Source organism: Rothia sp. (in: high G+C Gram-positive bacteria), from assembly GCF_015265375.1.
Taxonomy (GTDB): domain Bacteria; phylum Actinomycetota; class Actinomycetes; order Actinomycetales; family Micrococcaceae; genus Rothia.
On the sequence record NZ_JABZXW010000001.1, the window covers coordinates 57,672 to 115,342 of the forward strand.

At 60.0% G+C, this 57,671-nt stretch carries 43 protein-coding genes (2 of these 43 cut by a window edge); 22 read left to right on the forward strand and 21 right to left on the reverse strand.

Annotated elements, in window-relative coordinates:
• On the forward strand, positions 1-812 hold the 3' portion of the coding sequence (locus tag HXO69_RS00285; RefSeq protein ID WP_070846644.1) for an MFS transporter. It extends 481 nt beyond the left edge of the window; the window shows 812 of its 1,293 coding nt (coding positions 482-1,293); the start codon falls outside the window, past its left edge; it ends in the stop codon at positions 810-812.
• A gap of 84 nt (positions 813-896) precedes the next feature.
• Here HXO69_RS00285 and HXO69_RS00290 read toward each other — a convergent pair whose 3' ends face one another.
• Positions 897-1,811, reverse strand: coding sequence for a shikimate dehydrogenase (locus tag HXO69_RS00290; RefSeq protein ID WP_070846645.1), 915 nt, complete (start codon positions 1,809-1,811; stop codon positions 897-899).
• 240 nt (positions 1,812-2,051) lie between these two features.
• On the opposite strand from HXO69_RS00290, the gene HXO69_RS00295 reads away from it, so the two are divergent.
• The 4 genes from HXO69_RS00295 to HXO69_RS00310 all read left to right on the forward strand — a co-directional run bounded on the left by HXO69_RS00295 (position 2,052) and on the right by HXO69_RS00310 (position 11,712).
• Positions 2,052-6,941: an NAD-glutamate dehydrogenase gene (locus tag HXO69_RS00295; protein WP_296544615.1), complete on the forward strand. Its 4,890-nt coding sequence runs from the start codon at positions 2,052-2,054 to the stop codon at positions 6,939-6,941.
• 480 nt (positions 6,942-7,421) lie between these two features.
• The gene (locus tag HXO69_RS00300; RefSeq protein ID WP_296544617.1) at positions 7,422-8,777 is read left to right on the forward strand and encodes a hypothetical protein; all 1,356 of its coding nucleotides are present in this window, start codon (positions 7,422-7,424) and stop codon (positions 8,775-8,777) included.
• A gap of 33 nt (positions 8,778-8,810) precedes the next feature.
• Complete coding sequence (pelF, locus tag HXO69_RS00305) at positions 8,811-10,526, forward strand: GT4 family glycosyltransferase PelF (RefSeq protein WP_294640043.1); 1,716 nt, start codon at positions 8,811-8,813, stop codon at positions 10,524-10,526.
• Positions 10,516-11,712 carry a putative glycoside hydrolase family 15 protein gene (locus HXO69_RS00310; RefSeq protein ID WP_296544620.1) on the forward strand — a complete coding sequence of 399 codons (1,197 nt, stop codon included), beginning with the start codon at positions 10,516-10,518 and terminating at the stop codon, positions 11,710-11,712. The genes pelF and HXO69_RS00310 overlap by 11 nt, the downstream gene beginning before the upstream one ends.
• Before the next feature lie 147 nt (positions 11,713-11,859).
• On the opposite strand, the gene HXO69_RS00315 is transcribed toward HXO69_RS00310, so the two are convergent.
• A complete protein-coding gene (locus HXO69_RS00315) occupies positions 11,860-13,296 on the reverse strand; it encodes a glyceraldehyde-3-phosphate dehydrogenase (protein ID WP_070832407.1) in 1,437 nt (478 codons plus the stop codon).
• A gap of 287 nt (positions 13,297-13,583) precedes the next feature.
• On the opposite strand from HXO69_RS00315, the gene HXO69_RS00320 reads away from it, so the two are divergent.
• The 4 genes from HXO69_RS00320 to HXO69_RS00335 all read left to right on the forward strand — a co-directional run bounded on the left by HXO69_RS00320 (position 13,584) and on the right by HXO69_RS00335 (position 17,739).
• A complete protein-coding gene (locus HXO69_RS00320) occupies positions 13,584-14,519 on the forward strand; it encodes a carbohydrate kinase (RefSeq protein WP_296544622.1) in 936 nt (311 codons plus the stop codon).
• 83 nt (positions 14,520-14,602) lie between these two features.
• The gene (locus HXO69_RS00325) at positions 14,603-15,148 is read left to right on the forward strand and encodes a YbhB/YbcL family Raf kinase inhibitor-like protein (protein WP_296544624.1); all 546 of its coding nucleotides are present in this window, start codon (positions 14,603-14,605) and stop codon (positions 15,146-15,148) included.
• A gap of 68 nt (positions 15,149-15,216) precedes the next feature.
• Positions 15,217-16,029, forward strand: coding sequence for an HAD-IIB family hydrolase (locus HXO69_RS00330; RefSeq protein ID WP_049340113.1), 813 nt, complete (start codon positions 15,217-15,219; stop codon positions 16,027-16,029).
• 192 nt (positions 16,030-16,221) lie between these two features.
• Entirely contained in the window at positions 16,222-17,739 is a 1,518-nt protein-coding gene (locus HXO69_RS00335; protein ID WP_296544625.1) for an ATP-binding protein, read from the forward strand.
• A gap of 111 nt (positions 17,740-17,850) precedes the next feature.
• Here the strand turns inward: HXO69_RS00335 and HXO69_RS00340 are convergent, their stop codons facing one another.
• From HXO69_RS00340 to HXO69_RS00360, 5 genes are all read right to left on the reverse strand, one after another.
• Positions 17,851-19,185, reverse strand: a complete 1,335-nt coding sequence (locus tag HXO69_RS00340; protein WP_296544627.1) for a uracil-xanthine permease family protein — start codon at positions 19,183-19,185, stop codon at positions 17,851-17,853.
• A gap of 255 nt (positions 19,186-19,440) precedes the next feature.
• Positions 19,441-20,526 carry an acyl-CoA dehydrogenase family protein gene (locus HXO69_RS00345; RefSeq protein WP_296544630.1) on the reverse strand — a complete coding sequence of 362 codons (1,086 nt, stop codon included), beginning with the start codon at positions 20,524-20,526 and terminating at the stop codon, positions 19,441-19,443.
• A gap of 30 nt (positions 20,527-20,556) precedes the next feature.
• Entirely contained in the window at positions 20,557-21,081 is a 525-nt protein-coding gene (locus HXO69_RS00350) for a DUF4242 domain-containing protein (RefSeq protein WP_005507939.1), read from the reverse strand.
• A gap of 258 nt (positions 21,082-21,339) precedes the next feature.
• Positions 21,340-22,530, reverse strand: coding sequence for a Fic family protein (locus HXO69_RS00355; protein WP_296544632.1), 1,191 nt, complete (start codon positions 22,528-22,530; stop codon positions 21,340-21,342).
• A gap of 342 nt (positions 22,531-22,872) precedes the next feature.
• A complete protein-coding gene (locus tag HXO69_RS00360) occupies positions 22,873-24,333 on the reverse strand; it encodes a peptide MFS transporter (RefSeq protein WP_296544633.1) in 1,461 nt (486 codons plus the stop codon).
• A 309-nt stretch (positions 24,334-24,642) separates the two neighbouring features.
• On the opposite strand from HXO69_RS00360, the gene HXO69_RS00365 reads away from it, so the two are divergent.
• The 5 genes from HXO69_RS00365 (at position 24,643) to HXO69_RS00385 (ending at position 29,814) form a co-directional block, all read left to right on the forward strand.
• Entirely contained in the window at positions 24,643-24,975 is a 333-nt protein-coding gene (locus HXO69_RS00365; RefSeq protein WP_296544635.1) for a rhodanese-like domain-containing protein, read from the forward strand.
• A gap of 27 nt (positions 24,976-25,002) precedes the next feature.
• Complete coding sequence (locus tag HXO69_RS00370; RefSeq protein WP_296544637.1) at positions 25,003-26,607, forward strand: anthranilate synthase component I family protein; 1,605 nt, start codon at positions 25,003-25,005, stop codon at positions 26,605-26,607.
• 65 nt (positions 26,608-26,672) lie between these two features.
• The gene (gene pyrE / locus HXO69_RS00375) at positions 26,673-27,254 is read left to right on the forward strand and encodes an orotate phosphoribosyltransferase (RefSeq protein WP_005504234.1); all 582 of its coding nucleotides are present in this window, start codon (positions 26,673-26,675) and stop codon (positions 27,252-27,254) included.
• Positions 27,255-27,377: 123 nt separating this feature from the next.
• Positions 27,378-28,139 carry an RNA methyltransferase gene (locus HXO69_RS00380; RefSeq protein WP_296544639.1) on the forward strand — a complete coding sequence of 254 codons (762 nt, stop codon included), beginning with the start codon at positions 27,378-27,380 and terminating at the stop codon, positions 28,137-28,139.
• Positions 28,140-29,007: 868 nt separating this feature from the next.
• Positions 29,008-29,814, forward strand: a complete 807-nt coding sequence (locus HXO69_RS00385) for a hypothetical protein (protein WP_296544640.1) — start codon at positions 29,008-29,010, stop codon at positions 29,812-29,814.
• A 230-nt stretch (positions 29,815-30,044) separates the two neighbouring features.
• On the opposite strand, the gene HXO69_RS00390 is transcribed toward HXO69_RS00385, so the two are convergent.
• From HXO69_RS00390 to HXO69_RS00400, 3 genes are all read right to left on the reverse strand, one after another.
• Positions 30,045-31,097 (reverse strand): ornithine cyclodeaminase, encoded by a 1,053-nt coding sequence (locus tag HXO69_RS00390; RefSeq protein WP_005504242.1) that lies wholly within the window; start codon positions 31,095-31,097, stop codon positions 30,045-30,047.
• Positions 31,098-31,379: 282 nt separating this feature from the next.
• Complete coding sequence (locus HXO69_RS00395) at positions 31,380-32,981, reverse strand: amino acid permease (protein ID WP_296544641.1); 1,602 nt, start codon at positions 32,979-32,981, stop codon at positions 31,380-31,382.
• Positions 32,982-33,287: 306 nt separating this feature from the next.
• Positions 33,288-33,674 (reverse strand): hypothetical protein, encoded by a 387-nt coding sequence (locus HXO69_RS00400; protein ID WP_012902700.1) that lies wholly within the window; start codon positions 33,672-33,674, stop codon positions 33,288-33,290.
• Between the two features lie 263 nt (positions 33,675-33,937).
• On the opposite strand from HXO69_RS00400, the gene fbaA reads away from it, so the two are divergent.
• Positions 33,938-34,963 carry a class II fructose-bisphosphate aldolase gene (gene fbaA, locus HXO69_RS00405; protein ID WP_012902702.1) on the forward strand — a complete coding sequence of 342 codons (1,026 nt, stop codon included), beginning with the start codon at positions 33,938-33,940 and terminating at the stop codon, positions 34,961-34,963.
• A gap of 165 nt (positions 34,964-35,128) precedes the next feature.
• Here the strand turns inward: fbaA and HXO69_RS00410 are convergent, their stop codons facing one another.
• The gene (locus tag HXO69_RS00410; RefSeq protein WP_070616255.1) at positions 35,129-35,716 is read right to left on the reverse strand and encodes an arsenic metallochaperone ArsD family protein; all 588 of its coding nucleotides are present in this window, start codon (positions 35,714-35,716) and stop codon (positions 35,129-35,131) included.
• 338 nt (positions 35,717-36,054) lie between these two features.
• On the opposite strand from HXO69_RS00410, the gene HXO69_RS00415 reads away from it, so the two are divergent.
• The 3 genes from HXO69_RS00415 to HXO69_RS00425 all read left to right on the forward strand — a co-directional run bounded on the left by HXO69_RS00415 (position 36,055) and on the right by HXO69_RS00425 (position 40,573).
• The gene (locus HXO69_RS00415; RefSeq protein ID WP_049354085.1) at positions 36,055-36,567 is read left to right on the forward strand and encodes a PTS glucose transporter subunit IIA; all 513 of its coding nucleotides are present in this window, start codon (positions 36,055-36,057) and stop codon (positions 36,565-36,567) included.
• A 389-nt stretch (positions 36,568-36,956) separates the two neighbouring features.
• On the forward strand, positions 36,957-38,561 hold the full coding sequence (locus HXO69_RS00420; protein ID WP_296544643.1) for a glycerophosphodiester phosphodiesterase: 1,605 nt from the start codon (positions 36,957-36,959) through the stop codon (positions 38,559-38,561).
• Between the two features lie 350 nt (positions 38,562-38,911).
• Positions 38,912-40,573, forward strand: coding sequence for an NAD-dependent succinate-semialdehyde dehydrogenase (locus HXO69_RS00425; protein WP_296544645.1), 1,662 nt, complete (start codon positions 38,912-38,914; stop codon positions 40,571-40,573).
• A 79-nt stretch (positions 40,574-40,652) separates the two neighbouring features.
• On the opposite strand, the gene HXO69_RS00430 is transcribed toward HXO69_RS00425, so the two are convergent.
• Positions 40,653-41,813, reverse strand: a complete 1,161-nt coding sequence (locus HXO69_RS00430) for a sucrase ferredoxin (protein WP_296544647.1) — start codon at positions 41,811-41,813, stop codon at positions 40,653-40,655.
• A 113-nt stretch (positions 41,814-41,926) separates the two neighbouring features.
• Positions 41,927-42,550, reverse strand: coding sequence for a TetR/AcrR family transcriptional regulator (locus HXO69_RS00435; RefSeq protein WP_296544648.1), 624 nt, complete (start codon positions 42,548-42,550; stop codon positions 41,927-41,929).
• Positions 42,551-42,708: 158 nt separating this feature from the next.
• Here HXO69_RS00435 and HXO69_RS00440 point away from each other — a divergent pair, with 158 nt between their 5' ends.
• Positions 42,709-43,860 (forward strand): ABC transporter permease, encoded by a 1,152-nt coding sequence (locus tag HXO69_RS00440; RefSeq protein WP_296544650.1) that lies wholly within the window; start codon positions 42,709-42,711, stop codon positions 43,858-43,860.
• Between the two features lie 137 nt (positions 43,861-43,997).
• On the opposite strand, the gene HXO69_RS00445 is transcribed toward HXO69_RS00440, so the two are convergent.
• Positions 43,998-44,825, reverse strand: a complete 828-nt coding sequence (locus tag HXO69_RS00445; protein ID WP_049341996.1) for a hypothetical protein — start codon at positions 44,823-44,825, stop codon at positions 43,998-44,000.
• A gap of 293 nt (positions 44,826-45,118) precedes the next feature.
• Between HXO69_RS00445 and HXO69_RS00450 the strand changes: the two genes are divergently transcribed.
• The 3 genes from HXO69_RS00450 to HXO69_RS00460 all read left to right on the forward strand — a co-directional run bounded on the left by HXO69_RS00450 (position 45,119) and on the right by HXO69_RS00460 (position 47,945).
• Positions 45,119-45,511 carry an RNA-binding S4 domain-containing protein gene (locus tag HXO69_RS00450; RefSeq protein ID WP_070633606.1) on the forward strand — a complete coding sequence of 131 codons (393 nt, stop codon included), beginning with the start codon at positions 45,119-45,121 and terminating at the stop codon, positions 45,509-45,511.
• Positions 45,512-45,596: 85 nt separating this feature from the next.
• Complete coding sequence (locus HXO69_RS00455; RefSeq protein WP_296544654.1) at positions 45,597-47,075, forward strand: MATE family efflux transporter; 1,479 nt, start codon at positions 45,597-45,599, stop codon at positions 47,073-47,075.
• A gap of 213 nt (positions 47,076-47,288) precedes the next feature.
• Positions 47,289-47,945, forward strand: coding sequence for an NAD(P)H-dependent oxidoreductase (locus tag HXO69_RS00460; RefSeq protein ID WP_049332370.1), 657 nt, complete (start codon positions 47,289-47,291; stop codon positions 47,943-47,945).
• Positions 47,946-48,235: 290 nt separating this feature from the next.
• On the opposite strand, the gene HXO69_RS00465 is transcribed toward HXO69_RS00460, so the two are convergent.
• The 7 genes from HXO69_RS00465 to HXO69_RS00495 form a co-directional block, all read right to left on the reverse strand.
• Positions 48,236-50,755: a cation-translocating P-type ATPase gene (locus HXO69_RS00465; protein ID WP_296544675.1), complete on the reverse strand. Its 2,520-nt coding sequence runs from the start codon at positions 50,753-50,755 to the stop codon at positions 48,236-48,238.
• A gap of 204 nt (positions 50,756-50,959) precedes the next feature.
• Entirely contained in the window at positions 50,960-51,346 is a 387-nt protein-coding gene (locus HXO69_RS00470; RefSeq protein WP_049352915.1) for a hypothetical protein, read from the reverse strand.
• Positions 51,347-51,375: 29 nt separating this feature from the next.
• Positions 51,376-51,591: a heavy-metal-associated domain-containing protein gene (locus HXO69_RS00475; RefSeq protein ID WP_044150011.1), complete on the reverse strand. Its 216-nt coding sequence runs from the start codon at positions 51,589-51,591 to the stop codon at positions 51,376-51,378.
• A gap of 63 nt (positions 51,592-51,654) precedes the next feature.
• Positions 51,655-52,080, reverse strand: a complete 426-nt coding sequence (locus HXO69_RS00480; protein WP_012902717.1) for a metal-sensitive transcriptional regulator — start codon at positions 52,078-52,080, stop codon at positions 51,655-51,657.
• Between the two features lie 297 nt (positions 52,081-52,377).
• The gene (locus HXO69_RS00485; RefSeq protein ID WP_296544656.1) at positions 52,378-53,181 is read right to left on the reverse strand and encodes a hypothetical protein; all 804 of its coding nucleotides are present in this window, start codon (positions 53,179-53,181) and stop codon (positions 52,378-52,380) included.
• Between the two features lie 335 nt (positions 53,182-53,516).
• Positions 53,517-54,224: a DUF6318 family protein gene (locus tag HXO69_RS00490; protein WP_296544658.1), complete on the reverse strand. Its 708-nt coding sequence runs from the start codon at positions 54,222-54,224 to the stop codon at positions 53,517-53,519.
• Positions 54,225-54,784: 560 nt separating this feature from the next.
• On the reverse strand, positions 54,785-57,671 hold the 3' portion of the coding sequence (locus HXO69_RS00495) for a DEAD/DEAH box helicase (protein WP_296544660.1). Its footprint extends 341 nt past the window's final position; the window shows 2,887 of its 3,228 coding nt (coding positions 342-3,228); its start codon lies beyond the right edge, outside the window; the stop codon is at positions 54,785-54,787.

A 57,671-nucleotide genomic window follows, 5' to 3' on the forward strand; every position in this document is an offset into this window, starting at 1 on the left:
GCACCCAGTTCGGCTCGCTACTGGCGACCGCCGTGTTCATTCCCTTCGCTGCCCTGCCGGACGAGCACCTGCTCACCTGGGGCTGGCGCGTACCCTTCTGGCTCTCCGCCTTCGTGGTGGTGACCGCCTGGCTGATTCGCCGCACCCTCTCTGAACCGCCCGCCTACCTGCAGCGCGAAAAGCTCACCGAGTCCCCGCTCATGCTGGTCTTCAAGCACCACAAGCGTGCCGTACTCACCATCGCCGTGTGTGCCATGGTCAACACCGTGAACATGGTCTTCACGACCTTCGCGCTGTCCTTCGCCACGAAGGGTTACGGGCTCGACCGCAGCACTATGCTGCTGGTGCCGGTCGCCTCGAATACTCTCGGCCTGATTGCGATTCCGCTTGCCGCCATGCTCGCCGATAAGATTGGCCGCAAGCCCGTTTTCATTACTGGTGCGGTGGCTTCTTCCCTAGTGATGTTCCCGTACCTCGGCGCGATTGCCGAGGGTAACTGGGTTGGTATCTTCGCCTACGGCGTGCTCATGCACGGTGCGCTCTACTCCATGGCGAACGGCGTGTGGCCCGCCTTCTACGCGGAGATGTTCCCGACCCGCGTGCGCGTGACCGGCCTGGCGCTCGGTACCCAGATTGGCTTCGCGATTTCTGGAGGCGTCGCCCCCGCCGTGGCGACGAGCCTCGCCGGTGCTGACCTGCATAATGCAGTGCTGCCCGCCGTGTTCACGGTTGCCATGTGCGTGCTCGTGGCGTTGGGTGCGCTGACGGCTCGTGAGGGTTACAAAAAGACCCTGGATGAGCTGGATGCATAGCCCACAGAATATATTCCGTATATAGAATAAAAGCAGGTGGGGCTGGATAGTTAGCTATCCAGCCCCACCTCCGTGTTTAATTTTCTAAACCCCTTGCTGTGCCGCAATCAGCGCCTCAAAATGAGCTGCCATGCGCTCTGCATTTGGTTCTAACTCGGTGAAGAGGCGGAAGGCATCCACCGCCTGACCGACCGCCATGTAGCCGCCCGTTAGCACCTCGCACCCGGCGGCACGCGCTACCTGTACCAGCTGTGTTTCCTGCGGCAGGTAGATGACGTCCGCAACCCACAGGCCCTCGCGCAGCACCCCGGCATCCAGTGCCGAATCGCTCAACGGCATACCCGGATGCACGTGCATACCCACCGGGGTCGCATTCACCAAACCCTGAGCTTCCAGTAGAGCTTCAATGAGGCGCTCATCCTCGGTTAGTACCTCGATTCGGGTCTGGGGGAAGAGCCCACCCAGCTGCTCCGCCAGCCCCTGCGCCTTCGCCGCGTCACGCTCGAAGAGGCTCAGGTGGTGCACCCCCAGGCGGCACAGCGCGTACGCCGTGGCGCTACCGGCACCGCCGGCACCTAGCTGCACCACGTGCTCCATGCGAGCCGGATCCTCCGCCACCTGCGGCAGGCCGCGCTTCAGCCCCGCGATGAACCCCGAATAGTCCGTGTTGTCGCCGTAGAAGCTGCCGTCCTCGCGAATCACCACGCAATTGACCGCGCCCAGGGCGCGTGCCGCATCCGAGAGCTCGTGCAGGTGCTCCATGACGGACTGCTTGCACGGGTGCGTGATGTTGAAAGCGTTAAAACCGAGCAGTGCCGCCGCATCCAGAAGCGCTGGGGCGGAGGCGCCGTCCAGGTTCAGGGCGTCCAGGTCGACGGGGCGGTACAGGTAGCGCACCCCGTGCGCGTCCGCCTCCGCCTCGTGCATGGGAGGGGTCAGTGAGGAGGTGATGCCGTCACCAATGAGACCCACCAGGAAAGATTCAGTACGCAAACTCATAGTTTCACTGTACGTGTCCACCCCTCAAGATGCACCTACTTTCTTGAACCCGTACCAAATGCGCGCTGGATTTGGGAAGAAGATAAAAATAATTTCTACGCCCACAAGAGCGATATGTCTGACAGAAACACCTCAAAGGTATAAGCTTGGTATAAGTGCTCGCGCGCCACGGCGCGCACATGAGACCACACAGACACCGTCACAGTGAAGTGATACCGATATTCGGAGGATAGATTGTCAATGACTGACAAGGCTATGGCACACTTCGCTGGCGCCGATGCATGGGTCGAGCAGTATTTCCTGAACAGCCCCGAAGATGAGCGTGAAGAGTTCACCCCGGCAGAGTTAGAGGATTTGGCTCGCACCCACCGTGCGCTGGCTCAAATCCGCCTGCCCAAGACCCCTGTCGTTGCCGCACGCAACGACGAGTACAACACCACCCTGTACGTCGCGACCGACGACATGCCGCACATCGTCAGCTCCCTGACCGCATGCCTTGCCGCGCACTTTGGTGGTTTCGTCACCATTCTTCACCCCACCTTCCTCGCTGAACGCGGCCCGGACGGTACCCTCCTGAGCCTGCGCGGCACCGGCATGCGCGGCAACCTCGCCAGTGGCGATACCGCCACTCTTGGCGTGCCCTCCCTCAAGCTTAGCGAGAACGCCCCGGCGGGTACCACTGTCGCTATTGAAGCCTGGATTGCGGTTCGCCTGACCCGCTACCTCACTGAGGAAGAGCAGCGCCGCTGCGAGAAGGAAGTTGAGCGCGTCCTCGCTGATGTTCGCGCCTGCCACACCGACCTGGATGCCATGGTCGCCCGCGTTTTCGACCTGGCGCAGTCCATGTACGACCTGCGCGGCGCAACCCTGGGTCACGGCGAGGAATCCTACGCCGCTAACCCGCGCGGTGTGGAGCCTGCCTCCCGTGTGGAGGTGGCACAGGACTTCCTGCGCTGGCTGACCCGCGGCAACTTCGTGTTTATGGGCGTTAAGGAGCGCGTGCTGGACGGCACCTCCGGCGCTATTTCTCTGGTGGACCGCCCCGGTTCGGCGCTCGGTATTCTGCGCACCACGGAGGGTAAGAGCCGCATCCCCCTTTCGGGCGAGACCCTGGAGCGTGCCCTGTTCCCGCGCCCCCTGTACATCACGAAGGCGAATTCCCGCTCCACCGTAGCACGGAACGACTACCTGGACTACATTGGTGTGCGCCGCTTCGACCTGAACGGCCGCGTGATTGGTGAGTACGTCATTCTGGGTCTGTTCACCCGTCAGTCGTACGCACTGCCCGCTATTGAGACTCCGCTGGTGCGTGAGCGTATCGCGATGGTGCGCCGCCGCCTCGGCTACCACCCCGGTTCTTACTCTGACAAGGCGCTTCTGGGTGCCTTGGAAGATTACCCGCGCCTGGAGCTGTTGCACGCTTCCGCTAATGACCTGACCGATACGTTCGGCGGCATCATGGGCCTGGAGGAGCGCCGCAAGACCCGCCTGTTCCTGCGCGCCGACCAGTTCAACCGGTTTATTTCCGCCGTGGTGTACCTGCCTCGGGATCGTTACAACACGAACGTGTGCTCCCGTATTCAGCGGGTGTTCCAACAGGAATTTGATTTTAGTGCCATCGACCATGAGGTGTACCTGTCCTCCTCATCGCTGGCGCGTCTATTTTTCCGCATTCGGCTCACCAACCCCAATGATGTGCCGAAGACGGATCATCAAGCTCTCGAAAAGCGACTGCAAGAAGCCGCCCGCTCCTGGGTGGAAGCAACCGCAGCTGCTATTGAGGCATGGAAACCCGGAGCGGCAGGCCGCCGACTCGCATCAGCCTGGGCAGATGCGACTAGTGCAGCCTACCGAGCCGATTACACAGTAGAACAAGCAATCGAGGATATCGTGATTCTTGAATCTCTCTCGGGCCAGAAGCCCGCCGCAATCAAGGTTGAAGCCGGCGAAGCCAACACCACCCGACTGAAGACCTACCTGTCCGCACCTCACACCCTCACCGAGCTGCTGCCGGTTATGCAGAATATGGGTCTGGTCGTTGTTGATCAGAAGCCTTACGAGTTCAAGCCTGAGGATGGCGAAGACTACGGCTACCTCTACGACTTTGGGGTTCAGTTCCCCGAGGGCGTGGATGCAAACGCTGTGGCTTCCCTTTACGAGGATGCCCTGAACGCCTACCTGCTCGGTGAGCGCGAGTCCGATACCCTGGACCGCCTGATCCTGGCTGAGGGCCTGACCTGGCAGGAAGTACGCCTGTTCCGTGCCCTGAACCACTACCTGATTCAGCTGGGCCTGGGCTACACCCCGTCCTTCATGTCGAACACCCTGCTCGCTAACCCGGCCATCACCAAGCACCTGGTCGAGTTCTTCGAGGTCAGCTTCGACCCGAACAACGGCCTGAACGATGAGCAGCGCAACGCACGCCGCGAGGAAATCGAAGCAGCACTGGCTGAGGAACTGAACCAGATCCCCACCCTGGACGCTGACCGCTACCTGCGTTCCCTCGGCAAGGTCATCCGCGCTATCCTGCGCACCAACGCATACCTGGCTGACCGTCCCGCACTCGCGTTCAAAGTGGCACCGCAGGAGATTGACTTCGCACCCCTGCCCCGCCCCAAGTTCGAGATTTTCGTCTACTCCCCGCGCGTTGAGGGTGTTCACCTGCGCTTCGGTAGCGTTGCACGTGGTGGCCTGCGCTGGTCCGACCGCCGTGACGACTTCCGCACCGAGGTGCTCGGCCTGGTCAAGGCACAGATGGTGAAGAACGCCGTCATTATCCCCACCGGCGCGAAGGGTGGCTTCTACCCCAAGCAGCTGCCCGACCCCGCAGTGGATCGTGACGCATGGATCACCGAGGGCCGCGAGTCCTACAAGGTCTTCATCGGCTCCCTGCTGGACGTTACCGACAACCTCGCAGTTGGCAATGACGGCTCCGAGACTGTTGTCCGCCCCGAGGGCGTTATCGCACGCGACGCTGACGACTACTACCTGGTGGTTGCAGCGGATAAGGGCACCGCAGCATTCTCCGACACCGCAAACGCAATCAGCCTGGAGCGCGGCTTCTGGCTGGGTGACGCGTTCGCATCCGGCGGCTCCGTCGGCTACGACCACAAGGCAATGGGCATCACCGCACGCGGTGCATGGGAGTCCGTCAAGCGTCACTTCGCTGAGCTCGGCCACGACGCTCAGACCGAAGAGTTCACCGCAGTTGGTATCGGCGACATGTCCGGTGACGTGTTCGGTAACGGTCTGCTCCGCTCCAAGGCAACCCGCCTGGTTGCAGCATTCGACCACCGCGACATCTTCCTGGACCCGAACCCCGACGCAGCCGTCTCCTTCGACGAGCGTCAGCGCCTGTACGATCTGCCCCGTTCCTCGTGGCAGGACTACAACCGCGACCTGATTTCCGCCGGTGGTGGCGTGTACTCTCGCGGTCTGAAGTCCATCGAGATCACCCCCGAGGTGCGCGAGGTCCTGGGCCTGGACGAGTCCGTTACCGAGCTGGCACCGACCGAGCTGATTTCCGCAATCCTGAAGGCACCGGTCGACCTGATTTACAACGGCGGTATCGGTACCTACGTGAAGGCCTCCACCGAGACCAACGCACAGGTGGGCGACAAGGCTAACGACGCACTGCGCGTCAACGGCAAGGACCTTCGCGCCAAGATTGTTGGCGAGGGTGGTAACCTCGGCTTCACCCAGCTGGGCCGTATCGAGGCTGCGCTCAACGGCGTTATCCTCAACACCGACGCAATCGACAACTCCGCAGGTGTGGAAACCAGTGACCGCGAGGTCAACATCAAGATTCTGGTGGACCGCCTCGTGGCACACGGCGAGCTGCCCGTTGAAGAGCGTGCTTCCTTCATCGAGTCCCTGCAGGACGAGGTCGGCGGCAAGGTCCTCGAGACCAACGTCGAGCAGAACGTCCTGCTGCAGGGCGAGTTCCACGGTTCCTTCCTGGGCACCAACCTGTACAAGCGCCTCATGCACGACCTGGAAGAGCACGCCGGTCTGAACCGTGCCGTCGAGTTCCTGCCCACCGACGAGGAGCTGGATGCACGCCTGGAGACCACCGGCGACCGCCTGACCCGCCCCGAGCTGTCCGTCCTGGCTGCGTACGTGAAGATTTACCTCACCCACGCACTGGAGCAGACCGACTTCGCGGACGACCCCTACCTGGAAGGCGTTCTGCGCAGCTACTTCCCGGCAGCACTGGTCGAGCGCTTCGGTCAGCACCTGGACTCGCACCCGCTGCGTAAGGAAATCATCTGCACCCGCGTCGCCAACGAGCTGGTGAACATCGGCGGTATCACCTTCGCATACCGCGTGATGGAGGAGTTCAACGTCGGTATCGATTCCGTCGCACGCGCCTTCATCGTGGCTCGTGAGCTCTTCGAGCTGGGCACCGCAGCTAAGCTGCACCGCGAACTGCCCCCGAAGACCCCGCTGGATGCATGGTTCACCGTTCTGCGCGACAACCAGCGCGTTCTGGACCGTGCGGTCCGCTGGTTCATCACCGAGCGCGGCGTCGTTGCTGGCACCAGCATCTCCGAGCTGCTGGAGACCTTCGGTTCCGTCGTCGAGATGCGCCACAACCTGCCCGAGTACCTCTCCGGCACCTCCCGTGCTCGCGTCCGTGCAAAGCGCGACGCAGGCGAGGCATGGGGCCTGCCCGAGGAACTCATCGTCATCTGGATCCGCGGCTTCGAGGGCTACGCCCTGCTGGACGTTATCCGTTCGGCACGCGACCACGACTTCGAGGCAGCTTCGCTGGCACCGGTCTACTTCGCAACCTACGACCGCTTCAAGGTGGACGAGCTGCTCGGCCTCATCACCGACCTGCCCCGTAGCGACCGCTGGGAGATCCTGGCACGTCAGGCAATGCGCGGTAGCCTCTACGAGACTGCGGCAGAACTGGCACTGTCCGTGGCAGAGGGCGCTAAGGGTGACTTCTCCACCGTGGACGGTGCACAGCAGGCGCTGGCTACCTGGATTGAAGAGCACCCGACCCGCGTCGGCAACATCGACCGCATCCTGAAGGAGATTGGCGAGGCCGCTCTGGACGTCACCGGTCACCCGCGCTTGGCTGTTGTTTCCGTGGCACTGCGTACTCTCTCGAGCGCATCCTAATCAGCTAAGACCCGTTAGGGTCCCCGCTTAGAGCATCCCGGTTCCCTCCCGGTTGGGGAGGGGCCGGGATGCTTTTGCGCAGGGACACATGGTGCGTGCACAGGTAGTGCGGGGGGCCTTGGTCGGGTGAACCTTGTGCCGGTGTGCCAGCGCGTCAGTACCTCGCGTGGTGCACCCAATTCAAGGTTGTTGCACCCTACGCATATTACGCAGAACACTACTCTCACTAGGCGTTTTGTGTTTTGGCGTGATGCACATTATGGGGGTGTGTCCTAAATCCCTCCAAATATCAAGTAGAGGGTTAAGGAAACCAAAGGTTTTAGTTGATATATGCCGTATATTGATTCACGGCGGCATCAGCGCAAGCCATGGGGACCCGGCACTTCTCGGCATGACGAGTCTTCCCTATGGAACGTCACACGGTGCTGTTCAAACACACTGCCCCTAATCTTTACGATTATCGACTGAAAGTCTGCAAGATTGTCTACCAACCACGGTACTGAGGAAAAAAGCAACAGCGCATGGCGCCTCCTCATTAACTTTCTGCTTTACGTCTCTCCGGTCGCCCTGCTGACCACCGTCTTCCCCATGGTCACCCCGACCATTAACCGGTACAACCTCGATGGTGTACCCCTGATCCAGGTGATTCTGGCGGCGTCCATTACCGTTCCTTGGCTCAGTCAAGCAGCTTGCCTGCCCCTTTACCGTGCTATCCAGATGGAGCACAAGAAGATTGCGGACGCCCGCGAAGGCCTGCGTATTCACGCTGAAACCCTTGAGCACCAGCTCAAGCGCGCCGAAGCACGAGCCGTACGCGCACGCATGTCCGAACCGCAGTTCCAGGACATTACCGACCTGACCGCGTTCACCCGCAACTGGCTCTACCTCTTCTTCATGACCATGCCGCTGGTGCTGCTCTTCGCAATTCCGGTCGCCCTCGTCCTTCACTGGAGCCCGACTGCATTCGGTGCGTTCTTTGTCCTGGGCGTTCTCAACATTGCGTTCGCGCAGCTGCTGGTCATCCCGAACCTCGCGAAGAACCGCATTATCTGGTTCATCGCGTGGCTTGGCTACACTCTTGCCCTGTACTGCTACCCCGTCATCTGGTTCCTGCCGCCGCTGGTTGGTTCGCTCATCCTGCTTGTGAGCCTCGGTAAGGACCTGGTGCACCTGCTGCACTTCGCGCGCATCCCGCTCAAGGACATTGCGCTCGACGCCCTGCGCGGCTTCTTCACCGGCTCCATCATCTGGGCTGATAAGTACATGCTCTTCCTGGTCACCGGCGGTGAAATCAACGTCGTGGCAATCTACCTGAGCCTGATCCCCTGCGTTATCGCCTACAACTACTTCTTCGTGGTGGAGGCAGACCGCGTCAACGCAAGCATCCAGCACCTGTGGACCATCTTCGACCGCCTGCCCTACAAGGGTGTTCAGGCGGAGTCTTCGAAGGCTCTGCGCACCTCTAACCACGCTATCCGCAACTCCCTGCTGATTTACATCGCCAGCGCTATCGTCACCGGCATCCTGATGTTCATCTTCCTGCCGCAGTCCTACCCGCTGGCGCTCTCCGGCCTGGTCGTGGCGTTCCTCTTCGTTGCAGTGGCACTGCTGATCTATCAGATCGAGTACATGACCATGTACATCACCGTGCAGCTGCTCTCCGCAGCGCACCTGGTGCTGCTCTTCATCTCCTTCATGATCCTGCCCAACGAGACCGGCTACCTGCCCATCATCGTGGGCGAGACAGTGCTCGCCTTCGCATGCTACCGCCTCTACCGTCAGGCGTGGGCTGCACCCGAGTACTCCCTCTTCTGGCGTCGAGCCCTCGCCTGGTAAGAACCGCACGGTCCGCGAAAGATACACACGACAATGACTGAACAGATGTACCGAAACCACTACGCGCCGCTGCAGCTTCCGGCTCCCGGCCCCCACTACAGCGACCCCGAATACCCGGACGTTGACGTCGCCATCATCATGGAATCCACCTACCCCTACCTCAAGGGTGGTGTGTCCGCGGTGGTGCACGATATCGTCTGCGAAAACCCGGATCTGACCTACGGCATTATTCACATCGCCTGGGATAAGAACTCCCCCCACGAAGACCTCTACGGCATGCCCGAGAACGTCAAGTGGGTCAAGGTGCTGTACCTGAGCCTGGAAGTCAACCGCGACGCCTTCGCGGAAGCCTGCGACCCCTCCGCACTGCGCATGAACTTTGCGGAGCGTCAGGCGCTCACCAACCGCCTCATGGACGGCTTCAGCGCCCTCATCGCCGGCGACGTGAACCCCCTATGGAAGCTCTACGACGAGGGCATCAACCCCGCAACCCGTAGCTACAACCTCTTCGGCCTCTTCGGAACCCGCGAGTTCATGCAGGCGATTGCGGGCCTGGGCTTCTTCTCCGAGGTGCCCTTCGGTGAGCTCTTCTGGAAGGTGCGCGACTTCGTCTCCATCCTCTTTGCGATCCTGCACGAGCGGATGCCGCACGCCCGCGTCTACCACGCCCACACCACCGGCTACGCGGCACTCATCGCCGCCGCAGCCGCACGTGACCACGGCACCAGCTTCCTGCTGACCGAGCACAACCTGTACATTCGCGACACCGTGAACACCAAGCTCGAACGCAACATGGCGAAGCCCGTCACCACCGACTACGCCTTCCTCAACGAGGAGCGTGAGCACCCCGGCCTGGGCCCGGTCACCCTCGACGAGCGTGCCTGGTCCGTCTGGTTCGTCGAAATGGGACGCTTCTGCTACCCCAGCGCCGACATGGCAACCTACCTGTACCCCAAGGCTCTGGAAGAGGCACGCGGTATTGGCGCGCCCATCGACCAGATGAACGAGGGCGAGAAGGACCGCGCGATTATTCTGCCCAACGGCATGCTCATCGAGTCCGTGGCGGAAGCCTACTACGCCCGCCAGGCGGCGCGTGCCCGCATCCTCGCTGAGGGCCGCGGCCACGTGTGGCGCTTCGTGTTCATCGCCCGCGTGGTGCCCATTAAGGGCCTGACCGACCTGATTCGCTCCCTCGCGGTGCTGCGCGATCAGGGTCTGGTGAACTTCCACCTGGACGTGCTCGGCCCCAAGGACCACCTGCCCGAGTATTACGAACTGTGCCTGCGCACCATCGAAGAGCTCAACATGGGCGAGTACATCACCTTCCACGGCACCGTGAACGTGCGTGCGATGCTCGACCGCTTCGACCTGCTGCTCATGCCCAGCTACAATGAGGGTCAGCCGATTGTGGCGCTCGAGGCGATGGCTGCGTCCATCCCGCTGGTCAGCACCGACGTGGGCGGTATGTCCCAGCTCATCGACGATGTGCTGGTCGCCCCCGACGGCCACGAAATCGGTAACTGCGGTATCTTGACCATCCCCGGCGATATTCACGGCTTCGCGGCGGCGCTGCGCACCCTCATGGAGGAGCCCAGCATCTACGAACGCTACTGTGTGAACGCCTACGACCGTATCGTCAGCTTCTTCCAGCTGCGACTGGTCATGGACCGCTACAACACGATCTACCGCGAGCTGGGCAAGCTGCCCCCTCGCGCCCCCGAATTCGACCCGGAGTACGATGGCGAATAAACTCACCCGCTTGGGCGGACCCGGCAAATTTGGTGCCTGGGTCCGCTACGGCGGTAAGCCCATTACCCAGCAGCAGCTTGATTTTGCGGTCAAGAACTACTCTGTCGCAATCCTGCAGCCCTGGGAACTGGACGCGGCACGCTACCTGAAGAAGCGTGCACCTCAAATGGTGGTGCTGGCGTACAAGTGCCTGTCCTCCACCCGCTCTTATGAGCCCGGCCCGATTTATTCTTCGGGTGTCTCTTACCCGCTGGCGCAGTCGATGGCGAACTCCGGTAAGGATTTCTTCGCCCACCGCCTCAACGGTGACCGTATCGAGTGGAAGGGCTACCCCAAGCACTTCCAGATGCAGGTGTGGAACGCCGACTACCGTTGGCACTGGGTGGACGCTGTGGTGCGCGAAATGCGTAACTCACCCTTCGACGGGGTCATGGCGGATAACGACGTGGAGAACGACTACTACGACCTGAACTTGCCCATCCAGGGTGTGGAGTCTATGACGAAGATCCGTGAGCACCTGGATTTTCTGGTTGCGTATGCCGGTATTGAGCTGAATAAAATCGGCAAGATTCTGGTGCCCAATATTGCTGAGTCTCGTCTGCGTTACGGCAAGTGGGAGCGTCACAGCGCCTACGGTGGCGGCTTTGAGGAGGTGTGGCTCGGCTGGGGTCCGAACGACTACCTGTCTTCGCCGTACGCCGTGATGCAGGGTCGTGAGATTGCGAACGGCTCGGCGGGCGACGTGAACCTGGGTACTACTTTTGCGGGTCTGGGTGGCCGTAGCGCCGCCTCGCAGAAGAAGGTGACGATTCTGCGTACCCCGCTCAGCGACCGCAAGGCTGCTATTACCGGTACGGATGAGAACTTCCTGTACGGTTTGGCGGGCTTCTGGGTGTTCGGTGGAGGCGCCTTCACCGGCATCAGTGCAACCCACCACGACGCCTACGACGAGATCCCGCACGCCCCTGAGCTCTCCTACGACCTGGGCGATCCGGTCGGCGGCATTATTGCTCAGAAGACCGCTCAGACTCGTGCCTTTACGCGCGGTTGGGCTGCCCTGAACACCGGCTCGAAAGATGTGACCGTGAAGGTTCCCTCCGGTCTGGTGGATGCGGCGAACCGCCCGGTGCCCTTGAGCTTCACGCTGCGGGCGCATCAGGGTGTGGTGTACCGCCGTAAGACGTAATTTACCGCTCGCGTAGCTCTTCTGAGCTTCTGTGCGGCACCGCTTATCTGCGTAGATAACCTCATAAACAAACCCACCGGCAATATAGCCAAATGGCTATATATACCGGTGGGTTTGTTATATGTGTGCTAGATGAGCTGGGGTAGCTTACTTAGCGGGGTAGGAGGGCACGTCGTAGCCGCCCATGCGCTCCAGAACGCGAATCACCTGGCAGGAGTAACCGAACTCGTTGTCGTACCAGACGTAGACAATTGCGGAGTCATCGGTCACCACGGTAGCCAGCGAGTCCACAACACCTGCGGTGCGGGAACCCACGAAGTCGGTGGAAACAGCCTCGGGGGAATCCGAGTAGCCCACCTGGCGGCGCAGCTCGCCGTCGATGGACTCGCGGCGGAACAGCTCGTTCAGTTCCTCAGCGGAACCTGCGGGCTTGGTCAGCTTCACGTTCAGGATCGCCATGGAGACGTCCGGGGTGGGAACGCGGATAGCGTTACCGGTCAGCTTGCCTTCCAGCTGCGGCAGAGCCTTAGAAACAGCCTTCGCTGCACCGGTCTCGGTGATGACCATGTTCAGCACAGCGGAGCGACCGCGGCGGTCACCCTTGTGGAAGTTGTCGATCAGGTTCTGATCGTTGGTGAATGCGTGAACGGTCTCAACGTGGCCGCGCTCAACACCGTATGCGTCATCCAGAACCTTCAGTGCCGGAGTAATCGCGTTGGTGGTGCAGGATGCTGCGGAGAGGATCTTGTCCTCATCGGTGATGACGTTGTCGTTCACGCCGAACACGATGTTCTTCATGTCGCCCTTACCGGGAGCGGTCAGCAGAACACGAGAAATGCCGGGGCGGTTCAGGTGCTGCTCAAGGCCCGGAACGTCGCGCCAGCGGCCGGTGTTGTCCACCAGCAGAGCGTCCTTGATGCCGTACTCGGTGTAGTCGACAGTGGTCGGGTCAGAGGAGTAAATGAAGCGAACCGGAACACCGTTAGCGATGATGGTGCTGTTCTCTTCGTCTACCTCAATAACGCCCTTGAACGGGCCGTGAACAGAGTCGCGCTCCAGCAGGGATGCGCGCTTGACCAGGTCCTTATCGCCGTTCTTACGCACCACAACAGCGCGCAGGTTCAGGCCAGAACCCAGCGGCGAGGAGGAACGCTCCAGCAGAATACGAGCCAGCAGGCGACCAATACGACCGAAGCCGTACAGCACAACGTCCTGCTCCTTCGGCTGGTCACCCTGGTGGTTCACAGAGGAACCCAGCTGCTCGGGCAGCCACATGGACAGCTCGGGGGAGCCCGCCTCGTGGTGTGCCTTGTGCAGGGCAGCAATGTTAATCGAGCAAGCGCCCAGGTTCAGCTCAGTCAGAGCACGAACCAGCTCGAGGGAGTGCGCGGGGTTCAGGGGCGCACCATCGATGTGGGATACGAAATCGTGCAGCTTCAGCAACTCAATGACAGACTTGTTGACCAGGCTGCGGCCGTGAATGCTCAGCACCACGCCGTTCTCGCGGTGCAGCTTACCGATGAGGGGGATCAGCTCCTCTGCGGTAGCCTCACGGTTAACCCAGGTAGCGGTTGCAGTCGTCACGTATGACCTTCTTCCTAACTTCGTCGTTGGAGGGTAGGCGCGACGATGCTGTCGCGTCAATACCGTGCCGGGCGTTAAGACCCGGCGTCGGTTTAAGTCTAACCCGTGTGAACCCCTCCAGACCCTCAAAATTAGCGATATTGAGGCTAAAAGTCAGAAGAGACAGAAGGCAGTTTGTGAACCCACACGGCAAGCCAACACAAGCCCTCAGAAGGGAAAGCAAAACCACTTTAAATACCCACAAAAACACACGCCACGAGGGCGCAAACATGAGTAGAATTGAAACCATGTTGACTGTAATCGGTGAAGCACTCGTAGACGTCGTCCACCAGCACGACGGAGAAACCCGCGCCTACCCCGGCGGATCGCCCATGAACGTAGCCGTCGGCGCGCGCCGCCTCGGCCACTCCACCAACTTCGTCGGCCACTACGGCCCCGACGCCTACGGCAAGAGCATTGACGCACACCTGGAAGCATCCCAGGTGACCCTGCCCTTCGAGCACAGTGCCGAGCGCACCTCCGTCGCCCAGGCAACCATCGGCGCCGACGGCGCGGCAGAGTACGAATTCGACATCACCTGGTCCCTCGACTCCGTCGCCGAGAAGCTCACCGAACTGGCACGCACCTCCGATGCAGTACACACCGGCTCCATCGCCGCCATGCTTGAACCCGGCGCGCACGTGGTCGCCGCAGCCTTTGAAGCCGCCCGCGACAGCGCCCTGCTCAGCTACGACCCGAACTGCCGCCCCACCCTCATCCACAACGTTGACGAGGGCCGCGCATGGGCTGAAAAGTTCGTCTCCCTCTCCACCGTCGTGAAGGCATCCGACGAGGACCTGCAGTGGCTCTACCCCGAGCGCTCCCTCGACGACACCGCCCGCGCGTGGCTCGACCTCGGCGCAGAGCTGATGGTCATCACCCGCGGCGAAGACGGTCCCATCGCCTTCACCAAGAAGTACCCCGAGGGCATCAGCCAGCCCGCACACCGCGTTGAGGTTGCGGACACCGTCGGTGCCGGTGACTCCCTCATGGCGGCGCTCATTGCGGGTCTGCTCGACCGCGGCATTGCCGGTCCCGAGGCGCGCGCTAAGGTTGCCGCACTGACCGCAGAAGACATTGCCGACCTGCTGCGTTTCTCCGCAACCGCAGCCGGTATCACCGTCTCCCGCGCGGGCGCTAACCCGCCCACCCGCGAAGAACTCGACGCCGTACTCAACGGCTAAAAAATCCACGCCTCGCCGGCGGATAGCTCACTCTGTCCGCCGGCGTCGCCATACCCACCCGCACCCCACTGACGAGGAGCACCATGACCAACATCGGCACCGCGCCCCTGCCCCGCGAACCCTACGCGGGGATGCCCGAACTGCCCGAATTTACCCTGACCTCCACCGACATTCAGGACGGCGGCACCGCCCCCGAATGGATGCGCTCCGCACTCTTCGGCATTGCAGGCGGTCAGGACCGCTCCCCGCAGCTGTCCTGGAGCGGATTCCCCGAAGGCACCAAGTCCTTCGTGCTGACCTGCTTCGATCCGGATGCGCCGGTCCCCAGCGGCTTCTGGCACTGGACCGTCTCCAACATTCCTGCCGAGGTGACCAGCATTGACACCGGCGCGGATGCACCCGCCGGCGCCCTGACGCACCGCAACGACGCCGGCGTGGTGGGCTTCCTGGGTGCTGCGCCTCCGGCTGGTCACGGCCCGCACCGCTACATCTTCTGCGTCACCGCCGTGGACGTGGAGAAGCTCGACATTGACGAGAACGCTACCCCCGCCGTCGTGAACTTCAACCTGCTCGGCCACGGCCTGGGCCGCGCGTTCCTGACCGTCACCTACGCGGAACCGGCAGCCTAACACGTAGCCCTAACCAGCCTCGCGCTTTAACCCGCACCGACACCCCCACCACCGAAGGCAAACACTGCATGATTAAACTCATCGCCAGCGACCTGGACGGCACCCTCATCGGGCACGATTTCCGATTCCGTCCACGGACCTTGCGCGCCCTTGAGGCCGCCCGCGCCGCCGGGATTGACATCGTCTTCGTCACCGGTCGCCCGAGCCGCTGGCTCACGCCCCTGCGCGAGCAGACCGACTTCGACTCCTACGCCATCTGTTCCAACGGTGCCGTGGTGTACCACCTGGGCGCGAACGAGGTGGAAGAAGTCAACGGCGCTGACCCTGCGGTGATTGCCCGTACTCACGAGCTGCTGGAGCCCATGTTCCCCGACGCCACCTACACCCTCGAAACCGTGGATACCGTCTACATTCAGGGCCCGCACGAGGGCGGTGAGGTGCTTGAGGGCGCCCGCGTGGTGGAGGCGAAAATCGCCGAGGCGCTCGAACGTATTGGTTCAACCCCGGTCATTAAGTACCTGATTCGTGTGCCCGGCATGGACCCGGATATTCTGCAGGCACGCGTGCATCAGGCGGTGGGTTCGCTGGTGTCGGTGACCCGAGGCGTGGTCGGTGAGCCGCTCATCGAGATGGGCTCTAAGACCGTGAATAAGGGGCGGATTCTGGAGAAGTTCGCGGCACGCCATGGCATTGAGGCGCACGAGGTGATGGCGTTTGGTGACATGCCGAATGACGCTGAGATGCTTTGCTGGGCGGGGGAGGGCTTCGCCATGGCGTCGGGTCAGCCGGCGCTCATTGCGAAGGTGGGGCGTACCTGCCCACCCTTCGATGAGGACGGTGTAGCGCAGACGATTGAGGCGATGCTCGCCGAACGGTCCTAGCCGCCTAGCACTAGCTATCCAGCACGAGCCATCCAGCGCTAGCGGCTAGGTGAGCCTCTGCAGACATAACGTAGACATAACTTAGACATAAACTTTTATGTCTACACATAAAAAATTTGAGTCTAGACATAAAAATTTATGTCTAGACTCAAATTTTTGTGTCTGATTTGTGTCTAGACTAAAATTTTTTGTATGAACAACGTGGAATGGACCCCCGAATGGCTTGCTGAAACCATCAAACTACTGCGCACCCACGGTAGCGATACGCAGTTTATTGAGGTTAAAAAAGCCCACGGAGGCTACCCGGGAAGCCTAGACGCAACCCTGAGTAGCTTCTCCAATAGTTCCACGGGCGGAATCATTATCTGCGGCCTCGACGAGAATAATGACTTTGCACCTGTAGGCGTATACGACCCTGCAGACCTAGAAAAAACCCTCGGCAACAAGCTCCGCAGGGGCCTCAAGCCGCCGAACACCATGGAATCCGGCACCATCCTCTACGAAGACGCCAAAATCTTTGTTGCCGCAGTCCCTCCGCTGCCTCCCTACGAACGCCCCGCCTACATTGGCGGTAAAGCGTACGTGCGTTCTGGCGACGGTGACCACGAAATGAGCCGCCACGAAACCGACCTGATGGTGGCTCAGCGGACACGCACCGGATTCGATGAGGAGCCGGTAGAATACACCTCCCTGGCTGACCTAGACGAAGGCCTCAAAACTGCTTATCTGCGAGACGTCCGCGCTAAATCACGCCGCCTCGCCGGAAGTTCCGATGAAGAAGTCCTCCGCCGCAAGGGAATTATTGCCCTCGGAACCGATAATCTTTCCCTTGCGGGCTTGTACGCCTTGGGTTCTTACCCCCAAGAGTTCAGGCCCTCGCTCAAAGTTACCGGAGTCGTCATCGACCCAAGCGGTAAAGCCCGCAACCTCGACAAATTCGAGGCGGACGGCCCCATCCCCGCCATGCTCGAAGAGACTCTGGCATGGGTCAAACGGAACCTGGCACACCCGGTTGTCGAGCTGTCTAACGGGCACCTCATCAACGGGCAGGAAGTACCCGATATTGCCCTTCGCGAGATTCTGTCGAATGCCCTCGTACACCGCAGCCTCAACCCCAAAGCAGATACCGAAGAGGTGCGCGTCAGAATTTTCCCTGACCGAATCTCTGTAGAGAACCCCGGCGGTCTATACGGAATCACTCTCCAGCGTCTGCAAGAGTACGGCGAACGCTCCCGCGTGAATGACCGCCTGTATGACGTCTGCACGCATGTAACAACCCCCGAAGACGGATACCGAGTCATCGAAGGTGAGGGTAGTGGTATCTACACTGCCCAGGAGGCGGTGCGTCAGGCAGGGCTGAAACCCATCCAATTCGTTGATGGGGTCATTCGTTTTACCGCGATTATCAGCAGGGAGCCTCTGGCTGGTGCTCGTGCCACCGATGTTGGTTCACCGCAGCAGAAGTCGGAAGTAGACCCGCGCCAATCGTCACCTACGGTTCCTAGTAACCGTCAGGAGGCGGTGCTCTTGGGTCTGCGCTCGCTACGCCACCCCGCCGGTATCGAGGACATCATGGGTGCTCTTCCCGGGCCTTTTGCTGAGCTGCAGAAGCCGCAGATCCGGTACGTCCTCACGAAGCTCCTTCAAGAGGGCGTGATCGTGCGTGAAGGCGGTCGAGGCAACCGCAACACCGTGTACCGGCTGGCCTAACCGAATATCGGGCTAACATACAAAAGCGGCCCGGATGGAATCCAATCCATCCGGGCCGCTTTTCTACAGCCTACGCATCAGGAGCATCACTCCCAACGGGCGGTGAAGAACTTAGTGTCCCTCAGTGCTCTTCTCAGGGTCGAAGGGCTCCAGCGGGTCGCCAGCAGCCTTCGTGTACTTCGCGATGAAGGTCATCAGGTGGAAGATAATCAGGGTCGCAGCGGTACCCAGAGCAATACCGGCGAAGGTCATCCCATCGAAGGTCCAGGTGTAGTCCGCGATACCCACAATCAGCGCCACAGCGGCGGTGGTCAGGTTAATCTGGTTCGAGAAGTTCACGCGGTTCTCGCTCCAAATACGAACGCCGAGCATACCAATCATGCCGTACAGAACGGTTGCGGCACCGCCCAGAACACCCGCGGGAACAGATGCAATAGCCGCGCCGAAGCCCGGGAAGAGCGACAGGACAATCGCGAAGATAGCAGCCACCCAGTACGCCGCGGTGGAGTACACCTTGGTTGCAGCCATAACACCGATGTTCTCAGCGTAGGTGGTAGTACCCGAACCGCCACCGAAACCGGCGATGGTGGTTGCCAAGCCGTCCGCCATGAGAGCGCGACCGGAGTAGTCGTCCAGGTTTTCGCCGCTCATCTGAGCCACAGACTTCACGTGGCCGATGTTCTCAGCGACGAGCACCAGAATCACGGGGATGAACAGGCCTGCGAGCTCCCAGTGGAACTCGGGGGTCTGGAACTGCGGTAGGCCAATGAAGCCCTGAGCCTGAACGGTCTTCTCGATCTCTTCGAATTTCACCTCGCCGCGAATCACGGCGGTAATGTAGCCAATACCCACACCCAGCAGGATGGACAGGCGACCAATAATGCCCTTGAAGAGCACCGAAATCAGGATGATGGAGCACAGGGTCACCAGCGCGGTCACCGGTGCCACCATGAAGTTGTCCTTAGCGCTCTTCGCCAGGTTGAAGCCAATCAGCGCCACAATCGAACCGGTTACAACCGGGGGCATGAGCTTGGTCAGCCAGCCGGTGCCAGCGAACTGAACAATCAGACCGACCAGGAACAGCGCCACACCCGCCATGACGATACCGCCGAGGGCACCAGCGGGGCCGTGTGAGTTCATGGCAGCCGCCAGGGGCGCAATGAACGCGAAGGAGGAGCCCAGGTAGGAGGGGACGCGTCCGCGGGTAATCAGCAGGAACAGGACCGTACCGATACCCGAGAAGAACAGGGTGGTTGCCGGCGGGAAGCCGGTAATAATCGGCACGAGGAAGGTCGCGCCGAACATTGCGACCACGTGCTGCGCGCCGATACCGATGGTAATCGGCCATGCGAGGCGCTCGTTCGGGGCAACGAAGGAACCGGGCTTGATGCTGCGGCCGTCGCCGTGGATCGACCAGTCAAAGCCGAGAAGCTTAGAGATGCTCAAAGGGAGCTCCTGAGGTGAATGTGGTGGTGTATAAAATTCCACATCATTCTACGCGTATACAAGCGTGGGCCACAGCTAAACGGCTGTAAATATGAGCAGGGATACGTTGAGCGGTGCATATATTCTCTTATCGTGGGCTCTATATCGCGTATATAGCCCAGAAAGCATCAATACCCTGTATATGCAATTTATTGCATATACAGGGTATTGATGAAAAGAGCGAATAAAAACACTCGCTACACACAGCTCAGTGGCTTAGAGAGCGTCACGCAGGTTCTCCAAGTGATCGTAACGCGCCAGTTCGTAACGCAGGTGACCCTCGGTCGGGGACTGAACCGGCAGGAACGTCGCCTCACGCAGGCGGCGAGCCGTCGGGGAATCAGCCACGTAACCGGCGCCTCCAACAACCTGCAGCTCAAAGTGAGTAGCAATAGTTGCAAAGTGCGAAACACCCAGACGCAGGCTCAGCAGGTCACGACGCTCAGCACGCTCCGGCTCAGACGCCAGGCGAACCAGTTCCTCACGCAGGCTCTGGTATTCAGTCAGAATCAGCGGGAACTCAGGACGGAAAACACCCTGGGAAACGTCCAGGTGCTTAGCAGCCTCCTGCAGGGCGCCAGCGGCAAGACCCAGGCAGAACGACGACTGAACCAGCAGGAACGGCGCGGTCACATCGTGCAGGAACGCCTCAATGTTGTCGCTCAGAATGTCCTCGCTCGGAACGAAAACGTCCTCGAACTTCAGGGTGCCGGACTCGGTGCCGTTCAGCGCCAGCAGGTTGCGGTGGTAGTCAATGCTCAGACCATTGACGTCCTGGCGAACCGTCACGATGTAGCGGTTCGGGTGGCTCTCCGGGGCGTTCTGCACAGCCACCGGAAGAACAATCACACCGCCCGGGTACAGGTTCGACGCCCACGACACGGAACCGTTCAGCTTCAGGCCGCCCTCAACGAGAGTGCCCTCAACCTTGATCGGTGCCAGGCCCGAAGCCTCCTTGTAGGCCGCCGCCATGGCGGTGGTACCGCTGACGGTCGCATCCGCCAGGCCGGCGGGCAGCTCGCGACCCACAGCGTCAAAGAACGCGATGGTGGAGCGGTGAGCCCACAGGGAGAACGCCGTCGAGGCATCCTCGGTGGCGAGGTCGAACGCTACCGAAACCTGGGGGACCAGAGAACCGCCGTCACGGCCCAGGGTAATCAGGCCGTCCTTAGCGATTTCGCGCAGGTTTTCGAAGGGGGAACGCTCGCCACGGTCAACCGCGTTAGCGTGGGTTCGGGCGAGTGCGAGCACCTGCTCGCGCTGGGGGTAGTCGTAGAGGGGTTCGAGAGTGAACTCGGACATGGGGTTTCTCCTAAGAGGGGAGCATCGCGTCTATGCGTGCAGCTTGAACAGTCGGTCAATGGGGGTGCTGACGGCCTTACGGGCGCGAACAACAGCTTCTTCGTCGGGTGCGTCGTAGAAGCAGAGGCACTTGGCGGTGTCTTCGCGAACGTAGGTGCGCAGGAAGGAAACCTCGGGTACTTCAGCGTACTTGGGGGCGTTTGCCTTCTTGCGGGTCAGGTACTGTTCCATAGTAATCTCTGCGGGGATGTCCCACTCAACCAGGTAGTCTGCGTCCTTCTTGAGCTTCTTGATGTCTTCGAGCTCTGCGCCGACCAGGCGGACTGCGTCGGGGCCTGCGACGGCTGCGCGCTCACCGATTGCTGCGGCGAGGTCGGGGCCGAATGCGGTGTTCTCGGATTCGACGATGACGAAGACGATCTTGTGGTCTGCGGAGACCTGGGTTTCGATGAGCTCGGCGCCGTTGGTCAGGGACGAGTTGACGGTCTCGATGAGCGCGGTTGCTTCGTCCTTGGACGGCTGTGCGGGGGTCAGTTCTACCAGGTAAAGTGCCATGATTTTCTCCTCGGCTAAGGGTTGAAGGGTCGTGCCGGAAGGGGTTTTCCGACTCGTTCTGGAATCACCTTAGACCTGTGGTTGAGGGGTGTCTAGTAGATTTCTGTTCGTGGCTTAATGCGTCCCTTTTTGACCCTGTGTGTCGTCATGCGCGTTCACGTGGAGACATAAGGAGACATAAATCGTCACAGTTCCGCGCGCGGGAACCCGCCTACGGCCGCAGAATTTTCGCGGGGGTTATCGAACCCGATGGCGCATCTATCCGCGTCGTCCTGCTCGTGCCGCAAAGTCGTCGAGGGCGCGGTTGAGAGCGGGGACAGTCCACACTTTTTGCCCCTGAACTTTGACGCGTTCTTCACGCAGAATATGCAGCTCCACCATGCGGTTGAGGAGGCGATACACACTAGCTCGGGACCCCTGCGTGTGCTCCTCCACCATGTGCGCGGTGAAGGCGGGCTCGGTGCAGCACAGGTCAGTGAGGGAACGCAGGAGAGGGGTTTTACGCCGGGCAATGGACAGCACCTCATCGCGTAGGGTTTCAATGTCTTGCGCCAGGAGTTCTGCGTTGGTGATTGCCTTCTGCGCGGCGTCGATGAAGAGCTCGATGATGGGCTCAGCATCGCCTGCACGGTAGTCGGTGAGCGCCTGAATGTACCCTTCGGTATCGTGCAGCAGCCCGGAGGAGACGGGCAGAATCACGTGGCGAGTGACGCCGCAGGCGAGCAGGAGCGCGGAGATGAGGGCTCGTCCGGTTCTGCCGTTGCCGTCGGTGAAAGGGTGGATCGTTTCAAATTGGGCGTGCGCGATAGCCGCCTGTGCGAGGGGGTCAATATCGCGGCGGTTCATGAAGGCTACAAGGTCTTCGAGGGCGGCAGGAACCCGCTCGTGATGCGGTGCCACATAGTCGGCGGCGACGGGTGAATCACCCTTAATCCACACCCACTGGGTGCGGAGTACGCCGGAGTCCTGCTGCAGGCCGCGGGTCAGTTCGCGGTGCATCGCGAGGATATTATCGACGCTAATGTTCTCTGCGGTGTTCAAGGCTGCACGCATGGCGTGAACATTGCGCGCCACCAGCTCGGCGTTAACGCCGACCTTCGACCCGCTTGCACCCAGGACAGCTAGCGAGAGCCTGCGTGCGCTAACGGTAAGGTTTTCAATCTGTGAGCTGGAGGCGGATTCGCCGCGCAGAAGAACTGCCGAGAAGGGGATGCCGCCGATGTGGTGGAGTCGCTCATCGAAGCGGGTCATTGCGGTGGCGTTCTCTTGGAGGCGCACTCGCAGTGCGGGGCTGAGTTCGACGTTGAGTGCGGCAATGGAGGCGGGTACGGCGCTGGAGAAGGGGCCGGAGTTGCGGCGCGTTGCGCGTCGGGAGGCGAGGGCGTCGCGGTGAACCCAGGGGGTTTGCGGCTCCCATGTGAGGGCGGGCCAGGTGATGGCTGAGGGCATGGTTCCTCCTCCCTCCTCCTCTTCATCGGTGTCGTCTTGCTGGTCGTATGGGGGGTCTTAATAAGACAATACACTTCGATTTTCTTATTAAGGCGCTTAATAAGAAAATCCGCGCGGATTGTCTCATTAAGGAAAAGGCCCCGAACGCCCCTCCTGAACCCCCCTCGACATTCCGGGGCTCCGACTGCCGGGAGCATACACCGGGGCATACACTGGAGCATGTACCAGGGCGTATAGTAAGGGCCCCGAACCCTTGGTAATTCAAGGATTCTGGGCCCTCACATCTACACGCTCACGCTGCCCGAAGCAGCGAGTTGGCAGTGTAGATAAGCAACTTTGTGGCTACTTCACGCCGCGCATCATCTTCTGAACCGGCTTGTGCACCAGGAACAGCAGCACACCGGTCGCGATGGTGATAATACCCATCCAGGTGAAGTAGGGAACCTCAGTCTCCATGCTGTAGAACGGCGCCAGCCAACCGGAGAGCACGGTACCCATTGCCACGGAGGTGAAGTACAGCGCCATCATGTTCACGCGGTGCGCCTTCGGTGCGAGCTTGGTCGCCAGCGAAATACCGACCGGCGAAATGATCAGCTCGGCGATGGTGCAGACGAACAGGATCAGCACGATCCAGCCGACGTTCACGCTCTGAACGCCCGCCTGAGCGAGGAAGATCCAGAACGCCAGACCGATAATAATCAGCGCTGCGGAGAACTTCAGGGTGGTGACCGGCTGGCGGTCGCCCCACTTGGTCCACAGGGCGGAGAACATCATGCCGAAGATGATGATGAAGACCGGGTTGATGGAGTTGACCAGGTTCGGGGTCAGCTCCATGCCCAGGATGTTCCAATTGAGGCGCTCATCCGAGTACACCGCCATGACGGTGAACTGCTGCTGGTACAGTGCCCAGAACACAGCGTTTGCAATCCACAGGGGGATGAATGCGGTGACGCGGGAACGCTCATCCGCGGTGACGTCCTTGGCGGTCAGCATTTGCGCGAACAGGGCGATTGCACCGATGAAGATAAAGGCCATGACCCAGTTCTTGAGGTTGTCTGCGGTCATCAGGCCGGTTGCCAGCAGAATGCCGAGAACCACGACGATACCGACCAGTGCCAGGGCGAAGTTACGCTTCTGGGCGCCGGTGAAGGGGGTGCCCACGTGGTGTACGGATTCGGGCAGGTTATTGCGGGTCAGCGAGTACTGAATCAGGCCGGCAGCCATACCGATTGCGGCAAGACCGAAACCGAGGTGGAAGCCGCCGGTCTGCCAGCCCCAACCGGTCAGGAGCGGGCCGAGGAGTGCACCGGTGTTCACACCGATGTAGAAGATGGTGAAGCCTGCATCGCGGCGGGAGTCGTGGTCGCCGTAGAGCGAACCGACCAGCACGGATGCGTTACTCTTCAGGCCGCCGGAGCCGATAGCGACCAGCAGCAGACCAATCACCACGCCCGGGATACCGGGGATGAGGGAGAGGGAGATGTGACCCGCCATGATGCCGATGGCGGAGTAGAAGAGGGTACGCTCGGGGCCGAGGAGGCGGTCACCGAGGATACCGCCGAGGATTGCCATGAGGTACACGACTGCACCGTACGCGCCGATAACGCCGGTGGCGAGGTCCTTGTCGAGGCCCAGGCCGCCCTTGTCGGCGGTGTAGTACAGGTAGTAGATCATGATGCCCTGCATGCCGTAGAAGGAGAAGCGCTCCCACATTTCTACGGTGAACAGGTTCGCGAGCATGCGCGGGTGGCCGAAGAAGGTCTTGGTGTCCTTGGGTTCGGCACCTGTGATGGTGTTGGACATGGTGAAAATTCTTTTCTGTTGTGCCCGGTTTTCTGTGTGACCCGGACAATATGTGTATAAGTGTATACCCTTGCCCATGCATATGTATACATGGAACGCGCCTATATTTCAAAGAATGAATTCTCATACAGTGCATGAAAAACCATTTCGATTTTTTCGTATGCATCATTTCCGAATCTCACAAACCCCCAAATACCGGGCTAGATGCGCCTCGTGCCCTCAACGCGATAGAGTGGAACCACAACTATGCCCACCCGGCACCTTGCCGTGCCGACCGGCTCATTTTTAATCATTTCAAAGGAGAACCCCATGACCGCTGTACCCCAGGTTGACCCCCGCGACGTTCCCGAAGGCGCAACCATCATCGATGTGCGCGAAGACTACGAGTGGGAGGGCGGCCACGCGACCGGCGCTAAGCACATCACCCTCGGTACCCTCACCGAGCGTCTGGCTGAACTGCCCGCGCCGGGCGAGGACTTCTACGTCATCTGCCACGGCGGTGGCCGTTCGAACCGCGCGGCAACCTTCCTACGCGAGCACGGCTACGCCGCACACAACATTGCGGGCGGCACCAGCGCGTGGTTTGCTGCCAGCCTGCCGATGACCAGCGAGAACGGCGAAGCTCCCGCGGTCGTTCACTAAACCGCCAGTTCGCCTGCACGCCATACAATGGAGTCCGTGACTGAAACTTCCGCGGACCGTATTTTTTCTACCCCGAACGCTCCCGCTTCTGCGTCCCCTCATGCCCTGCCGAGTATTCTGCAGAGCATCCCGTGGGATGCGCAGACGCGGGAGCTTGTCGTGCGCCCGCTTCCTTTCGCGGTGAACTGCGAGGAGGCGTACCCGCTGCTGACCGGTGGTGCCGAGTATTCCTTCTGGCTGGATTCGGCGCGTGAGGAGTCGCCTATGTCGGTTGCCTCGTATGTGGGTGTGGTTCCGGCGCAGCTGTCGCCCTTGCGCGTGGATTCGGCGCGTGCGGCGGCTGAGTCTGGCGGGGAAGACCCCTTCGCCCAGCTGGAGGCGGCGCTCGCCCGCGCACCGCGCGTGCACCCGGATGCCGCGGCGGCAACCGGTCTGCCCGCGGGTTTGCGTGGCGGTTACGTGGGCTATTTCGGCTATGAGGCGCGTGCCGCCATGGGTATGGAGCACAGCCACCCGGTGCCGGGCTACCTACCGGCACATGAGGCGCCGACCCCGGATTCTCTGTGGCTGCCGGCGGTCCGCTACCTGGTGCACGAGCATGCCCGCCCGGGGGCTGCGGCGCGTAGCTGGCTGGTGGGCGATGAGTCGTGGTGTGAGGCGGCGGAGCGGCTGCTGAGCACGGTGCTGGCTCCGGCGCTGAGCGCGGCACTGAGTGCGGCAGGGGAGTGCGCCTCCGAAAATACTCCCGTCAACACCCCTGACAATGCCCCTGAGCTCGCCGAGCTCCTGCTCTTCCCGGCACCCGCCGCGGAAGCCTACATGGACGCCGTCCGCGCTAGTCAGCACGAAATCTACGAGGGTAACAGCTACGAGGTGTGCCTGACCGCGCAGACGGTCGCGCGCATCCCCAATCCGAGCCCGGAGCTTTTCTTTGAGCTGTACCGCCGCCAGCGCGCCCACAATTCGGCGCCGTATGCGGCGTATTTGCGGTGCGGTGATTTTTCGGTGCTTTCTTCTTCGCCGGAGCGTTTTTTGAGTGTGGATACGCACCGCAACGCGCAAACCAAGCCGATTAAGGGCACGGTACCGCGCGGCGCCACCCCGGAAGAAGATGCCGCAGCAGCGGCATGGTTGCGTACCGATGAGAAGACCCGCGCTGAGAACCTCATGATCGTGGATTTGCTACGTAATGACCTGTCCACAGTGTCTGACCCGGCGTCCGTGCGCGTGCCCGTGCTTATGGGCGTGGAGAGCTATTCGACGGTGCATCAGCTGGTGTCTACGGTCAGTTCGCGTCTGCGTGAGGGAATTTCTGCGGTGACCGCCGCGCGGGCGTGCTTCCCGGGCGGTTCGATGACGGGTGCCCCGAAGCCTTCGACCATGCAGATTATTGAGGGTCTGGAGGGTCGCGCTCGCGGCGTGTATTCGGGTGCTCTGGGCTTTGTGTCGGCGGATGGTTCGGCGAACCTGTCGATTGTGATTCGCACGCTCGTGGCGCACGATGAGGGCACGGTGACTCTTGCCGCGGGTGGCGCTATCGTGGCTGATTCCGACCCGACCGCCGAGTATGAGGAGATGCTGACGAAGCTGCGCGCCGCGTTGCCGCCGTCGGTAGGTTGCGTGGTGGAATAGCCTAGCGCTGGAATAGCACAGGGAATAGCCTGCGCCGCCTGCACGTGAGCCGCTACACTTGAACTATGACTAAGCTTTCTGAAAACCTCCCCATTGAAGAAGCCCGTGAACGCCTGCGCCAGCTGATTATGGAGCTGGCTGTGGTGCGCGGGCACGTGGTCCTCGCCTCCGGCAAGGAAGCCGACTACTACGTTGACCTGCGCCGCATCACCCTGCACCATGAGGCTTCTCGCCTGGTTGGTCAGGTCATGCTGGACCTGCTGGATAAGAACGGCATCGAGTTTGAGGCTGCTGGCGGCCTGACCATGGGTGCTGACCCGGTGGGTACCGCGATTATGCGTGCCGCGGGTGATCAGGACCGTGCGATTGACGCGTTTGTGGTGCGTAAGGCTCAGAAGTCTTACGGCATGGGCCGTCAGGTGGAGGGTCCGAGCGTTGAGGGTCGCCGTGTGGTTGCTGTTGAGGACACCTCCACGACCGGTGGTTCTGCGCTGACTGCTGTTGAGGCGCTGCGTAAGGCTGGCGCTGAGGTTGTGGCGGTTGCTGTGATTGTTGACCGTGCGACCGGCGCGAAGGAGCATGTGGAAGAGGTTGCGGGCGTCCCGTGCCTGTACGCGTACTCGAAGGATGAGCTGGGCCTGGACTAGTCTCTACTGGCTTGGACTAGGACCTCGTGAATTTTTAAGACGTTCCCGTTGCGGCGGGTGAACCCGTGCCGCTGGCTGCTGTGTGTGGCTGGTGGCGCGGGTTTTTGTCTGTAAGATGGCTCTGTGGGCGCCGGAGTGGTGCTGGTTGTTGGCGTGAAGGTGGTTGTGATGGTTGAGAATCGTGAGGCGGCTGAGGCTGTACCTGCGGAGGCTGTGCCTGCGGAGGCGGCTGTAGCTGAGGCTGTTGAGGGTACTGAGCAGGGTACTGCCCGTTTTGAGGTGGGTGTGGGCCCGTGGGAGGGCCCGTGGCCTGAGGGTGACCATTGGGATGAGGAGCTGCTGCGTGAGGGCGACCGCCGTAACGTGGTGGATAAGTACCGTTACTGGTCGATGGACGCGATTATTGCTGACCTGGATACGCGCCGCCATGATTTTCATGTGGCGATTGAGAATTGGCAGCATGATTTGAATATTGGCACGGTGGTGCGTACTGCGAATGCGATGTTGGCGAAGGAGGTCCATATTATTGGGCGTCGCCGCTGGAATCGTCGTGGTGCGATGGTGACGGATCGTTATCAGCATGTGCGTCATCATCCGACGATTGAGGATTTTGTGGCGTGGGCGCAGGGCGAGGGTCTGGAGATTATTGGTATTGATATTTTCCCGGATTCGGTGCCCCTGGAGACCTATGACTTGCCGAAGAAGTGCGTGCTGGTTTTTGGTCAGGAGGGCCCGGGCCTATCGGAGGAGCTGCATGCGGCGGCTAGGGATACTCTGTCGATTGAGCAGTTTGGGTCGACGCGTTCGATGAATGCGGCGACGGCTGCGGGTATTGCGATGCATGCGTGGGTTCGCCGTCATGTGTTTGGTCAGATTCCGTCGTAGTTCGGCGGCTGTTTATGAGGTGTTTAAAGGTTCCGATGCGTTGTGTGCGCGTCGGAACCTTTTTGTTGGGGATTGGGTGATTTTTTGTTTGGGTGGGGTGTTGAGTTTTTCACATGAATGTGGGTACCTATGGGGTTTGGTTCGTTGTTTGTGGTGGGGTTGTGTGATGTTATCTGGATTTTTTGTCTTGTAAATGTAGTAAATAATATTTGAATATATCTAAAGTGGGTAAATCACGTATTATCATATAAGTGATTTAGGTCACTAAATAAATAGTCTAGGTGTGCTAGTGTTAATTCAAGTCACAGGGAATATGAGAATCGCACTCTCAATTTCAGTTTGGGGCATGCGATGGATTTCCTGACTTCGCTCGCTAATGATTGCGGGTTGTGGATATGAATGACCGCGACGTCATTCTTTTGAAAGGAGATTCTGATGAGGATCTTTAATAAGTCTCTTGCTGTTGCGGCCTGTGTGGCTGCGGTGACTTTCGGTGCGGTAGCACCTCCGGCATATGCTGGGGTGACTCTCTATGAGAATGCCAACTATGACTGGGGTCCTACGATGCCCACTGGGGAGACGCGCGATTTGGGTTGGATGAGTGATCGTGCTTCATCCATTAAGAACCATAACCATAACTGTTCATGGCGCTACTTCGAAGACATTGGTCACACGGGTCGAAATTTTGCATCTTCTTCCGACTTCAACTATCTTCGCGGTCTAAGCCATGCGGGTCTCCATTGGGGCGAGACTTGGGATGATCGTATTAGTTCTATTAAAAAGGAATGGTGCTACAACTAGAGGTGATGGAGGAGCCCAATGTTTGTGGGCTCCTCCTGACTTTCCCGATTGAAAGGAGTCGGTAACAATGAAGAAATCTTCTGCCCTACTCGCCTGCTTTGCTTTAGCTTTAAGTTCCTGTGCCGCTGCGCCTAAAGATACTAGCCTCAAAGCCCAGCTGGATTTTGAAAATAACTATATTACTCTTCCGCTCGATGAATATGACAGGAGTGACCAGGCCGAAGATATAACGGTTAGGGCGTCATTGTTGATTCTTAAAGAGTGCTATGCGAAAAAAGGATACGATTTTGAAATTCTAGAAAACGGCTGGTTTTCTGGCGACGCCTCCCAGTACGGCCTCTGGAACGTGAAGCATGCGGCGAATCATTTTACGTCCAGCAAAGTCAGAGAAGAGCAGTCTAGGATTTATGAGAGCATCCCTGAAGATGTCAAGGCCAGCTGCCGCGAAGAGCATCGGGAAGAACTGGATGCGCTCAAGTTTGATGAGGAAAAGTACCGCCCCGTTGGTCGTATCAGTGGCGAAGCGTACCAACGCGCGCAGGGTGACCCTGAATGGAAGAAAGCCCGCTCAGATTGGTGGGACTGCCAGCGTGAGAAAGGGTTGACGCCTCGCACCGGGGATGGCGAATGGACGAGTAAAGAATTGGCCAGTCTGAATTCTGATGATCCCAAAGTGTTGGAGGAGGTTATCCGCCTGGCAACCATTGAAGCTCAATGTAGTGAGAAGGTGAGGTTGGCTCAGCGTTTAGGTGATGTTGAGGCGTCCTATCAGGGGCCTTTGATTGAGAAGAATCAGGCGTTGCTGAATGATTTGAAGGCCGATCGTGATGCGAAGATAGCGAAGGCGCGCGAAATTATTGCCACCCACCAGTAGCCACACCCACTGAAGGGTAGAACGGGTGAACCAGGCGCAGAATGCTCACAAGTTGCCCATAAGAAAATCCGCGCACAAGAATCCGTGCATACGAAAATTTCACAAGAAGGAGCCGGGGAGTGTCACCACTCCCCGGCCCTCACTTTATTCACTCTCAACCTCGCAGCCCATGCCAGCGCACCTACAGGCCCGCCAGCTCAAGGCCACTCAGCGTCAGGCTGCTTAGTCCTTTAGCCCACCGGAACGTTAACGTTCACCAGCGAGTACAGATCCTTCGGATCATCCGGGCTAGCAACCAGGTCAATGAACTGCTGCAGGTCGGTGTCCTGCGTAGCCGCACGGGCATAACGCAGACCCGAGAAGTCAGCAATCGCGAAGCCCACCGAATCAAACAGGGTAATCTGCTCATCCGACACGCGGCCCGGCTCCTCACCGGTCAGAACCTTCCAGAACTCCACCACCGGGAAGTCCGGGTCCTTCTGCTGAATCTCGCCCTCAATGCGGGTCTGCGGCGGGAACTCAACAAACACGGTGGAACGGTCCAGAATTTCGCTCTCCAGCTCAGTCTTGCCGGGGCAGTCGCCACCAATAGCGTTCAGGTGCACGCCGGGCTTCACCTGGCGGTCCAGCAGAACCTTCGCCTGCTGCTTATCTGCGGTGCAGGTGGTAATAATGTCTGCACCCTCAACAGCCTCGTCCACGTCCTTAGCCAGGTGGATGCGGAAGCCCAGCGGCTCCAGGTTACGGCGGAACTTCTCCATCGCGTGCGGATCAACGTCATAGACGGACAGGTCCTCAATGCCGAGCACAGCGCGCATACCCAGCGCCTGGAACTCAGACTGCGAGCCGGTACCAATCATCGCCATCTTCTTCGAATCCTTGCGTGCCAGGTGCTTAGCAACCATGGCGGACACGCCCGCGGTACGCAGCGCGGTCAGCAGGGTCATCTCAGCCAGGAACACGGGGTAGCCGTTGTCCACGTCAGCGAGCAGACCGAACGCGGTCACGGTCTGGAAGCCGCGTGCCGGGTTCGACGGGTGGCCGTTCACGTACTTGAAGGAGTAGGTGATGTTGTCGGAGGTGGGCATCAGCTCAATCACACCGAAGGGGGTGTGGGAGGCGACGCGCGGGATCTTGTCGAAGCTCTGCCACTTCTTGAAGTCTTCTTCGAGGAAGTCGACCATGCCGGCAATGATGTTGCCTACGCCGTCCTTCTGAATCCACTTCGCCATCGAGGCGACGTCAACAAATTCCACCGCGTGTGCGCTAGGACGTTCAGTCATGATTTTCTCCTTTGAATATCTGCACAAAACTTCTTTGTGCATCTGGTGGTCACTGCGGATATCTATTATCTCAAAATATATTGCAGGACACACCGTATTAGAAATGCTGTAAATATGTACTTTGCTTTATGTATTACACGGATGTAATACGGAGCGAACACGGAAGACGTGTGGGGAGGGGGCCCTAGAACTCCTGGAACCTACGGGCTAGGGTCTAGAACCCCCTCATCGCCTTCACCGGGATTTCACTGGGATATCACGGGATCGGAGGCTGCCGTCGGGTTAGTTGCCCTTCGGCTTGTCCTCGTCCTCAGCGTCTAGTTCACCCAGGTCAATGTGGGTACGAGGCTCCGAAACGAGCTTCTTCACCACGGGGCGGGCAGCAATCACAGGCACGGAACCGGTGTAGCCTTCACGGACGCGAGCAATCTCGTTGACGCGGTCACGAACCGTGTACCAGCCGATAATCAGCAGCGGGATAACCAGCAACAGCGATGCCAGGGTGTAGGTACCCACCGGGTAATCCAGAGCCATCAGCACCATCACAACAGCGAGGAACACCATCACAGCCCAGTCGCTGAAGCGACCGCCGGGTGCGCGGTAGTTGGGGCGCTTGTACTTGCCCTCGCCGACCAGCTTCAGGTACTTCTGGTGCGACATTGCGATAGCCGCCCAGCTAGCCATGGTGCCCACGGATGCGATGTTCAGCACGACCTCGAACGCCTGCTCGGGAACGAAGAAGTTCAGCACAACGCCGAAGAGACCAATCACACCGGTGAGCAGAATACCTGCCACCGGAACGCCGGAGCGGGACACCTTAGTGGTGAACTTCGGTGCCGAACCTGCAACACCCATCGAGTGGAGGATACGGCCGGTGGAGTACAGGCCAGCGTTCAGCGAGGAAGCAGCCGCGGTAATAACGACCAGCTGCATAATCGGTGCGGTACCGTCAATGCCGATAGCGTCGAAGAAGGTCACGAACGGCGACTCTGCGTCCTTATATGCGGTGTAGGGCATGAGCAGGCAGAGCAGAACCACGGAACCAACGTAGAAAATCGCGATACGCCAAATCACGGTGTTGATAGCGCGGGGGATAACCTTCTCAACGTTCTTGGTTTCACCACTGGTGGTGCCGACCAGCTCAATACCGGCGTAGGCGAACACAACGCCCTGAACCACGATAAGAGCGGGAAGAATACCGTTGGGGAAGAAGCCGTCATTGGCTGCAATAAGGCTCAGGCCGGGGGTGACGCCGTTGATGGGTTCACCGAAGACCAGGTACCAGATACCTACCGCCATGAAGGACAGCAGGGCAAGAATCTTAATGAGTGCGAACCAGAATTCCAGCTCACCGAAGAGCTTCACGGAGATGAGGTTCAGAGCCACAGTGACGATAACGACGATGAATGCGCTGAGCCACTGGGGAATATCTGCGAAGAACTGGTTGTATCGACCGAACCAGCTGATGTAGATAGCGATAGCGGTGGCGTCTGCAACGGCGGTCATTGCCCAGTTCAGCCAGTACAGCCATCCGGATACGAATGCGGCCTTTTCGCCGTAGAATTCGCGGGTGTAGGAGACGAAGGAGCCCGAGGAGGGGCGGTGAAGGATCAGCTCGCCGAGGGCTCGAAGAATCAGGTAGCCGAAGAAGCCGATGACGGCGTAGATGACGGCGAGCATGGGGCCTGCGTCCTGCAGGCGGCTACCGGTGCCCAGGAACAGGCCGGTACCAATAGCGGAACCGATGGCGATCATCTGGAGCTGACGTGCGCCAAGCCCCTTGTGGAAGCCTTCCTGTTCGTGTGCGAACGGGTCGTCTGTGGGGGGCTTGGTGTACTGATCCGCTGCAGAAGTCTGCGGGTTCTTGTTCGGTGAGGTGCTCATGCTATACCTCCTTGGATAGTTACGTCTGAAGCACGTGTTACATGAAATGTGGTTGGGAACACGTCTGTGGGTTGTAACGACTATAGCACGGTAATTTAGGTAAATATAACCCGCGTCACGTAACAATTTATATACATATAATGCATATCTTATGAATATATTTGGTTCATGTTGTATTGTGTGGTTTTATTTGTTTTGTGAAATAGATTAATTGAACCCTAAGTTCAAAAAATCAACTCCCCCACCACCGCACAGCACAAGAGCACCCACAACGGGGCGCTCCAGCAACCTAATCAGAACGGGACTCTAGCCCTCCATCAGGCGGTCAATCTTCGCACGCAACGCACGCTCACGACGATTCAACCACCACCAACTCGGCCAACGCATCAACGACTTACGACCAACCTGCACGACCGAGGGGAGCTTCGCCTCCGCAAGCGCCACATCAATCTCGTGGTCACTCGCACCCTCATCACGCATTTTCTCCATCAACTCAAGGGATTTCGCCATATCGCCATGCCCCAAAACATGCCGACTCTTACGCTCCAGAATCTCATCCAACTGGGCGCGCACCGGGGCAATAGCCGCCGCATTCGGATGCTCACGCTCAGCACGACGCTGCGCCTGGCGGGCACGCTTCTCACGTTTCGCGTCGAGCTGTTTTGGATTATTTTTAGCGCTCGCCTTGCTCATGGGAGGTTCCTTTCATCGCGTCCGGGTGATGTGTACGCTGCCCTGCACGCACAGAAGACATCAAGTCATTAACACCTCTACTTTACCGCGGTAATTCGCGGAAATTTCGCTGCAGTAAACCCAAAAAAACCCACAAAAAATTAACGATAAATAAGTCGTATCTTGGTAAAATAGTGCGAGTAGGAGGCGTCTCGCGCGCCAACAAAATATGGTGAACCGGCCCAGCATCGGTAACCGGTCGCATCTATCCAAGGAGTCAGCATATGGCTATTGCAACCCCCGAAGTTTACGCAGAAATGCTGCAGACCGCGAAGGAAAAGGGCTTCGCGTACCCCGCAGTGAACGTGACCTCCTCCCAGACCCTGAATGCTGCAATCCGCGGCTTCGCAGAGGCTGGCTCGGACGGCATCATCCAGGCATCCACCGGTGGTGCAGCATACTGGTCCGGCGCTTCCAAGAAGGACATGGTCGTTGGCTCCCTGGCCTTCGCAGCATACGCACGCGAAGTTGCTAAGCAGTACGACGTGAACATTGCACTGCACACCGACCACTGCCCCAAGGACAAGCTGGAAGGCTTCGTCCTGCCCCTGCTGGCAGAGTCCGAGAAGGCTGTTGCTCGCGGTGAAGACCCCATCTTCAACTCCCACATGTGGGACGGCTCCGCAATCGACCTGGACGAGAACCTGAAGATTGCTGCTGAGCTGATCGAGCGTACCTCCAAGGCAAAGCTCGTTCTCGAGGTTGAGATTGGTGCCGTTGGTGGCGAGGAAGACGGCGTTGAAGGCGCTATCGACGACTCCCTGTACACCACCGTTGCAGACGCAATCAAGACCGTTGAGGCAATCGGCCTGGGCGAGAAGGGCACCTACATGGCTGCTCTGACCTTCGGTAACGTTCACGGCGTGTACAAGCCCGGTAACGTTCACCTGCGCCCCGAGCTGCTCAAGGAAATCCAGACCGAGGTCGGCGCTAAGTACGGCAAGGGCGACAAGCCCTTCTACCTGGTCTTCCACGGTGGCTCCGGCTCCACCGAGCAGGAGATTGCAGACGCAGTGTCCTACGGTGTTATCAAGATGAACATCGACACCGACACCCAGTACGCATTCACCCGCCCCGTTGCTGGCCACATGTTCAGCAACTACGACGGTGTGCTGAAGGTTGACGGCGAGGTCGGCAACAAGAAGACCTACGACCCCCGCGTTTGGGGTGCAGCTGCAGAGGCAGGCATGGCCGCACGCGTGGTCGAGGCTTGCCAGCAGCTCGGTTCCGTCGGTACCTCCATCAAGTAAGGTACTGTTCGCCCGTTGCGGCTCCCTTAGTCGCTGCCGGGTGTGAACCTAAGCTTCGTTAAGCGAAAGCGGTGCCCGCCTCCTCACATTGAGGAGGCGGGCACCGCTCTTTGTATATGTAGCTAAAACCGGGCGAGCCGGGCGCTCATTGCCGGCAGGGGCGGTTTACTTGCCGCCGCAGCCGCAACCACCGCATCCGCACCCGCCGGACTTCACAGCCACTGAACCGGAGGTGGGGATACCGTCGCCGGTGTCACCGCCCATGAGGTTCACGCGGTTGCCGATCTCGGGGCCGCCAACCGGCTGGGGTGCCTTACCCGCCAGGGTCGCCGCGAAACCGGCGGGCTCCGCCAGGGGGCTCAGGTTCGGGATCATCGACGCCGCCGGGGAACCGGAGGGGCCGCACGCTGCCGCTGCCGCGTTCGCCTTCGGCTGGGCGACCAGGTGGGCGCGCGCAAAACGCTTAATCTGCTCGGCGGTCGGGTACGCGAAGGACACCTTCACCTCACCGTTGACCAGCATGAGGGGCAGAACCTCGCGGCCGTTCATCTCAATCTGCTCGGCAACCGGCGCGCACTCCTCAAACGCGGACGGGTACGAGTCGGTGGAATACACCTCAATGTCCACGCCCGAATCCAGCGCCTCCTGCGCGGCACCCAGGAACTCGGAGCGCTCCATATCCTGCGGATCCTCCGGGTTCTCGCCGGGACCCGGAATAAATACTTCAAGAACGGTTTCAGCCGCTTCAGTCATCAGTTTTTAGCCTTTTCTCTCTTATCGGCACCGGCTCGGGGGAGGGGTGCCAGTCCTTCACTAAGTGTACTCGGGACCTCAAGAGTGCAGAAGTGTGATGTGAAGTTCCAGAATTGCGGAATATTTGCAGAATTCGAGTCGAATGACTCTCAGCTCGTGAGCTGCGGGTTCAGGTGTTGTATTCTGAGTGCATATGCACCGGAGTGTGCGGATCCTGCGTATAGGCAGGCGCCGCCCGGTGTGAAACCAAGAAGGCAACGACGCCCGCATCCGACGCGGACGCATCAGCGCTACAAATACACGCTATTCATAGCGCCACACGACCAGAAGGAGCATATATGTTCGGTTTCGGCAAGAAGAAGAAGGAAGCTGCCGCACAGGAAGCATCGTCCGCAGACGTCTACGTCGCACCTGTTACCGGCGAGTACCTGCCGCTGAGCGAAGTCTCCGACCCCGTTTTCTCTCAGGGCGTTATGGGTGACGGCTACGCAGTGAACCCCACCGCAGGCACCATCGTCGCGCCCGTTGCAGGCACCATTGCACTGATTCAGGACACCCTGCACGCATTCATGCTTCGCACCGAAAACGGCGGCGAGGTGCTGGTCCACATCGGTATCGACACCGTTGAGCTCGGCGGCGAAGGCTTCACCAAGATCGCTAACGTAGGCGACAAGGTTGAGGCTGGCGCCCCCATCATCGAGGTGGACTGGGCAGCTATCGAGGGTCGCATCCCCTCCAAGGAAACCATGGTGATGATCACCAACACCGCCAAGTTCAACATCTCCAAGGACTCTGAGTCCCGCCGCCCCGTCGCAGCCGGTGACCGCGTCGCTCAGGCATCCAAGAAGTAAGCTGAACCAGCGAAAATAGCTCAGCTTCAATAAGGGTGAATACCCTTTGAAAAACGTTTAACGCAAAAGGTCGCGTCCTGCAGGCTCAATCGGGCTACAGGCGCGGCCTTTTTCGTTACACGAGAAATTTTTTAACGCCGTATGAATAGCCGCCACTAAAAGCGGCGGAAAAGGAGGAATACCCGGCGCAGCTTGCACGGCGGGCAAGAATGAGGCGCAAATGATACCCTATATTTCTGTGAACGCTATGAAGAACCGATAAAAAATCGTTATTCTACTTAGAGTTGCAGTTTGAGTTGAGAGAATCCGGACCCTCAGCTATAAACCAAAACTTCAATGACCAACCACACACATTACGCTCAACTCATAAACGAAAAAGGACCACTACGGTGACTGCATTCCCGAAGACCTCTAAGAATCTGAGCCGCCGCGGCTTCATCGGTGCCTCCGCACTGGCACCCGCCGCTCTCATGCTCCAGGCAGGCGAAGCCCACGCCGCAGCCAACACCCGCGCACAGCTCGCGGCAGTACACAGCGGCTCCCCCGCACACCAGCTGCTCTACAAGACCGATGAATTCTTCATCGCCCACCGCGGCGCCGGCAACATCAGCCCCGAGCACACCGCCTACGCCTACGCAGAGTCCGTACGCCGAGGCGCCCTCGCCGTCGAAATTTCCGTACGCACCACCAGCGACGGCCACTTCGTCTGCATGCACGACACCAACATCAAGCGCACCACCGGTGCGGCCCTGGACGTGCGCGGCCACACCCTCGCCGAACTGCGCCAGCACAAGGTCAACATGCGCAAGAACCTGGGTGAGAAGACCGACCTGTACGACATCCCCACCCTCGAAGAGGCCATCGCAGCGGTTGACGCCGTACCCGCAGGCGGCGAATACGCCTCCGTCGGCGGCAAGAAGGTCGTACTGTTCCTCGAAGCGAAGGACGGCCCCGCACAGGCAGGCCTCGTCAAGTTCATCACCGAACGTGGCCTGCAGCGCCGCACCGTCATCAAGATGTACCGTGACGGCAGCGGCGGCTTCAAACCCACCTCCCGCTACCTGAAGCTTGCCAACTCCGCAGGCTGCGCCACCTGGTGCTACTTCGACGGCGGCGACCCCATCGACAAGATTTCCGCAATGGCACGCCACGAAAACGTGGACGCCATCGGCGTACCCTACTACGAGAAGCCGACCGGCGCTTCCCAGGGCTCCATGAGCGAAGAGAACGTACGCGCTCTCACCGGCCTCGGTAAGGCAGTCATCGTCTGGGAAATCCACCGCCGCTCCGCCTACGAAAAGTACAAGGCACTGGGCGTGAAGGGCTTCATGTGCCCCGACCCCTACTGGGTGATCGGTGACCCCTTCGACTCCAGCGTCAAGATCAAGACCGGCAAGCGCCCCCACGGCATGCTGCCCGCCGACCCCTCCGTCGCAGCGGACATGCCCGACCTGACCGGCACCGCCATCGTGCACAACCAGCGCTACGACGAATCCGTACTGCTCGGCCCCCTGGCGAACTACACCACCCGCGAAAAGTACACTCTCGACTTCTCCATGAAGTGGACCAGTGCAGTGCCGAAGCAGGATGGTCACTACGGCTACATTGCGTTCGGTCGCGAACACGACGGCGCCTTCGGCATCGGCAAGAAGTTCGCTGCAAAACAGGAAGACGGCACCTACGTACTCGCCATCCGCCCCAACTACCGCGGCGGCTCCGTGGCGCAGATTCTCTGCTTTGAACCGAACCAGACCAGCCCGCGCGTGCTGCACACCATGAAGCTGCGCCAGAAGGTCACCACCGGCCAGGCACTGAACTGCAAGATCGTGGTGAACAAGAACAGCTTCTACTACACCGTCAACGGCCAGTACTCCAGCCCCATCAACCACAGCGCCTACCGCGGCCCGTACGTACACTTCGGCCGCTTCCACGGCACCAACGATGGCGGTCCCCTGGAGCTGACCCGAATCGAGGCACGCCAGTCCTGGATTTGAGAGAACAGGTGGGCCTAACCCACCTAGGTGCCCGCCTCACCGCCGCTCAGCGGTGAAGGTGCGGGTACCGGGCAGAGCGGATGTAGCACCGAGCATCCCTTCCGGGCAACGCCTTCCATAATCCCCAGCTAGGATGCTCGCGCGCTGAGCAACGCACCGAGCGAGAATCCGGTCCGAAGGGGGTCGCATCTGTAATGGATGCGGCCCCCTTCGGCGTGCCTGCGGTCTTTCCAAGGCGGGGAGAGAGCGAGCGAGGACGTGTAGGCGTGCGGGGCAGGGGAGAGGACGGGGACTAGAATTAAAAGCGTCAGAGTCGACCGCACCGGCCGCCCCAACCCGAAAGGCACGCCATGACCACCTCACCCGAAAGCTCCGCCGAGAGTCCCGCCGCAAAGCCCGCCGCGAAATCCGCCCAGCTACGAGGCCGCACCGAACCGCACATGCAAAGCATCAACATGCCGCAGCGCGAACCCATCGACCCCTACGAGCGGCCCTCCTACCCCTTCTTCTACGTGCCCACCGACCTGCTTATCGGCGGCAGCTGGGTCACCGGCGACAACGACTCCTTCCCCGTGCACAACCCCTCCTGCGGCCAAATCCTCGCGCACGTCGCCGACGCCAGCGTCGAACAGGGCATCGAAGCACTCGACGCCGCCTGCGACGCCCGCACCTCATGGGCGGCAACCAGCGTCCGCGAACGCGCCGACATCCTCAACCGCGCCTACACGCTCATGACGCAGCGCACCGAAGTCATCGCCCGGCTCATGACCCTCGAAATGGGCAAGCCCCTCGACCAGTCCCGCGGCGAAGTCGCCTACGCCGCGAACTATCTGCGCTGGTACGCCGAAGAAGCCGCCCGCAACTTTGGCCGCACCGGCATCGCCCCCGAATCCGGGCTACAGATCACCACCGTGCGCCGCCCCGTCGGCCCCTGCCTGCTGATTACCCCCTGGAACTTCCCGCTCGCCATGGCGGCACGCAAGGTCGCCCCGGCGCTCGCGGCGGGCTGCACCGCGGTGCTCAAGCCCGCCTCCCTGACTCCGCTCAGCTCCCTGTACTTCGCGTCCCTGATGCGTGAGGCGGGCCTGCCGGACGGCGTGCTGAACGTGGTGACCACCTCCCGTACCGGCGAGGTTGTCTCCGCGCTGATGGCTGATGAGCGCCTGCGGAAGGTCTCGTTCACCGGGTCCACCGCCGTGGGCCGCACCCTGCTCGCGCAGGCCTCGCAGAACGTTCTGCGCACCTCCATGGAACTGGGCGGCAACGCACCGTTCATCGTCTTTGAGGATGCGGACATTCCCGCCGCCGTGGAGGGCGCCTACGCGGCGAAGATGAGGAATATGGGTGAGGCGTGCACCGCCGCCAACCGATTCATCGTGCACGAGGACATTGCCGAAGAGTTCACCCGCGCCTTCGTGGAGCGTATGGAGGCGACCGTCGTGGGTGACGGAACCGTCGACGGAACCGACTGTGGACCGCTAATTCAACCTTCAGCGGTTGAATCCATGCTTTTTATGGTCGAAGACGCCCTGGGTAAGGGTGCGCTCCTCGCCTGCGGCGGGTACATTCCCGAGCTTGGGGAGAATGTTCCGAGCGATACCGGCGGCATGCCCAAGAACCTGAACAAGGGCAACTTCGTGACCCCCACCGTGCTGACCGGCGTGACCGATTCGATGCGGGTGTGGCGTGAAGAAATTTTCGGGCCCGTCGCCCCGATTGCCACGTTCGGCGGCTACGGTGAGGAGGGCGAACGCACCGCCCTGAAGCTCGCCAACGACACCGAGTACGGCCTGGCCGCGTACGTGTACACGAACAACCACCCGCGCTTTACGCGCATGGCGGCTGGTCTGGAGTTTGGCCTGATCGGTTACAACTCCGGCGTCATCTCGAACGCGGCGGCTCCCTTCGGTGGTGTGAAGCAGTCCGGTATGGGTCGCGAGGGTGGCCCCGAGGGTCTGGAGGAGTACACCGAGCTGCAGTACGTCGGCGCGCCGAACCCGTTCGCCGGATAAGTCTGAATACAGTGAAGCCCCGGCGGGTACCCGAGAAGGTGCCCGCTGGGGCTTCGTGCTGTCTACACATGCGTGGGCGCTAGAGCTGGCGCAGTGCGAGCAGCTCGCGGCTGAAAGCATCTGCGGGACCCTTGCCGCACGAGTTGGGGCGCGGCTCAAGGGCGACCCGCTCGAAGAAGGTGACCCAGGTGCGTCCGTCGGTGTGGGAGGTGAGTGCCGCCTCCACGGTGGGGTGTTCGGAGAAATCTTTAGGCGAGAACGCCGCAAAAAATTCAGGGGAGAACTCAGTGCTTGTCTCGACGTTCACATCGATGCCCGCCTCGCGGAGCGCAACGAATGCCTCCCGCCCCGATGTTTCACGTGAAACCAAACCTCCAGAGGATACTTCTTCGCCCTTTTTCTCCAGTTCGAGGCGTACGGCAACCTCCGCTGCCTGCTCCACTGGAGTATCCGTGCTGCGGCCTCGCAGGCCGTGCAACGACGGAATGGAACGACCCGCCAGCGACAGGTACGCCGCCAGTGCCGAAGGCTCCGAGAGGCGACCGTAGGTGTAGCCGGTGGGCAGCATAATGCCGACCGGGGCAAAGCGGTGACCGCCCGTATGCGAGCACTCCCAGACCGCGTTGCCCGGCAGGATATCCGCCAGGTGCGCCGCAATGGGGCGACCGCGCAGGGCACAGCAGCGGTCACGCTTGGAGTGGGTGCACACGAGAATGGCGGGGGATCCCATGAGCTCCGCGCCGGTCGCCTGAATCAACTCCTGGGGGTTGCCCAGGGGTAGGTCGAGGAGCTGTTCGGGGGTGCTCACGCTGAACGAGTAGAGCTTCTCCTCACCCGGGGTGCAGAGCGCGTAGAGCACCCGGTGGGTCGGGTTGCCGGATGCATCCGGCGCGCCGTGCAGTACGCGCCCCGCCCTGCCCGTCTGGCGGATCAGTAGGAACTTCAAACCCGCCTGCGAGACTGCCTCGCCCAACGCCTCCGAAAGCTCCTCGCCGAGGGCGGAGCCGTCCAGCACGTCGCGCCCCCACTGGCCCACGTGCTCGAGCGCCAGCCATGCGGTGGCGCGTCCGGCGGTGCCGCCGAGCGCCTCGTCGTCGTAGAGGGAGCAGGAGTCTGCCGGGATGCTTGTGGCGCGGGTGCGTGAGGAGAGCTCATCGGCGTGTGCGGCACGCAGGTTGTTCAGCTCGGCGGGGTTGGTGGCGCGCGGCTCGGGGGTTGCGGGGGTGCAGGATTCAGTCATGGTTTCTCGATTCTACGCCTGCAGGATGTGAATGGCCTATGTTGCCCCTGCATGGTCTAAATGCTGAAAAACAACCGCTCAAGGGTGATTTTTGGGGACTATTGGGTGGTCAACTACTCAGGAAGGAGTGCCATTGCAACGCGGTAGAGGCGGTCCTTCTCTTCGGTGCTACCGAAGAAGGAGCGGAGCATGTACCCCTGGAAGACCATCATGAAGGCGTCCGCGGTGTCGCGGGCGTAGTCGGCGATGAGCGCCTCCTGTTCGGGGGTGCGCTGCGCCGAATCGGGGTTGATTTCGTGTAGAACGCTCAGCTGTTCAGCTGCCCAGAGGGTAAGGGTCTTTACGATGATGCCCTGCAATAGGGGCATGATGTCCGCGGTTGCCCTGGCGATTTCGGGTGCGTGGAGCGACTCAAGGCGGATGCGCAGCATGGCAGAGAAATTGTCGTTTACCAGCTGGTTCGTGTGGATGGTTTCGAGAATATCCTGGGGGCCTGCGCCTTCGGGGAGTGTTTCGTAGAGCTCCTTGACGTTGTTGAGGCGCTCGTTGATGGCGGTGATGAGAATGTCTTCTTTGCCGGAGAAGTGCGAGTAGATGGACCCGGAGGACAGCCCGGAGGCTTTGATGATGTCACTCATGGAGGTGTTGGTGTAGCCCTTTTCGAGGAAGCAGCTAATGGCGGCTTCGATGATTTGGGCTCGGCGTGCGGCTTTGGTGGCGTCTGTTAGTCGGGGCATGGTTCCAGTCTAGGGGGTGGGGCTAAAAAACGCGCAAACACAACACTGATTCTTTTTGTGACTTTATAAACAAAATAGCTATTTCGTTTGCACTCAGTAAAAATCGAGGGTAGAGTTCTGACTCGTAAACGAAATAAACATTTTGTTTGGAGATTCTTGTGAACAATGAAACTACCACCGCAGTCACTGCGGAATCGGTGACCGCCTCAGCCCCCGAGCGCTCCTCCTGGCTCAAGGTCATCGCCACCTCCGTACTAGCATCCTTGCTGGTAGCACTCGTCGTCCTAGCCTTCACTTGGCCCACCAAGACCATGGAGGCAAAGAACCTGCCCGTCTCTATCGCAGGCCCCGAGGTGACCGTCAGCCAGTTTGAACAGTCCCTCAAAGACCAAGGTATTGAAACCTTCGACTTGAAGCAGGCATCCTCCCGCGAAGAGGCTGAACAGCAAATCAAGCAGCGCGAAACCTATGGCGCAATCATCTTCACCGAAGGCGCTGCTCCCGAGGTGCTGACCGCCCCCGCCGCCAACACCGCAGCAACCCAGATACTCAACGGTGTTGCCACCCAGCTGAACGCGCAGATTCAGCAGAAGGCACTCGCCGCTAAGACGGAAGCCCTCACCCAGGCGGTGCAGGCGGGAGGCGAGCAGGGTGCGCAGGCTGCCGCCCAGCTGGAGCAGATGAAGGTGCAGGCCGAACAGGCATCCGCAATGGAGGTGAAGACCACCGCAGTTGTGCCCCTGAGCGAGAATGACTCCTCCGGTACCGGTCTGGCTATTGCCGCATTCCCCCTGGTCATGGGCGGAACCATCGGCGGCATGCTCTCCTTGACCCTGATTAACGGCACCTGGCGCCGCTTCGCCACCGCAACCCTGTACTCCGTCATCGCCGGTGCACTGACCGCCCTGATTCTGAGCACCTGGTTCGGTTTCATTCCCGGTGACTTCGCAACCCTGTGGGCTGCTTTCGCCGCAACCTACCTGGCTACCGCGTCCTTCATGATCGGTATGGGCGCCCTGCTGGTTCCCTCCGCTGGCCTGGGTCTGAGCGCCGTGGTGACCATGTTCATTGGTAACCCGATTTCGGGTGCGACCATGCCGAGCGTGTTCCTGCCCGGTGCGTGGGGTCAGATTGGTCAGATGTTGGTGCCGGGTGCTTCCTCGACTCTGCTGCGTTCGATTGCGTACTTCCCGGAGGTTGCAACGAGCGACCAGTGGCTGGTGCTCGGTTCCTGGATTGCGTTCGGTCTGCTCGCCGGTGTCATCGGCTGGGCTCTCAAGGAGCGCCGCACCGCAACGGTGGAGGCATAACCACCGCGGGTTAGACCGCCGGTACAACGTAGCCGGCACAATATAGCCGGTGCAACGTAAGAAGGGTGTGTGCCGTGTTCACTGAACACGGCACACACCCTTTCGGCATACCGACTATTACCGGCTGCTATTCGCTGTTACTGGTTGTCGAGGACGTACTGTTTGAACTGCTCGTCCCGGCGCTTGAATTCCTTGAGCTCATTCTCCAGGGCAGCCTGGTTCTTGGCGACGAGCGGCTTCTGGTACTGCGCCTCCAGGTCGTAGAGCTTCTGCGAACGGCCTACATCCTGATTGCACTGCGCCTGGATAGTGGCGATTCGAATTTCCTCTTCTGAGGGGGTGGTGCTCTGACGAATATTCTTTTCTTCCTTGACGGTCATCTCACTATCGGGGGTGAGACCCTTGTCCTTGACGCATCGCTTCCACTCGTCGTCGAGGGATTTTTTGAGCTGTTGATCCCCTGCGGCGTTTCGGGCATCGGTTTCCAAACGCCTATACGTGGCGGAGCCGAATGGTATCTCTCCAATTTGCTTCATCTCATCGCTGGCGCGCTGATAACATTCGGTGCTGACATCCTTCCCGGGGTCGGATGAGGGCGCAGGGGAGGACAGATCCAGCGTATTCGAGTCGTCGCTCTTGTGGAGGCCGTACTTTTGGGCGTACTCAACGTTCCAGATTCCGTAGGTCCTGCCGAAGTTCCTGCCGGCCCCCTCGGTGCGGACAAACATCTTGTAGTGTTGCCCGTGTTCGGCAAAGCACTTTTTGCGGGCGAGCTCAAGGGCTTTGGTGAAGTATTCGTCCTTGCCGGTGGTGTCGTATGCGTCCAGGGGTAGGATTACCTGGTCATTTTCTACGTCGAAAATCGCGCGGGCGCTTTCGTCCTTCTCCAACGTGGGACCGAAAGAGCAAGAGGACAGCACAGTGCTGATGAGGGCAGCCGCCATAAGCTTTTTCAAAGCTGACATGGTGTATATCCAATCTGTTACGGGGAGCCCGTGGCGTCGCGGCCACAACCCCCCCCCGTAGACCACGCGAACTAGGTGGCCTTGAGAACACTTCTTGAGAAGGTGACTTAACAATACCCCTAGTGGATGCGGGTTTGTGCTCAATAGGGAGGTGCGTGCAATAGAAAATTTTCCGCCGCGTGGCGGGTTCGGTGCCGGTTGCGGATTTGCCCGGTGAGATTACGGTGAGATTGCGCAGGATAGGTGGGCGCACCTGATTTGGTGCCCCGCCCGCCTCGCGCCACAATGAACACATGACCGCAGAAGACACCACCACACTAACCAGCGCCAGGCTCGACCTCTGGCTCTGGTCAGTGCGCATCTTTAAAACCCGCTCCCTCGCCGCCGACGAATGTAAAGGCGGCCACGTGCGCGTCAACGACGCCCCCGCCAAACCCTCCCAAAAACTCAAAAAAGGCGACGTGGTGCGCGTGCGCTACCCCGGCTGGGAACGCGTCTTCAAAGTCGAAAAACTCCTCGTCAAACGCGTAGGCGCACCCATCGCCGTCACCTGCTACGAAGACCTCTCGGGCCCGCGCCCCGCCTACCTTTCCATGCCTCCGGTCGCTAAACGCGAACGAGGCAGCGGCCGCCCCACCAAGAAGGAACGCCGTGCCCTCGACGAACTGCGCGGCCGAGGCGCCTAAAGCGCATCTCGCACGCCTATCTCGCAGAGTGCACCCCGCCCCGCGCGCGGGCACCCGCCGCAGCGGTGGGGAGTAGCCTAGAAGGATGAGCACACAGAAGCACCCAAATACTGAACCCAGTAGCACTGCGCCCGGTGGCGCTGCATCCGGCGCGCTCGCGAAGAATACCGCGAATACCGCCGCGAGCCCCAGCGCCAACACTGGCGCCAACACCGCCGAGCCTTCGCTGAACCGGCGCATCCTCGCACTCGCCGTACCCGCCTTCGGCGCGCTCATCGCCGAACCCATCTTCGTGCTCACCGACTCCGCCCTCATCGGCCAACTCGGCAAAGCAGAACTCGCCGGCATGAGTATCGCCGCCACGCTTGTCACCACGGTCGTGGGCCTCATGAACTTCCTCGCCTACTCCGTCACACCCGCCGTGGCGCGCGCCTTCGGCGAGAAGAACCTGCGCCGCGCCTGGCAGATCGGTGTGGACGGCGTGTGGGTCGCCTTCGGCCTCGGCATGCTCCTCATGATCGCTGGATACGCCTTCGCCGACCCGCTGCTACGCGGCCTCGGCGCGACCGACGAAACCATCAGCTACGCCCTCGACTACCTGCACCACTCGCTCTGGGGCATCCCGCCGATGATGATTATCCTCGCGCAGGTCGGCACGCTCCGCGGGCTGCAAGACACCGTCACCCCGCTCAAAGTCGCCACGGTCGGCACGCTCGTGAACATTGTGCTGAACTGGCTGCTCATCTACCCGGTCGGCTGGGGTGTCGCCGGTTCGGCGACCGGCACCTCCCTCACCCAGTGGGGCATGGCTGCCGCGCTCGGTGTGGTCATGATGCGCGGCACCCGCGAACACGCCGTCCGCTGGGCACCCGACGTCGCCGGCATGCGTTCGGTGCTCTCACTCGGCTCCTGGCTCATGCTGCGCACCCTGTCCATGCGCATTGCCTCCCTGCTGACCGTGTTCGTCGTGGCACGATTCGGCACCGAACACACCGCCGCATACCAGCTCGGCATGGGCGTATTTAACCTCTTCCTCTACGCCTTGGACTCCCTCGCCATCGCCGCCCAGGCGCTACTCGGCAAGGAACTCGGCGAACGCGACCTCAACGTAGAATCCGAACGTGCGAAGGTGCGCCAGCTGAAAAACCGGCTGCTCCGCATGAGCCTCATCTACGGCGTCATCACCGGCCTGATTTGCCCGCTCATTGGCTTCTTCGGCTCCTGGATTTTCACGCAGGACGCGCAGGTGGCGTTCCTCTTCACCATCGCCACCGTCATCATTGCCCTCGGCCAGCCCATCGCCGCGTACGTGTTCACCCTGGACGGCATCCTCATGGGCGCGCAGGACGTGAAATACCTGGCGATTGGCTGCTTCATCATGCTCGTCATGTACGTGCCGGTCATGCTCGGCCTGCACTGGGCGGTCGGCAACGGCACCATGGATGCGCTCGCCGGGTATTGCGGCTTGTGGGCGGCGTATATTCTGTACTTCCAGGGAATCCGCGCGGTCATTTTTGGTCGCCGCGCCTCCTCGGATGTGTGGATGAAAGCCGGTGCCGAGTAGGGGCATCATAGGAGGTGCTGGGCAGGTGCGCTCTGGGCGCCTTGGGTACCAGCCCACCGGCTTCGTACACCCTGTAATACGACACCGGCAATACGGTCCCGCCGCTCGCGGGCGTATTTCCTGCAGGCGTAACTAATCACATTTTCCGCCGCCCGCACCCTCCGCGGGTGTAGCATGACAGGGTAATGAAACCCTCATGCAAAGGATGAAACCGTGACCGTAACCCGCGAAGAAGCTCTCGAAATTTTCGCCCGCCGCCGCGCAACCCGCGCCTACGACCCCGACCGCCGCATCAGCGACGAAGACTTCGCCGCAATCCTCGAATTTGCGCGCCTGTCGCCCAGCTCCGTCGGCACCGAGCCGTGGAAGTTCCTGGTCATCCAGGACCCCGAACTGCGTGAAAAGCTCAAGCCGATTGCCTGGGGTATGGCGGGTGCCCTCGACGACGCAAGCCACCTGGTCGTACTGCTGGCGAAGAAGGGTCTGCGCTACGACACCCCGTGGATGCGCCGCACTCTCGAAAGCCGCAACCTCACCGAGGAGCAGATGGAGGCCGCACTCGAGCGCTACGGCAACTTCCAGAAGAACGACATGAAGGTCCTGGAAAGCGACCGCGCGCTCTTCGACTGGGCATCCAAGCAGACCTACATCGCCCTGGGCAACATGATGACCGGCGCCGCAATGCTCGGCATCGACTCCTGCCCCATTGAGGGTATGAACTACGAGGCAGTGAACGAGCTGCTCACTTCTGCCGGCCTGTTCGACCCGGAGGAGTACGGCGTGTCCGTGGCTGTGACCTTCGGTTACCGTGCCCGCGAGATTGCCCCGAAGAGCCGCCGCTCCATCGAGGACCTGGTGACCTGGGCCTAAGGTTCTGCCCGGTTCTCGGTGAGGTTTTCTTGCCGGGTTTTGGAGCTCGGACTGTTGAGCTCGGGTTTTCGGGAGGGGCGTTTGAGCCAGGCTTTTGAGCTCGTTGTTCAAGCTAGGCGTTCAAGCCGCCGCCCGTGAAAACTGAATATAAAGAAATGCACCGCCTTTACACGGGCGGTGCATTTCTTTATATCTTTTACCGTGCGAAAAGCACGGCGAGATATGCTTTTGAATTTTTCGTTCAGGCTATTTCAATAGCTAATGTTTGGGCAATTTCGCGTTATGTTTCGCTACTTCCTAAACGCCGTCAGACGCATAGAATTCAGCACCACAAACACCGAACTAAACGCCATTGCCGCACCCGCAATCATCGGGTTCAGCAGGCCCGCCACGGCGACCGGAATAGCCACCGTATTGTAGGCGAACGCCCAGAATAGGTTCGACTTAATGGTGCGCAGCGTAGCGCGGGAGAGGCGCAGCGCCGTCACCACCGAGGCAATATCCGAGCGGGTCAGCACAATATCGGCAGCCTCCGCGGCAACGTCCGTGCCCGAACCCATCGCAATGCCCAGCTCCGCAAGAGCCAGCGCCGGGGCGTCATTCACGCCGTCGCCGACCATCGCCACGCGGTGACCGGCGGCCTGCAACTTCTCAACCACCTGCGACTTACCCTCCGGGGTCACGCCGGCGTACACGTTCTCAGCCGAAATGCCGACCTGCGAGGCGACCGCCTGCGCAACCTGCGGGGCGTCACCGGTGAGCAGGATCGGCTCCAGGCCGAGCTCACGCAGCTGTGCCATGGTCTCTGCAGCCTCCGGCTTGGGGGTGTCGGCAACCGAAATCATGCCGACCGGCTGCAGAGAGGAGGTGGTGTTCGGGGCCTCATCAGGTGCCTCACCGCGGGCAACCACCACGGTCGTCAGACCCGCCCGGCGAGCCTGATCCAGCAGAGCCAACTGGCCCTCACTCAGCTGCGCACCTGCCGCCTGCAGGTACTCGGGAGTACCCACAACAACCAGTCGGGAGGCGCCATTCTCGGTGCTTTCCTTGGCACCGTCACCCGCGCCGCTCAGCACGCCGCGCACGCCTCCGGGAACACCCTCAAAGCCGCTCACACTCGGCGCCGAAGCACCCTCAGCCAGCACACCCTGCTCACGGGCAAAACCGGCAATCGCGCGGGCAATCGGGTGCTCACTCAGCGCCTCCACGGCGGCGGCATCACGCAGAACAGACAGGGAACGCTCATTCTTGGAATCTGCGGATTCCGGCGAAATACCGGCAAAGTCACCCGCCGACTCATAGTCGTCAAAAGTGCCGTAGAACGCCACAGACATCTCACCAGTCGTCACGGTACCGGTCTTATCCAGAACCACACGATCAACCGTGCTCGTCGCCTCCAGCACCTGCGCATTACGAATCAAAATGCCCAACTGCCAGCCGCGACCCGTACCCGCCAACAGCGCCGTCGGAGTCGCCAAACCCAAGGCGCACGGGCACGCCACCACCAGCACCGACACCGCCGCATTAAACGCCGCAGCACCATCACCAGACACCAGCCACCAACCGACCAGAGTCAGCGCCGAAATCGCCAAAATCACCGGCACAAACACTGCAGAAACACGGTCTGCCAGGCGGGCAATCGGAGCCTTCGTCTCCTGGGTGCTCGCCACCAGCTCACCCATTTTCGCCAGGGTCGTCTCGGTGCCCACGCGGGTCGCACGCACCGTCAACGAACCAGACGTATTCACCGTGGCACCCGTGACCGTATCGCCCGGATGCACCTCCACCGGCACAGACTCGCCGGTCAGCAGGGACGCATCCACCGCGGAGGTACCCTCGACCACCACGCCGTCCGTGGCAATCTTCTCGCCCGGGCGCACCAGGAACAGGTCATCCGGCATGAGGTCCTCCACCGGAACCTGCACCTGCTTGGTCACGCCCTGCTTATCGGTGCGCAGCAGGGTCGCCTCCTTCGCGCCCATGCTCAGCAGGGTGCGCAGCGCATCCGAGGAGCGGTGGCGGGTGCGGTGCTCAATTGCGCGGCCAATCAGCAGGAACAGCGTCACCATGGACGCCGAATCGAAGTACAGCGGCGCATGGTGGCCGGTAAACATCGACCAGAAGCTGCCGCCCGCATGGTGCACGTGCGCCGTCAACGCCGGGTTCATGAGCAGCTGCGCCAGCGAATAGAAGTACGCCACGACCACGCCGAGGGACACGAGCGTATCCATCGTGGAGGAGCCGTGACGGGCATTGATGAGCGCGGCGCGGTGGAACGGCGCGGCGCACCAGAACGCGACCGGCGCGGTCAGAATCGCCACGACCCAGCCCCAGTTCGGGAACTGGAACGCGGGGAACATGGAAATCAGGAAGATGGGCACACCCAGAATCGTCGCGTAGATAATGCGGTCGGTGAAGCCGCCCTTCATGCTCGGGGTGGTGTGCTGACCGCCGCCGCCGGATGCGCTCGCGTTCGTTCCAGCGCCCGCGCGTGGCCCGTTCTTGAGGTGCGCCGTGTAGCCGGCATTGTTGATGGTCTCAACGATCTGCTCGTCGCTCACACCCTCGGGTACGATGACGCGCGCCGACTCCAGTGGCAGGTTCACCGCCGGGTCAACGCCGGGGATTTTGCGGAGCTTACGCTCCACGCGACCCACGCAGGATGCGCAGGTCATACCCTGAATATCCACGTGGATGATTCGGGTTGACTCCGTTGATTTTACGGTCGTTCCGGCGGAATTAAAAAGAGAGCGCTCACTCTGTAACGAGGGCTCACGGGTGGTTAGTGAAGGCTGTGTAGAAGACACAATACTTCCTCAAAACTCAAAAACGGGAGGGTAGAAAAAGGTACACACCAAGCCGGGGGAGGGGCCTCGAAGGACCCCGCCCCGGGCGGTGTTTGGTGCAGTATCAGGGGTGCAGCGTCGAGAGCGCGCGAGGGTGAAGCCACGGGTAAAACCGCGAGGCGGTAAACGCGGCGGCGAGCGTAGGGTTGCGGCTGTGAAAGCGGCGGCTCAGTGGTCGCCGGGCAGCCCATCCGGCCTGCTCGTATGCGGGCGAATACCGGTCACCTTCGTGCCACGATCAGACACACCGTACGCACGTTTCACGGTAGCCCGCGGGAACGGCGAAGCGTTCGCCTTCTCGCGCGCCTTCACGCCCTGCTCGTGCTCGGCGGAACGTTTATTCGCGCTCGTGCCGCTACGTCGCGCGGCGCCGGACGCATCTTCACGCGCCGTATATTCGGGACTCTGCTTCACCCACGAATCGACCAGCGCCGCATCCAGATTCATCTGCCTGGCAACGCGGGCAATCGCGTCGCGCAGGTGCATGTTTTCGGCGCCGACAAGGGTGCGGACCGCGCCAACAACCATCGCAATGTACTGCGGAGGGTAAGCCATGATGACTCCTAATCGAGCCGGCTGCCGCGCTAGACGGCGGGGGTGAAGCCAGCCTCCACGATAGCGTCCGCGACAGCCTGGGTGTTGAGGGTGCCCTCGTGCTCAATGGTCACGGTGGAGACGCCGTCCTTGACGACATCCACGGTCACGCCGGTCACGCCGGGAACTTCACTGACCTCTTCGCTGACGCTCATAGCGCAGTGGTTGCAGGTCAGGCCGGTTGCCTTAACGGTGGTGGTGCTCATGATGATTTCCTTTCGGTAATGGGTTGAAAACTTGGGTCCGCCCGGTGTTTAGGGGCAACGTGTTTAGCTGCGCATGAGGCGCGAGATCGCGGCGGTTGCCTCTTTGACCTTGGCCTCTGCGATGGTCGGGTCGCCGGTGCGTTCGGATTCGACGGCGGCGCCGGTCACGCAGTGGCCGATGTGCTCTTCGAGCAGGTTCAGGGAGACGGCGTGGAGCGCCTTGGAGACCGCGGCAACCTGGGTGAGGATGTCGATGCAGTACTTGTCTTCATCGACCATGCGGGCGATGCCGCGAACCTGCCCTTCGATGCGGCGCAGGCGCTTGAGGTGCGCCTCTTTGTTGGAGGTGTAACCGTACTGGGTTTCGGGCGCCTCGCCACTGCAGCATGCGCCAGTGTGCGCCTCAGTGGGTTTTTCGGCGGGTGTGCCGGATGCGGTGCTGACCTGGGTGGATGTGCTGTGGCAGCACTGGTTGCTGGTGGTTTCCATGGCTCCAGTATATACCCTAGGGGGGTATACCACAAGGGGGTGTTACGGGTTGTTACATGGTATGGGGGTGGGGGCTTGTCGATAGAAGGATTCTTCGATAGGTTACGGCCCTGTCGATAGGTTAGTGACTTTAATGTGGGTTAAAGACCCGCGCGAAGACACTAACCTATCGAAAGTTCTCCTGGTCCTCCCTTATGAACGGCGAAAAGCCACATGTGTTTCGAGAAGCCACCAAAGAAGTGGCTTTTCGAAACACATGTGGCTTCTCAGCGTAAGACCCACGGCAGGAGAACGACCTTACATGTCGGGCCAATCGCGGTGTAGCGAATACTCCGTGTCCCCGTCACCGTTATCGTTCAGGTGCCAACGCTGGCCGGTGCGAATATCGGCCTTGCGTAGGCGCGGGTTCGGGTTATCCTTCTTACCCATCGTCGGATCGTTCTTGCAGCCCCAGCGAGTGTCGTCATAGCTGCAGTCACCGGCTACGCGGCCCACATCAACCCGCCACACACGAATCAGCAACGGGGCACTAGTCGCCTGCGGGGTCACCATCATCATCTGCCACGGGCCACCATCCACACGGAAACGAGCCGTGTAATGCACGGTCGCGTACGCGTGGAAGTTACCAGAGCGCTGGTAGGCGTAACTTGTTGCGGTTTCACGCGGACGTTCGCGAGGGTAGGTGGTCACGGGCTGACCAGCCGTGTAGTTGGTTGCCTGGTCGCCGTTGCCGTACTCGATGACATAGGAGGAGGGCATGAGCTCAATTTCGACGTGTCCGGCGAGCATATCTGCTTCGAGGCGGTAGGGGCCTCCATCATCGACGTAGAAGTTGACCTGGTCACCCTTGTAGACGTTGGGGTCGCCTTCTGCTCGGCCAGTGCCTGCGGGGTTGTTGTAGGACTGGTGCAGGGTCGGCTTGCCCGGCTCTAGGGACTCTGCAGCGTGGCGGATTTCCTCCATGACTTCTTCGTAGGTCGGGCCTGCGGGGCCGGGGCTGTCGGCACTGGTAAGAGCGCGGGTATTGTTCGGGATGCAACTAGCAGAGGAAGGGCTTCGGGGACTTCCGTGATCTACAGGAATGCCAGATTCAAGCGACATATTTGTGAACTTGAATGTTCCTATTCTTCCGTCTTTGGTTGTGCATGACATAATATTGGGATTTTCGTTGGCGTAGGTAACTTTTACGCCGTTTCCCTGATTTACCGTGGAATAAGTATATTTAAAATCATTGAATGATGAATTTGAACTACTCTTATCGCCTTCATTTGTCTTTTGTTTAGTTTTTGATTTACTGACAGCTATTTGACATACCTTGGCAGTATTAGAACCTTTGGTCGAGCAATCGTTTGTAACGGATACTGCGGGAGAAATAGTGTTGAATATGATAAGAAAAGACAATATTGCAATATTGGTATTTGATTTAAATTTCATTGCTAGTTATCTACCTGTTCAAAATCGATAATCTTCCAGCCCTCAGAGGTGTACTTGAACGAGAACTTCCAGGTGTCGTCATCCTTTCTGTCGTTCTCGTAAGACTTCCAATCACCGTTGGGTTCAACGTACATAACGTAGCCCCACTCCCGGTATGCCTTCCAGAAGTAAGTCTCTCCCTCGCTCCAGGGGTTCCCGTCAGCAATGTAGTGATCAAGACCCGCGATAATCCAGCCGCCTCGCTTGTAGAGGGCTTCAAGACCTTCGTAGGAATCTAGTAGTTCCGTGAAGCTGCTATCAACGAATTTGCGTGCTTGACTGTAGTCTCCGGTCTGGGCACCGTAGTTGTTCCATTCAATCCATGCGTTGAGTGTTTTGCGTAGACCTTCATTGGATTTTTCTCGGTATCCGTCCTCAGGCGATGCAGGTTTCGGGACGTTCTGCGCCGGGCCGTTAGGGTCAGCTTCGCGGTACTCGCCGTCGGGCGCCTTCGAACCACCCGAATAGCCACGAACAGTAGACGGGGTTGCACTTGCCGAAGGCGACTCAGATGCCGCCGCAGAAGCCGAAGCCGACTCGCTCGGCGTAGCAGAGGCGGTGGCTGCCGCCTCATTATTTGCCTGCTGGCCACACGCCGCAAGCAGGGCACCAATGCCCACAAGTGCGCCGCTGCCCAGCAGGGTACGGCGGTTGAAGATGGTCGAATCCATAGAAGATGCGCTCCTATCGTCGGTGATGGTGTGTTGTTTAGTTACTAGTCGGGCCGCTTTTCACAGGTCAAACTGACTGCCGGAAGGAAAACAGCCCCGTAGTGCGCCAAACAAGCGCATCAGTGCGCTATTGAGTACTACAGTTACCACCCTACCGTATGTTTGCCGTCGTTTGCATTCTTTTGAGGGTGGTGGCGGTGGTTGGCCATTATTCGGGCTTCTCAATGCTTTATGCATCAAATATCTCTGTGCGCGCGAAGGTGTCGCCTCTGCAGAATTTGTGCCATGGTTTAGCGTCTTCTGCCATGGCTTTTAACTACGACCAAAGACGCTAACCTATGGCACAAATCCGTAACCCATGACCGAATCTCCGGCTGTGCCAGGCAGGTGAGAGTCGGTTATGGGTTATGGCTTAGCCTTTTCGTCGATAGGTTAGTGTCTTCACTGCGGGTTAAAGACCCACGGTGAAGGCACTAACCTATCGAAAACCTCGGTCTAAAAAGCGGGCGGCCCCGAACGCTTATAAACATCCGGGGCCGCCTGCTACGGTTATTCACTCCCTACGAAGCAATCTTCGCGATCTGGAACATGGACGCCGGCATCGGCCGGTCCAACGACCAGCGAATATGCATCGGCTTGGAACCCTCGTGAGAAATGTATTTCACGGTGCCCAGGCACATGTAGGGGCTGGTGCCTATAGCATCTTTCTTGTTGCGGCGAACGAAAAGAACGATGCGGCGCCCCAACTCTTCATGATGCTGGAAGAGCTGACCCAGCTGACTTTCGGGAGTCGTTGCGTTCTGTGAATCCCACGCGAACTCCGAGGCGCTGATGGCGTAGTCCTTGTACATGGTGGTCGGTGAGAAGTGCTTTTCAGACTTCTCCAAATTCACTAGTAGTGCGGTGGTATTCGTCGGGTTGAAGGGTACGACACCGTTAACTGAGACGCCGGGGACCTTGAAGTTTTCCTCTTGGCCGCCCAGGCCTGCGAATAGTTCCTCACGGGAGTAGAGCGCGTGAGTGCGCAGGGGAATATCTTCGCCCTCAAAGAGCGGCAGGGTGGAGGTGGTGTCCGTAGCGGCGTTGAAGTTCCAGACGCTTTCTAACTCTTGCAGAATACCGCGGTTCTTGCGCAGGGTTGCCAGACCTTCGTCGAGGCTGAACTTCTTGCTGGAACCGTCCCACTTGGCGTAAGGCCAGATGGAGAACAGGAGCATCCATGCGTGGCGGCGCTGTTCATCGGTCATGTCCTGTTCCAGGATGTCCGTGTTCAGCAGCTCCAGGTAGGCGTTAATGCGGAACGTATCGTGCACGTGCGTGAGTGCCTTGACGCGCTTATTCGTCTCGACAGATACGTTGTTGTGGAAGGGAACCACCAGGTCGGGGTACAGTCCACTCGCGGCTTGGAGGCTGGTCCAGGTCGTTGCAACGGGCTTGGTGACACCGGGCAGGGGCACCTTGCTGCTACGGCCGTAAATATGGGGTAGACCCATGCCGTAGCGGTTGATGAAGTCAATGACGGTGGGGCGAATGTCGGCGCCCGCGGAGTTTCGCCGCATATCTTCCAGGTAGCTTTTGGCTGTGTCGATAAGGGCATGCTGGTTCATGCGCAGAGACTCACGAATCTTCTGGATGACCTGCTTCTGGGTCAGCTCATCCAGGTGGAAGTGGCAACCGGCCGGCAGTTCGGGGCTCTCAATATCATCCACAGTCAGGGCACCTTGTCGCGCAAAAGCGCGGTACTTGCTGTGAATCATAAAGTTCTTGTTCTGGTGTCCCACAAAGTCGAGGACCGTCAGAACAGACTTCAACGGTGCACGGCGCAGACCGCGGCCCAGCTGCTGCAGGAAGAGCGTGAGCGACTGGGTGGGGCGTAGCATCAGGAGCGTGTCGACGCTCGGAATATCGACACCCTCATTGAACAGGTCCACGGTGAAGATCGTGGTCAGCTCGTGCGCTTCGTCTGCAAGGTTCTTCATGACCTCGGCGCGGCGCTCGACGGAATCTGTACCGACCAAGAAGTCGGCGGGAATACCCACCTCGTTGAACTTCTGCGCCATGTATTCGGCGTGCTTCACGCTCACGCAGAAGCCGAGCGCCTTCATGCGCAGGGGGTTGTCGACCTTCTCGCGTAGCTCCTCCACGATGATGCGCAGGCGGCGTTCAGCCTCGCCCTTGGTGTACAGGTTTTCCAGGGCGTTTTCGTCGTATTTGCCGCTTCGAACGTCGATGCGGCGCAGGTCGGTGCCGTCGGCAATACCGAAGTACTGGAAGGGCACGAGGAGGTGGTCTTCGAGTGCATCCCACAGACGAATTGAGGTCGCCACGTAGCCGCCGAAGTACTTGTCGGCGATGTTCACCCCGTCTTCTCGTTCGGGGGTTGCGGTCAGGCCAATAAATTCGCGGGGCTCAAAATAGTTGAAAACTTTGTCCCAGCTGGCGGCCTTAATGTGGTGACATTCGTCCATGATGATGACGTCGAAATAGTCCGGTGCATAATTCTCAAGGGCAGCACCCGACAAAGTTTGAATAGTCGCAAAAACGGCCTCATTATATTCGGGCTTTTTGCCGCCGGTCAGGAGCTCACCGAAATTACCTTTAAGCATGACGTCGCCGAAAGTGCGGCGCGCCTGGTCAAGGATTTCTTTTCGGTGCGCAATGAAAAGCAGCTTCAGCTTTTTGCCGGACTGCTCGCAGAGGCGCCTGTAATCCAGGGCAGAGAATACGGTCTTGCCGGTGCCAGTTGCGGCCACGGCGAGGTTGCGGTGACGTCCCTTAGAACGAGCGTTCTGCATTTCTTCGAGCATACGCGCCTGATGCGGGAACGGGTGCACATCCAGCAGGGAGGAGTCGATATCGTACTCCAGACCCTTGCTTTTACGGCCGGTAATATCGGCCTTGGCCAGGGCGGTGTCGAGCTCCTGTTTCTCCTGGTCAGTAGCGGTATAGAGGGTAAAATCACCGCTCTTCCAGTAGCTTTCAAACAGGCCTTCAAACTGGCGGATCAAGCCGGGCGTAATCGGGCTGGAGATACGCACATTCCACTCCAGACCGTCAGTGAGCGCGGCACTGGACAGGTTCGAGCTACCCACATAGCCGGTGGACATGCCGGTATTGCGGTGGAACAGCCAAGCCTTCGCGTGCAGGCGAGTGCTGTCGCCCTGGTAGCTGATTTTCACCTCCGCGCCGTACTCTTCAACGAGGCGGTCAATAGCTTTGCGGTCGGTCGCGCCCATATAGGTGGTGGTAATAATGCGGAAAGGAATACCGCGATTTTTAATAGCTTTAAGCTGCTCACTCAAACTATTAACGCCAGACATTTTAAGAAAAGAGCAGAGCAAATCTACACGGTCTGCACTTTCTAATTCTTTCTGAATTTCAGTATTGAGATTCAGGTCTTTAGAAGTATTCGTCATCAGAGCAACGTCGCTCAGAGGAATATCGGGG

What these genes read in the sequence shown, in the direction of transcription:
- HXO69_RS00290 (WP_070846645.1), bottom strand. Translation starts at nt 1,811, where the DNA reads ATGAGTTTGCGTACTGAATCTTTCCTGGTGGGTCTCATTGGTGACGGC.
- HXO69_RS00295 (WP_296544615.1), top strand. Translation starts at nt 2,052, where the DNA reads ATGACTGACAAGGCTATGGCACACTTCGCTGGCGCCGATGCATGGGTC.
- pelF (WP_294640043.1), top strand. Translation starts at nt 8,811, where the DNA reads ATGACTGAACAGATGTACCGAAACCACTACGCGCCGCTGCAGCTTCCG.
- HXO69_RS00310 (WP_296544620.1), top strand. Translation starts at nt 10,516, where the DNA reads ATGGCGAATAAACTCACCCGCTTGGGCGGACCCGGCAAATTTGGTGCC.
- HXO69_RS00320 (WP_296544622.1), top strand. Translation starts at nt 13,584, where the DNA reads ATGTTGACTGTAATCGGTGAAGCACTCGTAGACGTCGTCCACCAGCAC.
- HXO69_RS00325 (WP_296544624.1), top strand. Translation starts at nt 14,603, where the DNA reads ATGACCAACATCGGCACCGCGCCCCTGCCCCGCGAACCCTACGCGGGG.
- HXO69_RS00330 (WP_049340113.1), top strand. Translation starts at nt 15,217, where the DNA reads ATGATTAAACTCATCGCCAGCGACCTGGACGGCACCCTCATCGGGCAC.
- HXO69_RS00335 (WP_296544625.1), top strand. Translation starts at nt 16,222, where the DNA reads ATGAACAACGTGGAATGGACCCCCGAATGGCTTGCTGAAACCATCAAA.
- HXO69_RS00345 (WP_296544630.1), bottom strand. Translation starts at nt 20,526, where the DNA reads ATGTCCGAGTTCACTCTCGAACCCCTCTACGACTACCCCCAGCGCGAG.
- HXO69_RS00350 (WP_005507939.1), bottom strand. Translation starts at nt 21,081, where the DNA reads ATGGCACTTTACCTGGTAGAACTGACCCCCGCACAGCCGTCCAAGGAC.
- HXO69_RS00355 (WP_296544632.1), bottom strand. Translation starts at nt 22,530, where the DNA reads ATGCCCTCAGCCATCACCTGGCCCGCCCTCACATGGGAGCCGCAAACC.
- HXO69_RS00360 (WP_296544633.1), bottom strand. Translation starts at nt 24,333, where the DNA reads ATGTCCAACACCATCACAGGTGCCGAACCCAAGGACACCAAGACCTTC.
- HXO69_RS00365 (WP_296544635.1), top strand. Translation starts at nt 24,643, where the DNA reads ATGACCGCTGTACCCCAGGTTGACCCCCGCGACGTTCCCGAAGGCGCA.
- HXO69_RS00370 (WP_296544637.1), top strand. Translation starts at nt 25,003, where the DNA reads ATGGAGTCCGTGACTGAAACTTCCGCGGACCGTATTTTTTCTACCCCG.
- pyrE (WP_005504234.1), top strand. Translation starts at nt 26,673, where the DNA reads ATGACTAAGCTTTCTGAAAACCTCCCCATTGAAGAAGCCCGTGAACGC.
- HXO69_RS00385 (WP_296544640.1), top strand. Translation starts at nt 29,008, where the DNA reads ATGAAGAAATCTTCTGCCCTACTCGCCTGCTTTGCTTTAGCTTTAAGT.
- HXO69_RS00390 (WP_005504242.1), bottom strand. Translation starts at nt 31,097, where the DNA reads ATGACTGAACGTCCTAGCGCACACGCGGTGGAATTTGTTGACGTCGCC.
- HXO69_RS00395 (WP_296544641.1), bottom strand. Translation starts at nt 32,981, where the DNA reads ATGAGCACCTCACCGAACAAGAACCCGCAGACTTCTGCAGCGGATCAG.
- HXO69_RS00400 (WP_012902700.1), bottom strand. Translation starts at nt 33,674, where the DNA reads ATGAGCAAGGCGAGCGCTAAAAATAATCCAAAACAGCTCGACGCGAAA.
- fbaA (WP_012902702.1), top strand. Translation starts at nt 33,938, where the DNA reads ATGGCTATTGCAACCCCCGAAGTTTACGCAGAAATGCTGCAGACCGCG.
- HXO69_RS00410 (WP_070616255.1), bottom strand. Translation starts at nt 35,716, where the DNA reads ATGACTGAAGCGGCTGAAACCGTTCTTGAAGTATTTATTCCGGGTCCC.
- HXO69_RS00415 (WP_049354085.1), top strand. Translation starts at nt 36,055, where the DNA reads ATGTTCGGTTTCGGCAAGAAGAAGAAGGAAGCTGCCGCACAGGAAGCA.
- HXO69_RS00425 (WP_296544645.1), top strand. Translation starts at nt 38,912, where the DNA reads ATGACCACCTCACCCGAAAGCTCCGCCGAGAGTCCCGCCGCAAAGCCC.
- HXO69_RS00430 (WP_296544647.1), bottom strand. Translation starts at nt 41,813, where the DNA reads ATGACTGAATCCTGCACCCCCGCAACCCCCGAGCCGCGCGCCACCAAC.
- HXO69_RS00435 (WP_296544648.1), bottom strand. Translation starts at nt 42,550, where the DNA reads ATGCCCCGACTAACAGACGCCACCAAAGCCGCACGCCGAGCCCAAATC.
- HXO69_RS00445 (WP_049341996.1), bottom strand. Translation starts at nt 44,825, where the DNA reads ATGTCAGCTTTGAAAAAGCTTATGGCGGCTGCCCTCATCAGCACTGTG.
- HXO69_RS00450 (WP_070633606.1), top strand. Translation starts at nt 45,119, where the DNA reads ATGACCGCAGAAGACACCACCACACTAACCAGCGCCAGGCTCGACCTC.
- HXO69_RS00455 (WP_296544654.1), top strand. Translation starts at nt 45,597, where the DNA reads ATGAGCACACAGAAGCACCCAAATACTGAACCCAGTAGCACTGCGCCC.
- HXO69_RS00470 (WP_049352915.1), bottom strand. Translation starts at nt 51,346, where the DNA reads ATGGCTTACCCTCCGCAGTACATTGCGATGGTTGTTGGCGCGGTCCGC.
- HXO69_RS00475 (WP_044150011.1), bottom strand. Translation starts at nt 51,591, where the DNA reads ATGAGCACCACCACCGTTAAGGCAACCGGCCTGACCTGCAACCACTGC.
- HXO69_RS00480 (WP_012902717.1), bottom strand. Translation starts at nt 52,080, where the DNA reads ATGGAAACCACCAGCAACCAGTGCTGCCACAGCACATCCACCCAGGTC.
- HXO69_RS00485 (WP_296544656.1), bottom strand. Translation starts at nt 53,181, where the DNA reads ATGTCGCTTGAATCTGGCATTCCTGTAGATCACGGAAGTCCCCGAAGC.
- HXO69_RS00490 (WP_296544658.1), bottom strand. Translation starts at nt 54,224, where the DNA reads ATGGATTCGACCATCTTCAACCGCCGTACCCTGCTGGGCAGCGGCGCA.